50 protein-coding genes and 1 pseudogene (1 of these 51 cut by a window edge) are annotated in these 47,151 nt (G+C 71.9%); 25 read left to right on the top strand and 26 right to left on the bottom strand.

The genetic code is table 11. The features are described 5' to 3' along the window. Positions 1-165 precede the first annotated feature (165 nt). Entirely contained in the window at positions 166-903 is a 738-nt protein-coding gene (locus AC07F3_RS12215) for a dienelactone hydrolase family protein (protein WP_479113045.1), read from the bottom strand. 82 nt (positions 904-985) lie between these two features. Next, on the bottom strand, positions 986-1,825 hold the full coding sequence (locus tag AC07F3_RS12210; RefSeq protein ID WP_479113043.1) for a methyltransferase domain-containing protein: 840 nt from the start codon (positions 1,823-1,825) through the stop codon (positions 986-988). Between the two features lie 473 nt (positions 1,826-2,298). Between AC07F3_RS12210 and AC07F3_RS12205 the strand changes: the two genes are divergently transcribed. Both AC07F3_RS12205 and AC07F3_RS12200 read left to right on the top strand, forming a co-directional pair. Continuing rightward, the gene (locus AC07F3_RS12205; RefSeq protein WP_479113041.1) at positions 2,299-2,922 is read left to right on the top strand and encodes a hypothetical protein; all 624 of its coding nucleotides are present in this window, start codon (positions 2,299-2,301) and stop codon (positions 2,920-2,922) included. A 465-nt stretch (positions 2,923-3,387) separates the two neighbouring features. After that, complete coding sequence (locus AC07F3_RS12200) at positions 3,388-4,767, top strand: FAD-binding oxidoreductase (RefSeq protein ID WP_479113039.1); 1,380 nt, start codon at positions 3,388-3,390, stop codon at positions 4,765-4,767. Positions 4,768-4,791: 24 nt separating this feature from the next. Here AC07F3_RS12200 and AC07F3_RS12195 read toward each other — a convergent pair whose 3' ends face one another. The 4 genes and pseudogenes from AC07F3_RS12195 to AC07F3_RS12180 form a co-directional block, all read right to left on the bottom strand. Beyond that, positions 4,792-6,198, bottom strand: coding sequence for a lipase maturation factor family protein (locus AC07F3_RS12195; protein ID WP_479113037.1), 1,407 nt, complete (start codon positions 6,196-6,198; stop codon positions 4,792-4,794). Positions 6,199-6,388: 190 nt separating this feature from the next. Next, positions 6,389-7,639 (bottom strand): annotated as a pseudogene (locus tag AC07F3_RS12190) (glycoside hydrolase family 5 protein); the annotation flags it as partial. Between the two features lie 196 nt (positions 7,640-7,835). Further along, the gene (locus AC07F3_RS12185) at positions 7,836-8,411 is read right to left on the bottom strand and encodes a TerD family protein (RefSeq protein WP_479113036.1); all 576 of its coding nucleotides are present in this window, start codon (positions 8,409-8,411) and stop codon (positions 7,836-7,838) included. 57 nt (positions 8,412-8,468) lie between these two features. After that, positions 8,469-9,137: a hypothetical protein gene (locus AC07F3_RS12180; protein WP_479113034.1), complete on the bottom strand. Its 669-nt coding sequence runs from the start codon at positions 9,135-9,137 to the stop codon at positions 8,469-8,471. Between the two features lie 137 nt (positions 9,138-9,274). On the opposite strand from AC07F3_RS12180, the gene AC07F3_RS12175 reads away from it, so the two are divergent. Both AC07F3_RS12175 and AC07F3_RS12170 read left to right on the top strand, forming a co-directional pair. Then, complete coding sequence (locus AC07F3_RS12175; protein ID WP_479113032.1) at positions 9,275-9,505, top strand: hypothetical protein; 231 nt, start codon at positions 9,275-9,277, stop codon at positions 9,503-9,505. 160 nt (positions 9,506-9,665) lie between these two features. Then, on the top strand, positions 9,666-11,189 hold the full coding sequence (locus AC07F3_RS12170; protein WP_479113030.1) for an LCP family protein: 1,524 nt from the start codon (positions 9,666-9,668) through the stop codon (positions 11,187-11,189). Between the two features lie 49 nt (positions 11,190-11,238). Here the strand turns inward: AC07F3_RS12170 and AC07F3_RS12165 are convergent, their stop codons facing one another. Next, a complete protein-coding gene (locus AC07F3_RS12165; RefSeq protein ID WP_479113028.1) occupies positions 11,239-12,738 on the bottom strand; it encodes a sensor histidine kinase in 1,500 nt (499 codons plus the stop codon). Beyond that, positions 12,735-13,469, bottom strand: a complete 735-nt coding sequence (locus AC07F3_RS12160; RefSeq protein WP_479113026.1) for a response regulator transcription factor — start codon at positions 13,467-13,469, stop codon at positions 12,735-12,737. Before AC07F3_RS12160 ends, AC07F3_RS12165 begins: the two co-directional genes overlap by 4 nt. A 192-nt stretch (positions 13,470-13,661) precedes the next feature. Between AC07F3_RS12160 and AC07F3_RS12155 the strand changes: the two genes are divergently transcribed. The 3 genes from AC07F3_RS12155 to AC07F3_RS12145 are packed head-to-tail and all read left to right on the top strand — an operon-like array spanning position 13,662 to position 16,262. Further along, complete coding sequence (locus AC07F3_RS12155; protein ID WP_479113024.1) at positions 13,662-15,026, top strand: ferredoxin reductase family protein; 1,365 nt, start codon at positions 13,662-13,664, stop codon at positions 15,024-15,026. A 29-nt stretch (positions 15,027-15,055) separates the two neighbouring features. Then, entirely contained in the window at positions 15,056-15,478 is a 423-nt protein-coding gene (locus AC07F3_RS12150; protein ID WP_479113023.1) for an FMN-binding protein, read from the top strand. Between the two features lie 43 nt (positions 15,479-15,521). After that, on the top strand, positions 15,522-16,262 hold the full coding sequence (locus AC07F3_RS12145; protein ID WP_479113115.1) for an FAD:protein FMN transferase: 741 nt from the start codon (positions 15,522-15,524) through the stop codon (positions 16,260-16,262). A gap of 105 nt (positions 16,263-16,367) precedes the next feature. Here AC07F3_RS12145 and AC07F3_RS12140 read toward each other — a convergent pair whose 3' ends face one another. Genes AC07F3_RS12140 through AC07F3_RS12130 form a run of 3 tightly spaced genes read right to left on the bottom strand, consistent with a single transcriptional unit; the run spans position 16,368 to position 18,956 of the window. Continuing rightward, entirely contained in the window at positions 16,368-17,342 is a 975-nt protein-coding gene (locus tag AC07F3_RS12140; RefSeq protein WP_479113021.1) for a trypsin-like serine peptidase, read from the bottom strand. Further along, entirely contained in the window at positions 17,332-18,327 is a 996-nt protein-coding gene (locus AC07F3_RS12135) for a polyphosphate polymerase domain-containing protein (RefSeq protein ID WP_479113020.1), read from the bottom strand. The genes AC07F3_RS12140 and AC07F3_RS12135 overlap by 11 nt, the downstream gene beginning before the upstream one ends. Next, entirely contained in the window at positions 18,324-18,956 is a 633-nt protein-coding gene (locus AC07F3_RS12130; RefSeq protein WP_479113019.1) for a DUF4956 domain-containing protein, read from the bottom strand. The genes AC07F3_RS12135 and AC07F3_RS12130 overlap by 4 nt, the downstream gene beginning before the upstream one ends. Positions 18,957-19,275: 319 nt before the next feature. Between AC07F3_RS12130 and bla the strand changes: the two genes are divergently transcribed. Then, on the top strand, positions 19,276-20,268 hold the full coding sequence (bla, locus tag AC07F3_RS12125) for a class A beta-lactamase (protein ID WP_479113018.1): 993 nt from the start codon (positions 19,276-19,278) through the stop codon (positions 20,266-20,268). Between the two features lie 8 nt (positions 20,269-20,276). Here bla and AC07F3_RS12120 read toward each other — a convergent pair whose 3' ends face one another. Beyond that, positions 20,277-20,846: a uridine kinase family protein gene (locus AC07F3_RS12120; protein ID WP_479113016.1), complete on the bottom strand. Its 570-nt coding sequence runs from the start codon at positions 20,844-20,846 to the stop codon at positions 20,277-20,279. Between the two features lie 200 nt (positions 20,847-21,046). On the opposite strand from AC07F3_RS12120, the gene AC07F3_RS12115 reads away from it, so the two are divergent. The 3 genes from AC07F3_RS12115 (at position 21,047) to AC07F3_RS12105 (ending at position 23,704) form a co-directional block, all read left to right on the top strand. Beyond that, entirely contained in the window at positions 21,047-21,376 is a 330-nt protein-coding gene (locus tag AC07F3_RS12115) for a cupin domain-containing protein (RefSeq protein ID WP_479113014.1), read from the top strand. A 918-nt stretch (positions 21,377-22,294) separates the two neighbouring features. Then, positions 22,295-22,789 carry a hypothetical protein gene (locus AC07F3_RS12110; RefSeq protein ID WP_479113012.1) on the top strand — a complete coding sequence of 165 codons (495 nt, stop codon included), beginning with the start codon at positions 22,295-22,297 and terminating at the stop codon, positions 22,787-22,789. 129 nt (positions 22,790-22,918) lie between these two features. After that, positions 22,919-23,704 (top strand): phosphodiesterase, encoded by a 786-nt coding sequence (locus AC07F3_RS12105; RefSeq protein ID WP_479113011.1) that lies wholly within the window; start codon positions 22,919-22,921, stop codon positions 23,702-23,704. A gap of 88 nt (positions 23,705-23,792) precedes the next feature. Here AC07F3_RS12105 and AC07F3_RS12100 read toward each other — a convergent pair whose 3' ends face one another. After that, a complete protein-coding gene (locus AC07F3_RS12100; RefSeq protein WP_479113009.1) occupies positions 23,793-24,851 on the bottom strand; it encodes a hypothetical protein in 1,059 nt (352 codons plus the stop codon). A 256-nt stretch (positions 24,852-25,107) separates the two neighbouring features. Continuing rightward, complete coding sequence (locus AC07F3_RS12095) at positions 25,108-25,764, bottom strand: hypothetical protein (RefSeq protein WP_479113007.1); 657 nt, start codon at positions 25,762-25,764, stop codon at positions 25,108-25,110. Between the two features lie 235 nt (positions 25,765-25,999). On the opposite strand from AC07F3_RS12095, the gene AC07F3_RS12090 reads away from it, so the two are divergent. Further along, positions 26,000-26,185 carry a YbbN family protein gene (locus tag AC07F3_RS12090; RefSeq protein WP_479113005.1) on the top strand — a complete coding sequence of 62 codons (186 nt, stop codon included), beginning with the start codon at positions 26,000-26,002 and terminating at the stop codon, positions 26,183-26,185. A 32-nt stretch (positions 26,186-26,217) separates the two neighbouring features. Here AC07F3_RS12090 and AC07F3_RS12085 read toward each other — a convergent pair whose 3' ends face one another. Further along, the gene (locus AC07F3_RS12085) at positions 26,218-27,006 is read right to left on the bottom strand and encodes a class I SAM-dependent methyltransferase (RefSeq protein ID WP_479113003.1); all 789 of its coding nucleotides are present in this window, start codon (positions 27,004-27,006) and stop codon (positions 26,218-26,220) included. 56 nt (positions 27,007-27,062) lie between these two features. Beyond that, positions 27,063-28,226 carry a PP2C family protein-serine/threonine phosphatase gene (locus AC07F3_RS12080; protein WP_479113001.1) on the bottom strand — a complete coding sequence of 388 codons (1,164 nt, stop codon included), beginning with the start codon at positions 28,224-28,226 and terminating at the stop codon, positions 27,063-27,065. A 207-nt stretch (positions 28,227-28,433) separates the two neighbouring features. On the opposite strand from AC07F3_RS12080, the gene AC07F3_RS12075 reads away from it, so the two are divergent. Together AC07F3_RS12075 and AC07F3_RS12070 are read left to right on the top strand one after the other, a co-directional pair. After that, complete coding sequence (locus AC07F3_RS12075; protein ID WP_479112999.1) at positions 28,434-29,288, top strand: maleylpyruvate isomerase family mycothiol-dependent enzyme; 855 nt, start codon at positions 28,434-28,436, stop codon at positions 29,286-29,288. Positions 29,289-29,461: 173 nt separating this feature from the next. Further along, on the top strand, positions 29,462-29,827 hold the full coding sequence (locus AC07F3_RS12070) for a hypothetical protein (RefSeq protein ID WP_479113113.1): 366 nt from the start codon (positions 29,462-29,464) through the stop codon (positions 29,825-29,827). A 57-nt stretch (positions 29,828-29,884) separates the two neighbouring features. Here AC07F3_RS12070 and AC07F3_RS12065 read toward each other — a convergent pair whose 3' ends face one another. Then, positions 29,885-31,111 carry an MFS transporter gene (locus AC07F3_RS12065; RefSeq protein WP_479112997.1) on the bottom strand — a complete coding sequence of 409 codons (1,227 nt, stop codon included), beginning with the start codon at positions 31,109-31,111 and terminating at the stop codon, positions 29,885-29,887. Between the two features lie 409 nt (positions 31,112-31,520). Between AC07F3_RS12065 and AC07F3_RS12060 the strand changes: the two genes are divergently transcribed. Together AC07F3_RS12060 and AC07F3_RS12055 are read left to right on the top strand one after the other, a co-directional pair. Then, positions 31,521-32,081, top strand: a complete 561-nt coding sequence (locus tag AC07F3_RS12060; RefSeq protein ID WP_479112995.1) for a GNAT family N-acetyltransferase — start codon at positions 31,521-31,523, stop codon at positions 32,079-32,081. Between the two features lie 241 nt (positions 32,082-32,322). Then, positions 32,323-33,327: a class I SAM-dependent methyltransferase gene (locus AC07F3_RS12055; RefSeq protein ID WP_479112993.1), complete on the top strand. Its 1,005-nt coding sequence runs from the start codon at positions 32,323-32,325 to the stop codon at positions 33,325-33,327. A gap of 79 nt (positions 33,328-33,406) precedes the next feature. On the opposite strand, the gene AC07F3_RS12050 is transcribed toward AC07F3_RS12055, so the two are convergent. Next, on the bottom strand, positions 33,407-33,571 hold the full coding sequence (locus AC07F3_RS12050) for a hypothetical protein (RefSeq protein WP_479112991.1): 165 nt from the start codon (positions 33,569-33,571) through the stop codon (positions 33,407-33,409). Positions 33,572-33,800: 229 nt separating this feature from the next. On the opposite strand from AC07F3_RS12050, the gene AC07F3_RS12045 reads away from it, so the two are divergent. Beyond that, the gene (locus tag AC07F3_RS12045) at positions 33,801-34,097 is read left to right on the top strand and encodes a hypothetical protein (protein ID WP_479112989.1); all 297 of its coding nucleotides are present in this window, start codon (positions 33,801-33,803) and stop codon (positions 34,095-34,097) included. Positions 34,098-34,141: 44 nt separating this feature from the next. Here the strand turns inward: AC07F3_RS12045 and AC07F3_RS12040 are convergent, their stop codons facing one another. Beyond that, a complete protein-coding gene (locus tag AC07F3_RS12040) occupies positions 34,142-35,122 on the bottom strand; it encodes a GlxA family transcriptional regulator (RefSeq protein WP_479112987.1) in 981 nt (326 codons plus the stop codon). A 106-nt stretch (positions 35,123-35,228) separates the two neighbouring features. Between AC07F3_RS12040 and AC07F3_RS12035 the strand changes: the two genes are divergently transcribed. Next, on the top strand, positions 35,229-36,299 hold the full coding sequence (locus AC07F3_RS12035; protein ID WP_479112985.1) for a saccharopine dehydrogenase family protein: 1,071 nt from the start codon (positions 35,229-35,231) through the stop codon (positions 36,297-36,299). Between the two features lie 9 nt (positions 36,300-36,308). Here the strand turns inward: AC07F3_RS12035 and AC07F3_RS12030 are convergent, their stop codons facing one another. Beyond that, positions 36,309-36,713, bottom strand: coding sequence for a hypothetical protein (locus AC07F3_RS12030; protein WP_479112983.1), 405 nt, complete (start codon positions 36,711-36,713; stop codon positions 36,309-36,311). Positions 36,714-37,065: 352 nt separating this feature from the next. Beyond that, entirely contained in the window at positions 37,066-37,983 is a 918-nt protein-coding gene (locus tag AC07F3_RS12025) for a MurR/RpiR family transcriptional regulator (protein ID WP_479112981.1), read from the bottom strand. Positions 37,984-38,211: 228 nt separating this feature from the next. Here AC07F3_RS12025 and AC07F3_RS12020 point away from each other — a divergent pair, with 228 nt between their 5' ends. The 3 genes from AC07F3_RS12020 (at position 38,212) to AC07F3_RS12010 (ending at position 40,840) form a co-directional block, all read left to right on the top strand. Further along, complete coding sequence (locus AC07F3_RS12020) at positions 38,212-38,661, top strand: hypothetical protein (RefSeq protein ID WP_479112979.1); 450 nt, start codon at positions 38,212-38,214, stop codon at positions 38,659-38,661. Between the two features lie 101 nt (positions 38,662-38,762). Then, a complete protein-coding gene (locus AC07F3_RS12015) occupies positions 38,763-39,425 on the top strand; it encodes a DUF305 domain-containing protein (RefSeq protein ID WP_479112978.1) in 663 nt (220 codons plus the stop codon). A 203-nt stretch (positions 39,426-39,628) separates the two neighbouring features. After that, positions 39,629-40,840 carry a permease gene (locus AC07F3_RS12010; protein ID WP_479112976.1) on the top strand — a complete coding sequence of 404 codons (1,212 nt, stop codon included), beginning with the start codon at positions 39,629-39,631 and terminating at the stop codon, positions 40,838-40,840. 130 nt (positions 40,841-40,970) lie between these two features. On the opposite strand, the gene AC07F3_RS12005 is transcribed toward AC07F3_RS12010, so the two are convergent. Together AC07F3_RS12005 and AC07F3_RS12000 are read right to left on the bottom strand one after the other, a co-directional pair. Further along, complete coding sequence (locus tag AC07F3_RS12005) at positions 40,971-41,561, bottom strand: hypothetical protein (protein WP_479112974.1); 591 nt, start codon at positions 41,559-41,561, stop codon at positions 40,971-40,973. A 305-nt stretch (positions 41,562-41,866) separates the two neighbouring features. Further along, on the bottom strand, positions 41,867-42,538 hold the full coding sequence (locus tag AC07F3_RS12000; RefSeq protein WP_479112972.1) for a TetR/AcrR family transcriptional regulator: 672 nt from the start codon (positions 42,536-42,538) through the stop codon (positions 41,867-41,869). A 122-nt stretch (positions 42,539-42,660) separates the two neighbouring features. On the opposite strand from AC07F3_RS12000, the gene AC07F3_RS11995 reads away from it, so the two are divergent. Beyond that, positions 42,661-43,881, top strand: coding sequence for a cytochrome P450 (locus AC07F3_RS11995; protein ID WP_479112970.1), 1,221 nt, complete (start codon positions 42,661-42,663; stop codon positions 43,879-43,881). A gap of 20 nt (positions 43,882-43,901) precedes the next feature. Continuing rightward, positions 43,902-44,093: a ferredoxin gene (locus AC07F3_RS11990; RefSeq protein WP_479112968.1), complete on the top strand. Its 192-nt coding sequence runs from the start codon at positions 43,902-43,904 to the stop codon at positions 44,091-44,093. A 174-nt stretch (positions 44,094-44,267) separates the two neighbouring features. Here AC07F3_RS11990 and AC07F3_RS11985 read toward each other — a convergent pair whose 3' ends face one another. Further along, positions 44,268-44,864: a TetR/AcrR family transcriptional regulator gene (locus AC07F3_RS11985; RefSeq protein WP_479112966.1), complete on the bottom strand. Its 597-nt coding sequence runs from the start codon at positions 44,862-44,864 to the stop codon at positions 44,268-44,270. A gap of 113 nt (positions 44,865-44,977) precedes the next feature. Between AC07F3_RS11985 and AC07F3_RS11980 the strand changes: the two genes are divergently transcribed. Both AC07F3_RS11980 and AC07F3_RS11975 read left to right on the top strand, forming a co-directional pair. Then, positions 44,978-46,168 carry a cytochrome P450 gene (locus AC07F3_RS11980; protein ID WP_479112965.1) on the top strand — a complete coding sequence of 397 codons (1,191 nt, stop codon included), beginning with the start codon at positions 44,978-44,980 and terminating at the stop codon, positions 46,166-46,168. 5 nt (positions 46,169-46,173) lie between these two features. Beyond that, on the top strand, positions 46,174-46,392 hold the full coding sequence (locus AC07F3_RS11975; protein WP_479112963.1) for a ferredoxin: 219 nt from the start codon (positions 46,174-46,176) through the stop codon (positions 46,390-46,392). Positions 46,393-46,417: 25 nt separating this feature from the next. Here the strand turns inward: AC07F3_RS11975 and AC07F3_RS11970 are convergent, their stop codons facing one another. Both AC07F3_RS11970 and AC07F3_RS11965 read right to left on the bottom strand, forming a co-directional pair. Next, positions 46,418-47,038, bottom strand: a complete 621-nt coding sequence (locus tag AC07F3_RS11970; protein ID WP_479112962.1) for an L-threonylcarbamoyladenylate synthase — start codon at positions 47,036-47,038, stop codon at positions 46,418-46,420. A gap of 52 nt (positions 47,039-47,090) precedes the next feature. Further along, positions 47,091-47,151, bottom strand: the 3' end of a protein-coding gene (locus AC07F3_RS11965; RefSeq protein ID WP_479112961.1) for an alanine--tRNA ligase-related protein. 1,115 nt of this gene lie beyond the right edge of the window; the window shows 61 of its 1,176 coding nt (coding positions 1,116-1,176); its start codon lies off the right edge, out of view; it ends in the stop codon at positions 47,091-47,093.

The following is a 47,151-nucleotide window of genomic DNA, read 5'->3' as shown; positions in this document are numbered from 1 at the left end:
GCCTGTCACTGACGGGCCGCTTCGCACGCCATGACCTAGCTGGTCCAGCGCCCCTTCTAGGGGCCGGCCTGCGAGTGCGACGCCCCCCCCCCCCCCCCCCCGCCCCCCCCCCCCACCCCCCCCCTCCCCCCCCCCCCCCCCCCCCCCCCCCCCCCCACCGCTTCCTCACGTCGTGGGCAGGCACTCCGCGAGGAAGGCCTTCGCTCCCGCCCATGAGCGCCGGGCGGCGACGGCGTCGTACATCACGCCGAGTTCGGGCAGGTTCGCCGTCGGCGCCATGAAGCCGTGTGCGGTGCCGCCGAACGCCAGAAGCTGCCAGTCGGCGCGCGCGGCCGTGAGTTCGGCCGCCAGTGCGGTGACGTCGTCCGGGCGCGCGAAGGGGTCGTCCCAGCCGTGGAAGACGGCCACCTTGCAGTCGATCCGTCGCCCGGACGGCGCGGGCGGCGGCGTCAGTACACCGTGGAAGCTCGCCACGCCGGTGACCGGGGCACCGGTCCGCGCCAGGTCGAGCACGCACAGGCCGCCGAAGCAGAACCCCGCGGCCGCGATCCTCGACGCGTCCACCTCGGGCAGGGCGGCCACGGCGGCCACCACGGCGGCCAGGCGCTCCGCCAGCAGCGCGCGGTCGTCCATCAACGGCCGCATGAGCGCTTGCAGTTCGGCCGGTGTGGAGCCGGTGACACCCTTGCCGTACAGGTCCACGGCGAACGCCTGGTACCCCCAGGGCACCAGCTCCTTGGCGAGGTCCACCATGCCGGCGCTGCGGCCCTCCATGCCCGGGAACACCAGCACCGTGGGCGCGGGACCGGGCGGACCCCCGCCGCGCAGCAGGAGCCCCTCGAACACGGACGCACCATGGCGGTACTCGACGGGAGTGGAGGACACCGGAGGGGCATCGGGCATGGGGGAGACCCTTTTCTGTGGGCCGCGAGCGGCGTTCGGTCCGGCGGCGCGTGGGCGTCGGCCCGCGCGTGCGCGCTGCTCGTCATCGACGGCAGGTGAAGATCCCCCAGCTCAGCCGACTCGTGCGGCAGGCCTCCACCCAGAGCGGCAGACTCTTCAGGAGGCTCTCCACATAAGCCGGGCTGATGACGTCACGCAGTTCCGTGGCGCGGCGCCGCGTCTCCTCGGTGAGCCGGAGGTAGTGGGTCAGCAGTTGATCACTTCGGTCGTCGAACTCTACGTGTGTCAGGCCGAGTTCGGCCAGACGGCGGAGATAGAAGGACGGTGGGGCGAGCTCCTCCACCCCCAGGCGCGCCACCACCGGCCGGAGCACGTCGGGCGGCGTGGAACCGGCCGCCATGAGGTCGGTGAACACCAGGTCGCCACCCGGCTTGAGGACCCGCGCGGCCTCGCTCAGCAACCTCCCCCGGTCCCCGCTGTGGCAGAAGGCCTCCTGCGACCACACGACGTCGAATCGCCCGGCGGGAAAGGGAATGTCCTGAAAGGAACCCGTGACCACGTCGATGAGCCCGTCGAGGCCCCGTTCGGCATTGGTCTTGCGGTGCCGGTCGTTCTGCCCCTCGCTGATGTTGAGCGCGACGACCCGGCAGCCGAACGCGCCCGCCAGATGACGGGCGGGCCCGCCGAAGCCGGACCCCAGGTCCAGCACCGTACAGGCGGGGGTGAGCCGGTCGGCGATCTTCGCCGCCGCCGTCTCCACCGTGCGCCGGGAGGCGTCCGCCACCGGCTCGTGCTCATGGGCGTAGATCCCGGTGTGGATGTCCTCGCCGCCCCAGATCCGGGCGTAGAAGGCGTCGACGTCACCCGTGTCGTAGTAGCGGCGTGCCGACGCGGTGGCACCGGCCGTGCTCTCTTGGCTCATCGCTGCTGTCCTCGCTGTCGCGTGGTGGCGGGCCCCCGGTGTGACCTCGCTGTGCGTACCTCGCTCCGGTCGCTGGCGGCCGTACGGTTGCCCGCCTCGCGGCATCCGCGTCGCCCCGCCCTTTCCGTGCCCGGCGGTCGGTCGGTCAGTCGGTCAGAGGATGGACGCGACGTTATCCGGGCTGTCGGCGGAGATCAGCAGGGCCAATTCGGCCACCCACCAAGGTTGTTGAGCGGGGGACGGGGCCGGTGGGGCGAGCCATGTGGGGCGGCCACATGGCTGGGCCGCCCGTGGGGCCACACCCCATGGGGGAGCAGGCCATGGTGCGCGCGCCCATGGTGAGCGAGCATCCCCCGACCGCTCACCCGGGGCTCGCCCGCACGGCCACGCCTGGCCCCCGCGTACAGTTGTCGGCCGACCCACGGCCGCCGGACAGGCGCGGCCGGGCCCCGTTTCCTCAGCCAGGAGTCCACGTGTCCTTTCCGCAGCGCCCTCAGTCCGCCCTCGGCCGGTCTACCGCATGGAGGGCCGTCGCGGGCGTTCTGGTGCTGCCCGTGGCGCTGGTGGCCGTGCAGATCGGGGCCGGTTCCTCGGCTCAGGCGCGGACGCACGAGCCGGTGAAGGGTGGGTACGGGACGACGGCAGGGGGCGTCGGGCGCGGACCGAAGGCCCCGCTCACGGCGACCATCTCGGAGGGGCAGGTCAAGGAGGTGGCCCCGGGCGGTGTGATCACGTACCCGAGCGTCACCAGCTGCCTGACCGTGACCGTGCGGCTGCGCGGCGGCGGTCTGGTGGGCGCGCACGCCAGCCTGTTCCAGGTGCCGGGCGAGCTCCGTTCGGACGCGATCCTGCCCGCCCTCAGGACCCTCGTCGGCGGCCGGCCGGTGACCGCGATCGAGGTCAAGGGGGCGGTCGGTGCCTGGCATCCGAGCTACTTCACCAAGGCGATCGAGAGTTACGGCGAGGGGGAGCAGGTCCCGGTGCCGACCGGTCAGGACTTCGAGGGGATCGCCCGTGCCGTGGCCGACGGCCTCGGGCGCGCCCGGTTCGTCGTGGCCGTCCAGGACGTGCCGGACGGGGACCAGATCGTTCACTGACACCTCGTCAGGACTTGCCTCCTCACTGTTTCCATGTCCCCGACACGCGGCATTCGTGGTGGGTGGCCCGGATGCGGCGGGTGGGGAGTCGCATCCCGTGAGACATGGCCTGCGGGGGCGGCGGGAAGGGCCGAGTCGGCACCCCGCGCAGTCCCGCGAGGGCCCCGTGAGCGAGGCACGGGGGAGGGCCACACGGCTTCCGGGGCCCACATGGGCGCTCACCCTATGTGGCCGGACCCGCACAGGACGGACTCGTGCCCTGGCACGAGGCGGCCAGGCCGAACCACCGATTGCGGGGCGGCTGGTGCGGCGGGACGCTGGAAGCGTCAGCCCTGTGGCGTCCGAGCGCGCCCGTGGCCCGTGCGGACCGCCGGGGCACCGGCGAGTGCGCGTTGCCACCGGCGGCCCAGCAGGGGAAGTGCCGGGCGGGACACGGCTCCTGCCGCGGTCCGCGAGGAGATCGTCATGGACGGCACGACGCTGGAGGCGATGCGGACCGTGCTGCGCGGTCCGGTCATCGGCCCGAACGACCCCGAGTACGACGGGGCCCGCGCGATCTACAACGCGATGATCGACCGGAGACCGGCCGCCGTCGTGCGGTGTGCGGACGCGGCCGATGTCATCGACGCGGTCGACTTCGTCAGGGACCACGGTCTCGAACTGGCGGTACGCGGCGGTGGCCACAGCGGCGGAGGTCTGTGCCTGGTGGACGACGGTGTCACCCTCGATCTGTCGCCGATGCGGTGGGCCCGCGTCGACCCGGTGACCGAGACCGCCCTGGTGGGCGGCGGAAGCACCATCGCGGACCTCGATCACGCGGCCCACGGGTTCGGCCTGGCCACCCCGGCCGGCATCATGTCGACCACGGGTGTCGCGGGCCTCACCCTCGGCGGCGGGCACGGCCATCTGACCCGCAAGTACGGCCTGACGGTGGACAACCTCCTTGCCGCGGACGTCGTGCTGGCGGACGGCAGTTTCGTCACGGCCACCGAGCGCGACAACCCGGACCTGTTCTGGGCGCTGCGCGGCGGCGGAGGCAACTTCGGCGTCGTCACCTCCTTCACCTTCCGGCTGCACCCCGTGCACACCGTGGTGCTCGGGGTGACCCTGTGGACCCTCGACCGCATCGGCGACGTACTGCGCTGGTACCGCGACTTCCTGCCCCAGGCACCGCACGACCTGAGCGGGTTCTTCGCCGTGATCGCCGTGCCACCGGCGCCCCCCTTCCCCGAGGAGATCCACGGGCACAAGATGTGTGGCGTGGTGTGGTGCTGGACGGGTGACCCGGACATCGCGGAGAAGACCTTCGCCCCGGTCGAGGAAGCGGGCCCGCCGACCTTCCACTTCACGGCACCGATGCCGTACCCGATGCTCCAGGGCATGTTCGACGAGCTGATCCCCAAGGGCCTCCAGTGGTACTGGCGCGGGGACTTCTTCGACCGGATCACGGACGGCGCCATCGACGTGCACGCCAAGTACGCGGAAGGACTGCCCACCAACCTGTCGACGATGCACCTCTACCCGGTCGACGGCGCCGCCCACCGGGTGGCCCAGAAGGACACCGCCTGGGCCTACCGGGACGCCATCTGGTCCGGAGTCATCGGCGGCGTCGACCCCGACCCCGCCAACGCGGAGCTCGTCCGGCAGTGGTGCGTGGACTACTGGGAAGAGCTGCACCCCCACTCCATGGGCGGCTCGTATGTGAACTTCATCGGTGAGGGAGAGGGGCAGGACCGGGTGCGGGCCACCTACCGCGACCACTACGACCGGCTCGCCACCATCAAGCGCCTGTACGACCCGCACAACCTCTTCCACGCCAACCAGAACATCGCGCCCGCCGAATAGCGCCGCCCCCGGCGGGCCCACCCCTCACCGCAGCGTCGTCGGTGGCAGGAACTCGCGGGGCGCCTCGCGGTGCCACCACGCCCCGGTCGCACGGAGCTCCCGCCAGGTGGTGAAGCGGTAGCGCCATGTCCGGGCCCGGATGTACACCGGCGGGGCGTCGGGGAAGGGGTTGTGCCGCAGCAGGCGCAGGGTGTCGCGGTCGTTGACCAGGAGGCGTTCGATGAATCCGCTGAACCAGGCGTATCCGTAGGAGGGCGAGAGCGCCAGGAACCAGAGCAGCCAGTCGAGCCGCAGGTGGTAGGGCGCGAACTGCCGTGGCAGCCGACGGACATCGCCCGGCTTGCCGTGGAACTCGTACTCCCGCCAGACCGTCCCCGGGGTGATCTCCCGGTCCGACGTCCCTTCGAGGACGACCTCGTGCCGGACGCGCGTGATGCTTCCGAACGCGCCGTAGGAGTTCACCAGGTGCAAGGGTTCGTACGTGGTGTTCATGCGCTGGCCGCGCGAGAGCAGATTGCGGGCCGGGCGGTGGCTGAGGGCCAGGACGAGCGCGGCGACCGCCAGGACCAGGATCTCGTACCACGGCGGCGGCTTCGGCAGCGTGGGCGGCGTGCTGACGAGGGAGCCGTCCAGGGCGGAGACGGCGAGGACGATGGTCAGCCAGTTCAGCCAGGCGAAGTTGCCGGAGAGTACCAGCCACAGCTGCGTGCAGACGACGAGGGCCGCGGCGCAGCTCGCCCCCGGCTGAGGGGTGAACAGGGCTACGGGGACGACCAGTTGGACGAAGTGGTTGGCCGCCACCTCCACCCGGTGGACCGGCTTGGGCAGATGGTGGAAGAACCAGCTCAGCGGGCCGGGCATCGGCTGGGTCTCGTGGTGGTAGTACAGGCAGGTCAGATCGCGCCAGCACGGATCGCCGCGCATCTTGATCAGCCCGGCTCCGAACTCCACGCGGAACAGCACCCAGCGCAGCAGCCACAGCAGAACCACCGGCGGCGCGACCTCGGCATTGCCCAGGAAGACGGCGAGGAATCCGGCCTCCAGGAGCAGCGACTCCCAGCCGAAGCCGTACCAGGTCTGTCCCACGTTGACGATCGACAGGTACAGCGCCCACAGCACCGCCCAGAACACCATGGACGCCCACAGCGGCACCGCGTCCCCGGCCCCGGCGACCACGGCCCCGGCGAGCAGCGCACCCGTCCAGGCGCACCCGGCGAACAGCCGGTCGGAGTACCGCAGATGGAAGAGGCTGGGAGCGGCGCGGAACGGCACGCGGCGCACGAACGCGGGCACCGGCAGCATCCCGCGTTCCCCGATGAGCGCCCGGAACTGCAGGGCCGCCGCGAGGAACGCCACCAGGTAGACGGCCGCCAGAGAGCGCTGGAAGACCAGTCGGCCGAACCAGTAGGCCGACGACGAGAACCATTCCACGGCGGGGCGCCTCCTGGTCACAGCGTGATGCGGGGGAGTCTGTCACCTCTTCGTAGCGGGGAATCAAGCACCGAGTCGAGGCGGGGGAGGGCTACGTCACCCGCCCGCGCGCAAACCGTGATCATCGGAAAAGGCCGCGGCGCGGCGCGCAGCCCCTGGAGCGGAGGGCCCGGTCGCGCGAGGGTTACCGGCCGGGCGGGCACTCCAGTTTGGTGTAGCCGTTCGCCCAGTCCCCGTGGGTGACGTACCGCTCGTCACGCACGACGGTGTACGCGTCGCCGGTAGCCCGCAGGTCGCCCGCGCCGGCGTCGGTGCACAGCCCCCGGCCCGCGCCGTGGGAGAGGCCGATGAGGCGCTGGCCGTCGGGACAGACGCCCTTGCGGGCACCCGGGGCCCAGTCTCCGAGCGCCGCCACGCGCAGTGAGCGGCTGGCGTCCCCGGGGTCGAGGTCCAGCATGTTCCAGCGGACCGGCTCCGCGATCTGGCCGCCGCGGGAGGGGGAGCTGAGCAGGGTCTGCCAGCCCGTCGCGCGCCAGTCTCCCGCGTCGCGGCAACGTGTGCGAGAGGGGGCGTACGGGGGTGAGGGTGGGGCGGCCGTGGGGGAGGCCGTCGGCCGGTATGCCCGTCCAGTTGATGCCCTCGATGATGACGAGGAGATCCGGATCGGCGTGGGTCAGGATGCGATCGGCGGCCTGCTGCGCGGCGCCGAACCAGTCGTGGTCGCCCCGCCGCCCCAGTTGGGGTCGTCGAGGACGGTGCGTCGCACCTCGTTGTACAGATCGGCGCCCACCACCCGCCTGTTGTCCCGGTAGCGGTTCGCCATGAAGACCCAGTCGTCCACCCACTGCGCGGTCGACTGCGAGGTGTTCCAGCGTTCGTTGCCGTCGAGACCGCAGCGCCAACGGGCCGTGTTGGTGTGGTTGTTGAGGATCACCGCGAAACCGTCGTGGGTCAGGGCGGCGACGATGGCGTCGTACACCTGGAGCGGTGTGTCGCCCCGGAGTTGGGGGTTGGCGGCCACCGCGTTGTCCGGGACGGGGGTGGTGTCGTGGACGAGTGCGTTGGAGAGGGGGAGCCGCACGCTGTTGATGCTCAGGCGGTGGATGTCGGCCAGCAGGTTCGCGAGCGGCACCCGGCCGACGCCGAGGGGGATGTTGTACGAGTCCTCGCCCGCGTGGTGGTCGGCCGGGTCGGCGATGCCACCGGAGCCTGTCCAAATGCCTTGTGCGCCGCCCCAGTTGGCCGCCTTGAGCTTGAAGCGGGTGCCGGTCGCGTCGACGAGGTGGCGCCCTCGAGTGGAGAGCGGGCCGGCCCAGGAATCGGTGAGTGCCTCGGCATGCCGGGCTGGGCTCGCGGCAGAGGGCTCGGCCGTGGGCCCCGCGAGGAGGAGAGGTATGAGGACGGCGAGCGTCAGGGTGCAGCGCCGCAGGAACCTCACCATCCGTGCTCCGTCTCAACTGGCCGTCCGGGCGGCCGGGTTGAAGCGGGGGGTGAGCGGCGAAGGTGGGATGCGACCGGCTGGCAGCAGCATGCGGTCCTGTTACCGCCGCGTAGAACGGGGTGTGCGGTAGAGGAATCGCCAAGTGGGGCCGCCGCCCGCCGGGAAAAAGCGGGCGGCGCGGGTGCGGGGCCGCGGGTCAGACGTTGACGCCGTAGTCGGAGGCGATCCCGGCGAGCCCGGACGCGTACCCCTGGCCGACGGCGCGGAACTTCCACTCCGCGCCGTGCCGGTAGAGCTCTCCGAAGACCATCGCGGTCTCGGTCGAGGCGTCCTCGCTCAGGTCGTAGCGGGCCAGTTCGGCGCCGCCCGCCTGGTTGACCACGCGGATGTAGGCGTTGCGCACCTGGCCGAAGTTCTGGCCGCGGGCCTGTGCGTCGTGGATGGAGACGGGGAAGACGATCTTCGCGACCGGGCCGGGGACCCGCGTGAGGTCGATGTTGATCGTCTCGTCGTCGCCTTCGCCTTCGCCGGTGAGGTTGTCGCCGGTGTGCTGGACCGAACCGTCCGGGCTGGTCAGGTTGTTGTAGAAGACGAAGTGGCTGTCGGAGAGCACCTTGCCGCTCTCGTTGCACAGCAGCGCGCTGGCGTCGAGGTCGTGGTCCGTTCCCGTGGTGGTCCGCACGTCCCAGCCCAGGCCGACCGTGACGGCCGTCAGTCCAGGGGCTTCCTTGCTCAGTGAGACATTGCCGCCCTTGCCCAGGCTCACGCCCATGTTCTTCCTCCGTGGTTGTGCGGTTGCCGTCGTCTGATGACAACGCCGTGGACGTCGTTACGGTTCCAGGGTTGCGCAATTCCTGAAGTGGGGGTCGGCGGCGCAGGTGCGGTGGGCCGCCTCGATGCGCCGGCGCAGCTGGGGCAGGATCCCGCGTTCGAGCAGCGCCTCCCGCCAGAGCTCGTACGCCCGGGCGGCTTCTGGGTCCGGCCGGGACGTGGCCCGCGGGGCGGGGCGGTTGCGGGCCGCGGTCACCAGCACCGCCACCAGTCCCGGCAGGACGCCGACCGCGGCGAGGCCCGCGAACATCCAGCCCGCGTTGTGCAGTCCGCGTGCCAGGTGGACGTGGAAGCCCAGCAGTCGCAGGGCGTACCCGATGAGGAGCAGCAGCACCGCCGCCATGGCCGACAGGGTGGGGGCCAGGACGGCCAGGACGGCGAGCAGGCCGCCGCGTTCGGGCTCCGGCGCGTCGTCGGGCGGTTCCGCGCGTGCCTCCGGCCGGTCCTCGGGGGGCGCGGCCGCGCGGAGGAAGGCCTGGTACTCGGGGTTCGCCGCCGCCGCGATGGTGGCGCGCTCCCGAAGGGCCTCGGCGCGCAACCGCCCGGCATCGACGGTCCGCCCCGCCGATCGGAGCAGGTCCGTGATCTCCCTTGATTCCAGGGCCTGTTGGAGGAGTCGGGTGAACTCCCGCGCGTCCTGCTCCCGCAGCCCGTCGGAACGGTGCATGTCTCCCCCGATGGTGTGTCGTGTCCCGCGCGCACACGCGGGAGCCGCCGGAACCGAGGTGTTCCGTCCCGCGCGTGACGGACCTCACCATAGTTCAAGTATTGCGCAACCTTTAAAGTGACCGAATGGAGTCGGGGATGAATGCGGGGACGGCGTCGGGCGAGGAACTCGCCGTGCTGACGGGTGGTCCGGCGGACGGGCTGCGCATGTATGTGAGGGACCGTCCGTCGGTGGTACAGGTGACGTACCCCTGCACGTGGGAGACGCCGGTGGCGGGTGTGCGCGCCGAGGCGGTGTACGTGTACCGCCGTGATCACCGGACGCGCGAAGAGCCCCTGCGCTACGGCTTCGACAGCGCCAGCCCCTGAGTCACCACCCCCTGGGGCGGGGTTTGTTCGATTTCCGTGAGAAGGTGGCCGCCACCCCGGGTACGGGGACGGGAAAGCTTGCTAGATTGCGCAACTATAAGAGTATTGGGTGGGGCGGCTCTCCCCTTCGGGGTGCGCCGGACGGATGGGGAGCACGCGGATGACAGGCGGTCGGGGTGGGCGTGAGGGGGCGGGGCGAAGCCAGGGGGGCGGAGCCGACGCGCGCGGCGGACGCCGCAGACGCAACGGCGTACGGCTCGGCCTGGGCATCGTGCTGGCCCTGCTCGTCCTGGTGACGGCGGGTGTGGGCTGGGCCTATCTGCGGCTCGACGGAAACATCGAGACCTTCAACGCGGACGGCATTTCCGGCACGCGCCCACCGGCCTCGACCAACGGCTCGAACGTCCTCGTCATCGGCACGGACGCGCGCATCGGCGGCAACAGTGATCTGGGCGGCGGGGACAAGAGCGACATAGGGCGCTCCGACACGGCGTTCCTGCTGCATGTGTACGCGGACCACAAGCACGCCGTCGCGGTCTCCGTTCCGCGCGACACCCTGGTCGACATACCGTCCTGCAAGCTGCCCGACGGCACGTGGACGAAGCCGCAGACCAACACCATGTTCAACGCGGCCTATTCGGTGGGCGAGAGCGCCAAGGGCAACCCCGCCTGCACCCAGAACACGGTGGAGAAGCTGACCGGGCTGCGCGTCGACCACACCGTGGTCGTCGACTTCAAGGGCTTCGCGAAGATGACGGAGGCCGTCGGCGGCGTCCAGGTCTGCCTGCCCCAGGACGTCTACCAGCGGGACCTCAACCCCAACCGCGCCACCCGCGGCGACCAGCTCTTCGCCAAGGGCCCGCAGACCGTCTCCGGCCAGAAGGCCCTCGACTACGTCCGCATCCGGCACGGCATAGGCGACGGCTCCGACATAGGCCGCATACAGCGGCAGCAGGCCTTCGTCGCCTCCCTCATCAAGAAGGTCAAGAGCGACGGCCTGACCCCCACCAAGCTGTTCCCGCTCGCCGACGCCGCCACCCGGTCGCTGACCGTGGACCCGGGCCTCGGCTCCGCCGACAAGCTGATCTCGTTCGCGATGTCGATGCGCGACATAGACCTGCACGACACCAAGTTCGTCACCCTGCCGTGGCGCTACCAGGGCGCACGGGTCGCCATCGTCCACCCGGACGCCGAGGCGCTGTGGGCCGCGCTCAAGGCCGACCGCACCCTCGACGGGCAGGACGCGGGCAGTCACCACGACGAGCAGGCCGGCGCGGCGTCCGCCTCACCGGGCGGCGCGCCGCTCGCGAGCAAGGGCATCCCCGTGGCCGTCTACAACGGCACCACCGACACCGCTCTGCCCGCCCGCGCCGCAGCCGCGCTCAAGCAGCAGGGCTTCACCGTCACGAGCACCGCTTCCGCCATCGTGCGCACCCAGACCAAGACGGTCATCGAGTACGGCCCGGGCCAGCAGGCCCAGGCCCAGCAGGTCGCCCAGGTCTTCCCCGGGGCGGAGGTCACCTCGGCCGCGGCCGCCGGGATCAGCGTCATCCTCGGCAGCAGCTACGCCGACCCCCCGCAGCCCACCGCGTCGTCGCCCGCACCCACCGCCCTGCCCACCAGCGTGGCGGGGACCGCCCGCTCGGCCGACGACGACGTCTGCTCCAACCTCTCCTACGGCTGAGGGGTACCCGCCCCCAAGTGGGCCTGTTTGTTGGGGCTTTGACGAGCAGTCAGCCAGCCTTTTCACCGGGCAGGGTGACGCGGAAGACGGTGTGGCCCGGGCTGCTGGTGACGTCGACGGTCCCCTCGTGAGCCTGGACCACCGCGAGGACGATGGCGAGCCCCAGGCCGCTGCCCGCCGACACGGCGCGGTTGTGCCCGGCCCGGGTGAAGCGCTGGAACACCTCGGGCAGCAGCCCCGCGGGGATCCCGGGCCCGGTGTCGGTGACGCTCAACTCCCTTTCCCCCGGCCCGGTTTCGCCGAGCCGCAGGGTCACCTCGGTGCCGGGCGGGGTGTGCGTGCGCGCGTTGGTGAGGAGGTTGGCGATGACCTGGTGGAGGCGGTGCTCGTCCCCGGCCACGGTGACGGGTTCCTCCGGCAGGTCGAGCAGCCAGCGGTGACCGGGGGCGGCGGCCTGGGCATCGCTGATCGCGTCCAGCGCGAGCCGGGTCAGGTCGACGGGCTCACGCGCGAGTGGGCGGCCCGCGTCCAGCCGGGCGAGCAGCAGCAGATCGTCCACGAGGCCCGTCATGCGCTGGGTCTCGGACTGGATCCGCTCCAGCGCGTGTCGCACCTCGCCCGGTACCGGGCCGCGGTGGCGCAGCGCCATCTCGGCGTGGGCACGCACGGTGGCGACGGGCGTGCGCAGCTCGTGGCTGGCGTCGGCCGCGAAGTGGCGCAGCCGCTCCTCACCCGCCTGCCGTTGGGCCAGCGCGTCCCCGACGTGGCCCAGCATGTGGTTGAGCGCGGCGCCTACCTGGCCGACCTCGGTGCGCGGATCGGTGTCGGGAACCGGGTCGGGCATCGCGATCTCCCCACTGGCCAGGGGGAGTCGGGTGACCTCGGTGGCGGTGGCGGCCATCCTGCGCAGCGGGCGCAGGGAGAGGCGTACCCACAGGGCTCCGGCGACTCCGGTGGCCGCGAGGGTGGCGCCGAACACGACGGCCTCGACGATCTCGAGGCGGTGCACGGTCTCCTCCACCGGCTCCAGCGGCAGGCCCGTGATCAGCACGTCGCCGTCGTCCCCCGACACCGCCGCGACCCGGTAGTGGCGCAGCGTCGACAACCGGATGTCATGGCCCCGCCCGTCCACCGGCACGGCGGCGAGCGCCGCGCGGTCCGCCGCGGTGAGCGGCACCGCCGCGTCGGTCTGCGCGTGCACCACGGCGGCCTGGGTGGTCTCGCCGCGCAGCAGCCGCGCCCCGAACGTGCCGTTCGCCTGGCCGCGGGTGTCCGGCTGGTTGTCGGCGTCGGGCTTCTCGTCGTGTTCGAGGCTGGCCGCGAACCGGCCCCCGGACGCGCTGAGCTGCTGGTCGAGCCGGCTGACGAGGAACCCTTCCAGGGCGAGCACGCTCGTCACCCCGACCGCGAGGCAGGCCAGCGCCAGGAGCAGCACGAGACCGGCCGTCAGGCGGGCCCGCAGCGTGTGCGGGAGCCTCGGCCGCCTCGCCGGGGACCGGAGCTCCGGCGCGGGCCGCCGCGCGGCGCGGGCAACGGCGGGCCACCTCATGAGGGGTCGGGCTTCAGGACGTAGCCGACGCCGCGCACCGTGTGGATCAGCGGCGGCCGGCCCGCGTCGATCTTCTTGCGCAGATAGCTGATGTACAACTCCACGATGTGCGCGCGGCCGCCGAAGTCGTACGACCACACCCGGTCCAGGATCTGGTCCTTGGACAGCACCCGGCGCGGATTGCGCATCAGGAAGCGCAGCAGCTCGAACTCGGTGCGGGACAGGTCCACGAGTCGTCCCGCCCGGCTGACCTCCATCGCGTCCTCGTCCATCACGAGATCGCCGACCACAAGGCGGTTGCCGCCGGGCTCGCGCGCCATGCCCGCCCGGCGCAGCAGCCCGCGCAGCCGGGCCAGCACCTCCTCCAGGCTGAACGGCTTCGTGACGTAGTCGTCGCCGCCCGCGGTGATGCCCGCGATGCGGTCCTCGACCGAGTCGCGGGCGGTCAGGAACAGGACGCAGACGTCCGGCAGCCCGGCCCGCATCTCGCGCAGGACGCGCAGCCCGTCCAGGTCGGGCAGCATCCAGTCCAGGACCACGGCGTCGGGACGGAACGACGACGCCAGGGCGAGCGCGCTCACGCCGTCGGCGGCCGAGCGGACGTCCCAGCCCTCGGAGCGCAGGGCACCGGACAGCACCTCGGTCAGATCCGGCTCGTCGTCGACGACGAGGATCCGGACGGGAGAGCCGTCGGACCTGCGGAGCACGGCAGGTGGTGAGGGGTTTTCCATGATGCTTCCAGCATCCCCCGGCCGCCCCGCCGACGGAGCCGAGCGGAGCTCTGAGTTTCCTCAGAATCACCTGTGGATCCGGCCCCCCGGGCACCGTTTCAGAGAGAACTCAGAAGTACCGGTGTGAGGCTGGCGGGGCACCGCCGACATGGTGCCGGACCACATGGGTCCGCCACCCGGAAAGGGGGCCGCATGGCCGCCAGCCTTCACGACAGCCGGCCCGTGGCACGCGTCCCGCACGCCGCGCCGCGCGGCACCGCCTGGATACCCCGCGCCGCCCAGATCCTCATCTGGACCGGCGCCGCGGGCGTGCTCGGCCTGTGGTGGAGCGACACCACCTCGGTCGTCGGCATGGGGGGATGGCTGACCGACGGCGGCCGCATCACCGGCCTCCTCGCCGGGTACGCCTGCGCGGTCCTGCTCGCCCTCATGGCGCGCATCCCCCTCCTCGACCACGGCGTGGGCTCCGACCGGCTGGCCCGCTGGCACGCGATGGGCGGCCGCTACACCCTCTCGCTCGCCCTCACCCACACCCTCCTGATCATCTGGGGCTACGCGGTCACCTCGCACGCCAACGTGGTCGACCAGACCACCACCCTCGTACTGCACTACCCGGACCTCCTGAAGGGCACCGCCGGGTTCCTGCTCCTGGTGGGCACCGGCATCGTCTCCGCCCGCGCCGCCCGCCGCCGACTGCGCTACGAGACCTGGCACTACCTCCACTTCGTCACCTACCTCGCGGTCTTCCTCGTCTTCGGCCACATGCTGTCCAACGGCGCCGACTTCGTCGGCAACCGCTCCGCGCAGCTCGCCTGGTACGCGATGTACCTGGGGGTGGCCGCGCTGCTCCTCTGGTTCCGCTTCCTCGTCCCCGTCCGCCGCGGGCTGCGCCACCGCCTGCGCGTCGCCGAGGTCCGCGCCGAGGCACCGGGCGTCGTGTCCGTCTACCTCACCGGCGAGCACCTGGACGAGCTCGGCGCCGAACCCGGACAGTTCTTCCGCTGGCGCTTCCTCACCCCGGGCCTGTGGTGGGCCGCCAACCCGTACTCGCTGTCGGCCCCCGCCCACCACCGCTTCCTGCGCATCACCGTGAAGGCCGTGGGCACCCACAGCGCCGCCCTCGCCCGGCTGGCCCCCGGCACCCGGGTGTGGGCCGAAGGCCCCTACGGCGGCTTCACCGCGGCCCGCCGCACCACGACGAAGACCCTGCTCCTGGCGGGCGGCGCCGGAATCACCCCGCTCCGCGCCCTCCTGGAGACCCTGCCCGGCGACCTCACCCTCATGTACCGCGTCCGCCGCCCCGAGGACCTCGCACTGCGCGGCGAACTCGACGCCCTCGCCGCGGCGCGCGGCGCGCGCGTCCTCTACTCGGTCGACGAGCCCGCCGCCCACCACCTGCCGCTGACGGGCTCGGCACTGCTCCAGTACGTACCCGATCTGCGGGACCGGGACGTGTACCTGTGCGGGCCGCCCGGCATGACCGACGCGGCCCTGCGCGCCCTGCGCGGCGCGGGCGTGCACCGCCGCCGCATCCACCACGAGTCCTTCGCGTTCTGATGCGCGACCGGAAGCCGAGGAGACCCGCCGTGCGCCGAGTCGCCGTCACCACTCTGTCCACCGCCACGGGCGTGGTCCTGCTGCTCTCCCTCAAACCCCACCAGAGCCATCCGCCCGCCGTGTCCGTCCCCAGGCCCGCCACCTCGACACCGGGCCAGGCGGCCACCGGCACCCGCACCGGCGACTTCACCGGTGACGTCATCGACACCCGGTACGGGCCGGTCCAGGTGTCCGTCAGCCTCGACAAGGGACGCCTCACCGCCGTCCACGTCCTCCAGGTGCCCTCGGAGAGCGGCCGCGACCAGGAGATCGCCGCGCGGGCCGTGCCCCGCCTCACCGAGGAGGCGCTCGGCGCGCAGAACGCGCGGATCGACGCCGTCTCGGGCGCGAGCTACACCAGCGAGGGCTACATCCAGTCCCTCCAGAGCGCCCTGGACAAGGCCGGTGCCTGACACGACCCGCGCGGCCGAGGGGCTGCGCCACGCCGAGCACGTCATGGGCACGGTCTTCTCGTTCGACATCCGCGACCGGCCCACCGGCGCCGTCCGCGCCGCCCTGGCCGACGCCGTGGCCTGGCTGCACCGGGTCGACGCCGTGTTCTCCACCTACCGGTCCGACAGCGAGATCAGCCGCATGGCGCGGGGCGAGCTCCGGGCGAGCGACTGCCCGCCCGACGTGGCCGAGGTCCTCGCCCTGTGCGAGACGGCCGCCGCCGCCACCCACGGCTGGTTCAGCCACACCCCCGCGGGCCGGCTCGACCCGTCCGGACTCGTGAAGGGCTGGGCGACCGAACGCGCCTCACAGATCCTGTACGACGCCGGCGCCCGGAACACCTGCGTCAACGGCGGTGGCGACCTCCAGCTCAGGGGCGAGTCCGCACCGGGCGTGCCGTGGCGCGTCGGCATCGCGCACCCGCTGCAACCCGGCCATCTCCTCACCGTCGTCACCGGCGGCGACCTCGCCGTGGCCACCTCGGGCACCGCCGAACGCGGCCACCACATCATCGACCCCCACACCGGGCAGCCCGCGACGCGCCTGGCGTCGGTCACCGTGACCGGCCGCCACCTCACCCAGGTCGACGCGTACGCCACCGCCCTCTTCGCGATGGGAGCCGGGGCCGCCCGCGCCTGGACCCGGGCCAACAGCGGATACGAGACCCTGGTGGTGACCCCGGCGGGCGAGGTGTGGCACAGCGAGACGTTTCCGGCCGTCGACCTCAACCGACCTGAATCTTAGGCCGGTTGAGGTGCTACGCGGGCTGTGTCTCCTGCTCCGAGAGGTGCGCCCGGAGCAGGGGCGCGTCCGCGTCGCGCAGCACGCGCAGGGCGACCGGTGCGGATGTCAGGAGGCGGGCCCCGCCGGCGGGGCGCCCGTGGTCGCGGCGTCGTACAGCGCGCGGGTGGCGCTGCCGAAGTACGCGCTGTACGAGACCTGGGGTGTGTTGCCGCCGGTGTGGTAGCCGCCGATGACCCCGACCACCGCCCATCCGCCCGGCCACGGCACCAGCATCGGCCCGCCGCTGGTCCCGCCCACGAACCCGGCGCAGGCGATGCGCTCGAAGGTGCCCGGGTCGGCCGGGTCGTCGCTGGCCCACTGGGTGGTCCAGCTCAGGCACTCCAGCGGCTTCTGCGCGCCGCCGGGGTAGCCGATCATCCGTACCGGGGCGTGCGCGTACCCCGTGTCGGTGAGCAGTTCGACGGCGCCCGCCGCGTCCTGGAGCCGCTGTCCGTCCTGGTTCGGCTCGGTGACCGCGAACCCGAAGTCGTAGGCGGCCCCCGCGTGTTCACCCTGGTCGTAGTACTCCTGCGAGACGTACACGCCGTTGTTCCGGACGGGGAAGATGCCGAACGGCGTGAGCCCGTCGTGGTACTGCGGCACGAACCCCAGATGACGCCTGGGCGAGGTCCCGGCGTAGCCCTTGAGGCAGTGCCCGGCGCTCAGCACCAGGTCGTGGCCGGGGCTGCGCACCACGGAACCGCTGCACGTGCGCCCCGTGCCGGAGGCGTCGGTCCAGAAGAAGGTGCCGGCCTGCGGGATGCCGTCGAAGCTCTTGCTCGGCGGGATGAACTCGCCGGGCCGGGGCCCGTCCACGGTGGGCGAGGTGGTGCGGGCCCCCAGGTTGCCGCTCCGGGCCGGGTCGCTCGGCACCGCGGCCGTCATACGGGCCGGGGTCCAGAAGGCGCTCAGCGCGGCCGCGTCCGGGTTCGGCGGGGCCGGGGTGTCCGCGGCGGACGCCGCGGGGGCCAGCCCGGCGGACAGCAGCAGGGCGGCCACGGCCGCCGTGGCCTGTCGGATGATCGTGGTCCTACGCACCATCAGTTCCCCTCTGCCGGGACACATGTGACGGCTCACCATACGGGTGCCGCGGTTGCGGACAGAAGTGTGCGAAGTTGCCCGGGCGCGGCGTGTCGGTGACGAGGTGGTCCCACCCGGTGCGAGCGGGGGTTATGGATTCCGGCCACACCTGCTGCCCCCACGCGTACGGGGACGCCGCGCCGAACGCCTGGCGCGCGGCGCGCCGCCACCGGTTCGCGGGCAGGGCCGGGCGCAGCACGGCGAGCGCCCCGCAGTACTTCGTGAACACGGCGGGCCGCACCCGGTGGGCGTGGAGCAGCAGGTCCGCCTCGGTGAGGTGCTCGGCGGACTTCGTCTCGACCAGCACGAGGCCCGCGTCACCGCGCACCAGACGGCCCGCGCCCAGATCGACGCAGACGAGCCCCGCGTCGCACGTGATGCGCTGCCCGTCGGCCACGAAGGTGCTCCGGAGGTAGTCGGTGGACAGGGACGGCCGCAGGGCGGTGGGCGCGTCGATCGCGTACGCGCGCCGCAGGGTGTCGGCGAGGAAGGCCTGCGGTGCGGCGTCGAGCGGGGTGTCCGCGCCGTTCAGCGGACAACGGTGTTTGACGGTGTCGCCGCGGGGCCCCTTGAGCTTGATCTCGAACTGCCGCTCCCCGCTGTCCTCGTAGACGCGCTCCCGGATCTTGAAACGCAGCCGGCGGCCCTGGCGGTGGTCGTGGAAGGAGCGGAGCCCCGGTGTGTCGTAGTAGACCGAGTGGTAGCGGAAGGCGCGGCGGCCGTCGATGGCCAGCGCCCGGAAGGGCCCGCCGGGGTGGCGGGGCTCCGTGAGCCGGCCGATCACCCGCAGGAAGGTGGCGGCGGGCACCAGGTAGCTTCGGTCGAACCGCGTGAGCAGCGAGGACCGCTCGTTGAGTTCGGCCAGCGAGATGGAGCCGGCTGTCAGGGCCGCGTGGTGGATGGCGCGTACGGCTTCCTCGGCCGGTGCCGCAGTCTGGATGGTCATACGGAGTCCAGGGCGGCAGTGGCCGGACGCAGCGCCTCGACCGGGCCGGACTGCTGCCCAGCCTGCCTCGGTTCCGGTTCGCGGTAGCGGACGTCGACGACCATCAGGTCCCGTACGAAGTCGATCTCCATGACCGTCCAGTGATGGGGCTCGCCCAGGCGCCGGGCCAGGTCGGCCCGCAGCGCGCCGGGGTCGGTGTGCACCGTGTCCAGTGTGATGACGGTGCGCCGGGCCCGGGTGAACAGGCGGGGGTGGTCGGCCGCGTAGACGACCAGGAGCAGGAGACCGCTCAGCGCCGCGGCCAGGGCGAACCCGAGGCGCGGCAGCCCGCAGATGAGGCCGAGGACCAGCGTGGTGAAGTAGTAGGCCACTTCCTCGTGCTGGACGGCGTCCGAGCGCAGCCGGATGATCGAGAGGACCCCGAACAGTCCGAAGCCGAGTGCCATGCCGCCGCTTCCGCGCACTTCGGCGAGCGCCGCGACGATGGTGAACAGGGCCACGTTCAGGGCGAGATACGCCGGCACGAGGTCGCGCCGCCGATGCCTCGGATAGTAGATCGCGAACGTGAGCAGGCAGATGGCGGTGAGGTCGAGCCCCAGATGGGCGGCGAGATGACGTAACGAATCCATGGCTCCGCTCCCTGTGTTCGTGCGAGGGCGTACATGTGCGTACGGGAAGAGAAACCAGACTCTAGGAGGCCCCGGGGTGTACGTTCACCAACTTGTCAGTGAATCCAACGGATCATTGATGTATCAGGATGACAAATGACCAATACGGCACCACCGGTGTCCCGTTCGGGCCTCTTGCGGCGCACTTGTCCGGGCGGATTCCGCGGTCGGTGCGGCCGCCCGGTGACCCTCCTCAGCAGGCGCCATAGGCGGATCGCTATGGCCGTGTTCCGCCCGCGGCTCTTGGACGGCGGCGGGCCGGGCCTGTTCTGCTGAGTCCATGCGAGACCACACGAAACGCCTTGCCTCCCTGTCCCGTTCCCGTACGACGTGGCCTGCCGCGCTGCTCGCCCTCGCCGTCCTCGCCACCGGCACGGCCTCCACCGCTCGGGCGGCCGAGGCCCGGGACCGCGTCGCCGGCGACGTGCCCTCGGTGCTCGCGCCGCTCCCCGCCCGCGGCTCGCACGACGTGGCGGACGAGCTGAGGCGCCTGGAGATGGCACAGCACGTACGGATCGGCGCGTACGCGCTCGACACGGCCACCGGGCGGAGCGTCAGCTACCGCGGCAACGAGAAGTTCCCCTCCCTGTCCACCTTCAAGGCCATGGTGTGCGCCGCCGTCCTCGACCGGGCGCGGCACACGGAGCCGGGGCTGCTGGACAAGGTCGTCCACTGGAAGGCGGAGCAGGAGGTCGCCAACTCACCCGTCACCGCGGGGCAGGGCGAGAAGGGCATGACGGTGGCCCATCTCTGCCATGCGGCCATCACCCGCAGCGACAACACGGCGGGCAACCTGCTGCTCGGCCGGATCGGCGGCCCCCAGGGCATGACCCGCTACTACCGCTCCCTCGGCGACACGGTCTCCCGACTGGACCGCGGGGAGCCCGATTTGAACGTCTGGAAGCCCGGCGAGCAGCGTGACACCACCACGCCCGCGGCCATGGGGCGCGACCTCGCCAGGACCTCCCTGGGCGACGCCCTGGCGCCCGCGGACCGGGCACGGCTGAACAGCTGGCTCCGCGCCACCGTGACGGGGAACGAGCGCATCCGGGCCGGGCTGCCCAAGGACTGGACCGTCGGCGACAAGACCGGCACCAGCGACGCCTACGGCTCCGCCAACGACATCGCCGTCGCCTGGCCGGCATCGGGGAACCCAGTGATCATCGCGATCTACACCAACCACCTGACGGCCGACGCCCCCGCGGACAGCGCCGTGATCGCGAGCACCACCTCGACACTGGTACGCGGACTCGGTGTGCAGCAGCCCCACTGAGGCACCAACTACCGTGTTCCGCCGCCCTGTTGCCGAGCCCCACCCATGGCGGCCGCCCACACATCCGCGGCCAGGGTGTCGGGATCCTTGGTGGCGTCGACGACCAGGTCGCACGAGTGGCGGACCGGCTCGATGTGGCGGTCGTGAGCGTCCCGGCGGTGGTCCACATAGTTCCGCAGGAGCACATCGAGGGGGAAATCCCCGTCCAGGCACTTGCGCCGGATCTTGCGCACCAGGCGCAGGTCGGCCGCCAGGTCGACGAACACGTCGAAGCGGGTGTGGGGCGACCGCAGGCCCATGTGGTGGGCGAACATGCCGTCGACGACGACGTGGGCGGCCGTGGCCAGGGCGGTGTCGACATCGTGGGTGAGGCGCTCGAAGTCCAGCGAGCGGGGATCCCCCACGTCCAGGCGCGGGGTCCCCGTTTCGTCGGGCGCCCACACCCCCCGCTCCGGGGTGGAGAAGTAGTAGTCGTCGCCGTGCAGCACCTGTACGGGAGCCCGGGGCGCGCTCTCCACCAGGGCCGCGGCCAGGGTCGTCTTGCCCGCGCCCGCACCCCCGGTCAAGGTCAGCAGCATCCGGTCCTCCCCACTCGTCGCGAGCGTCGAGGATCGCACGGCGCGGGCGAGGGGGGCGTGGGGTGGGTGCGGCCGCACCCCGGACCGCCTTCCGGCGCGTCCCGGAGTGCTGCGGGGCCGCGGTTCTGTCAGGGTCGGCCTCATACGTCCCCCCGGCGCTGCGGCGCGGCACCCTTCGTACAAGGAAGTGAGAGCAAGGCATGGAGAAGTTCTCCCTGGAGGCAATCGCCCGCGCTCAACTGAACGCCGCCCGGGAGGCGGAAGCCGGGCGCAGCGCGTCCACGGTGATCGGCGGCCACGAGCGCGTCCTGCGGCAGACGGTCCTGGCGCTCACCGCGGGGAACAAGCTCGGCGAGCACGGCCTGGGCGGGGAGGCCACACTCCTCGTGTGGTCGGGCCGGATCCGGCTCGTGTCCGGCGCGGACACCTGGGAGGGCCGTGACGGCGACCTGCTGACCGTGCCCGGCACGGCCCACACGGTGGAAGCCCTGGAGGACTCGACGTTCCTGCTGACCGTGGCGATGACCTGACCCCGCCGCACCCCACCCGCCTGTAGTCGCGGTACGCCCGAACCCGCCGAACTGACCGCCGTCCGGGAGTCGTGCGACACCTACCTCTGACTATGTACTCGGCGAGCGGGGTGAGCGTCTCGCCCCGCGGGGTGAAGCCGTCGTCGAAGAGCTGCTGCACGTTCTCGCGGGTGTCGCCCCGCCAGAGCGTGTTGGAGTCGTCGCGCCACTGCCAGTTCTCGTCCTCAGCGGCCTGCCGATGGCCGGGGCGATGAATGGGGAGGTGGTGGTGCGCCACCAATCCGACGAACGGAACGGGCCGACAGGTCCGCACGGCCCGGTGTCGGGCGCCTGCGCGCGTGCCGTCGTCGCGCGGTGGTCGGTCGCGTCGGCGGGCGCGGCGACGGTCAGGGAGGCGGCGGCCAGGGACGTGGCGGCGAGGACATGCAGAGCGGTCTTCAACATGGCGGAACAGTCCATCTGTTGATCGACAGGACGGGCCCCTTTCCAGCGGCCGCGGATCATGAAACGCCCGGAATCGGCACGGGCTCACCCCCACGGGGGAAACGGTCCTACCGGCTGTGCGGGGCATCCCGTCCCCGAGCCGTCCCGGACGGTGTGGGCCCAGACCCGGGCCCCTCGCCGTCGTATGTGGGGGGGGGTGCCCCCACTTCCGTCAGCCTCCGTGTGGCCGCGTCCCGTCTTCTCCGCCATAGGGGTGGGCGGCCGCCCTCCATTACGGGGTGGCCCGCAGAGGGCCCTGACATCGCGCCGACCGCGCTTCGTCCGTGCGGGCGATGGATGTGGGGCCGCGGTGGCGGAGCCTGGGAATGGCCGCACAGGGGGCCGCGGAAACCGTCCCGCGAGAGGCGCGTGGCCCGCCCGCACGCCGCTCGTCGCGGCCGTCGTCCATCGGAAGAGAGAAGAGAGGGGCCCTTCATGAACGCCGCCCGGAGCTCGCACTCCGCATCCGCCCCCGTTTCCGCGGAACACCCCATCCACCCGCACAGTCAGGCGGCCTTCCGCGCCACGAAGCTCCTTCTCGGGGGCTACCTCGGCATCAGCGTGCTCACGTTGCTGGCCATCGTGCTCCTGCGCGACGACTCCGCGGACGTGAACTCAGCCGTATGGGTCCGCGGCACCATCGTGGTGGTCAGCGCCCTGGTGACGTACCTGTGTGCCGTCCGCGCGGCTCGCGGCTCGCGCTCGGCGTATCGCCGACTCCGGGTCATCTCCGGCGTCATGGTGGTGGCCATCGTGGCGATCATCGCGCTCCCCGGCACGTTCCCGGTGTGGATGAAGGCCGAACAGGGGCTCTGCGGAGCTCTGTTGATCGCCGTCGTCGCTCTGGTCAACGGCAGTCGTCTGCGGTCGCTGTTCGCTCCAAGTGAGCCGGAACCGACTTCTGTTCGCCCCAACGAACAGGATTGGTAGGCACGTTGGGGTATCGGTGCCCAGTGGGGTAACCCCGCCTCATGGGGTAACCCGGCCTCGTCGGATGGCACGGCTTTCGCCCTGAGCGTGATCGGTTGTGGCCTGATCGGGTGGGGGAAGCCTGCGGGTATGACCCCGGCCATCGCGCACCTCAGTGACCCGCACCTCACATCCGGCCCGCTGGCAGGCGCACGGGCCGAGGCGCTGAGCCGGGCCCTCGCCCGCGTCCTCGCGCTCGATCCGCGACCGGACGCCGCGGTGATCACGGGAGATCTCGTCCACCGCGGCCGCGCCGAGGAGTACGCGGTGCTGCGCGAGGTGATCGACGGGTTTCCGCTGCCGCTGTATCTGGCCGCCGGAAACCACGACGACCCCCAGATGCTGCGGGAGGCTTTCGGCGGCACCGCGTTCTTGGGCGGATCGCACGACACCCACTATGCGGTGGAGCACGCCGCTTTCACGATCACCGTCCTGGACTCGAAGGTGCCCGGCTCTCCCGGCGGACGATTGGGGGGCGGCCAACTCGCCTGGCTGAGCAAGGCACTTGGCCGTCGGCCCGACACCCCGGCCCTCGTCTGTCTGCACCATCCGCCGATCCCGGTGGGGATCCCCTTCCTGGACGCCATGCGGCTGGCCGACGGCGACGCTCTGGCCGAGGTGGTCGGGCGTCACCCGCAGGTCGTGCGCGTTCTCACGGGCCACGTCCACCGGTCCGTCACCGCCGAGTTCGCGGGCGCCACCCTGGCCATCGCCCCCAGCACCCATCTCCAGAGCGGACTGGCCCGCCACGGCGAGGTCCCCCACTACCGTGCCGAGCCCACCTCATTCCTCCTTCATGTGTGTGCGGGGCCCACATGGGTCACCCACACCATCCCCGTCAGTCATACGAGCGCCCCGCTGGCCGCCTGGCACTGAGGACCGCGACGGCAGCCCCACTCCTCGCCGCCGTCTTCCGACACCCCCTTGCGTTGCCGCGCGCGGCGACGCGGGCGAGAGAGACAGGTCAGGAAGTGAAGCCGATGTGCACATGGTCGTGGTGGGTGTCGTCGGAGAAGAACTGGTTCGCCGTGGCTCCGCCCGACAACTGCACGGGGCCGCCGACGTTGTAGGACCCGGCCGCGGCGGCGGCCCGCATGAAGGTGGTGATCAGCGTGCGGGAGGTCGCCGGGTCGACGACGGCGTGGCCGTCGATGCGCCAGACGTCGAAGGCGCGGCCGAGCGGATGGTCGCTGGGGCGGTCGGTACCGAACACGTCCAGCGGGTGCCCGGAGCGTACGACGCTGACCGACAGCCGGTAGTCGCCCGCGAGTTGCAGCATCGCGCGCAGCACGCTGTCGTGCACGGCGCCGCTGCGGATGTCGGCGGCCGAGGCGGGCGGCAGCTCGATCCTGGACTGGGCGAACACCTCCCGCGCGGCCGCGCCCAGGGCCGTGGCGGGGCCGGGCGCGGCGGGGTGCAGGGCGGTCACCTTCCAGCCGGCGGAGGTGCGGCTGAGCCGTACGTCGACCGTGGTGCCCCCGGGGTGGACGACCGAGCCGAGCAGGGTGGGCTGGTCGCAGACCACCAGAACGCTAGCCGTGTCGGACAGGATGCCGCCGTACTGGGCGTCGATCACCCGGACGACCGCGGCATCGGCGGTCGGCCTCAATGAGCCCGCCTGGGCGGCCAGTTGAGCCGTCGGAGTGGTGGAGACGCCCAGCGCCGCGGCCCGGGCGGCGGCCGCCTGCTCGCTGCCCTGCCCGGCCGGCCACGTACCGAGCGCTTCCACGACCCGGACGGCGGCGAGCTTGGCCGCGGGCTCGATCTCTCCGGGGCCCGGTCGCCAGGGAATGGCCTTCGGTAGGGCGGCCCGGGGGCGCTCGGCGTCGGACGGCGAGCCGGAAGCCTGCGGAGCCGCACCCGGCGAACGCGAACCGGCGGAGGGGGACGAGGAGGCGGACGGCGTCCTCGCGCCGCCCGAACAGCCTGCGGCGCCCATGCACCAGGCCGCCGTGCCGAGCAGTACCGAACGGCGGGCGAGGGCTCCGGGTGGGGGGTTGCGGGGCGGGGGAAGCGGGACCATGACCGGCTCCTCGGACGCGCGGCGGTACGGAACGCCGCCAGTATCCGCCCCTCGCCCCTGCCCAGTGGCGCACCTCGCCGGGCAGGGACGGCCGGATCCACCCCCGGCGACGGCAGCGGCCCCAAGGGCCCCGGTGTGCTGAAGTCCCAGGGGGCGGGCCGCTCGCGCCACAAGGACCACATACATGCACCACACCCCGCGCCGCACGAGGCGACGCGGGGTGTGGTGCTGCCCTACGAGTGGGGCCCGAACCGTGTTACTTCCAGGTGATGCCCTTGCCGAGGGTGAAGGGGTCGCCCCAGTACTCGGCCGATGTCACCTTCGTCGCGGCGGACGGCGCCAGGGCCACCGCGCAGCCGGTCTGGGTGTGGCCGTTGGTGAAGCCCTTGGGCAGCGAGTCGCTCGGGCACTTGTCGAACGACCCGATGACCATCAGGTCCTGGGCCTCGGTGCCGTCCCCGAGGAGGCCCTTGATGTGGCCCACCGACGCGTAGGCGAGGTCGGTGGTGCCGGTGTTCTTGATCGAGTACCGCACGTAGTAGGGGACTTTCCCCTTCACCTGGTCGCCCAGCTTGAGCGGCGCCAGATCGCCGGGCTGGCCCTGGTCGATCGAGGTGACGGTGAGCGCGATGGTGCCCTTGGTGGTGGTTCCGTAGCTGAACGGAATCTGCGCCGCCTCACCTATCTTGAAACTCTGGCCCGCCTGGGCCATGCCGGCGCCCCCGCCCGTGCCGCCGCCTCCGGCAGGGGCGGACGCGCTGGGCTGCGCCGGCTGGCTTGGCTGGCTCGACCCGGCGGCGGGAGGATTCGAGGTCTTTCCGCCATCGCCCTTGTCGTCGTTGTTCTGACAACCGCTCAGGGCCAACACCCCGACGACCGCCACGCCGATGGCACCGTATGTGGTCCGTCGCACGCCGAAACTGCTCACTGTTCTCCCCCATGCATGACTGTGGACCGTCAAAAGCGATCTCTGTGATCACACTTCTTAATACGTGAGCATCGGCGTCCGCCAGCCTCGTCACCGTTCCATGACCTGCCCAATACGGAAGCGAAACGCGTTCGTCGCCGCGCATCGGCCGGGCCGGAGCGGCCGGGGAGGTGCGGGGCCGTCGGCGGGTGCCCGGCGGGCCGCCCCCGGTACCCGGGTGATGATGGAGGCGCGTGCCGCTTACCAGTGCCCCCTGCACCGGACACGCTGCCCGGGCCCGGTTCAGCGCTACGGCGTCACGGCCGCGCCCTCCGTCGTCCTGATCAAGGACGGAGAGGCGACGGCGGCCGAGACCGGTGCGATGGACCGGCTCGCGTTGCGGGACTTCATCGAGCGCAACCTCTGAGACACCGCCACGACGGTGGGGGCGTCCGAGGGTCAGTCCCGGATCGCGACCGTCACCACCAGGGGCGGGAGCCGCCGTTCGGCCGCCCAGTCGCGGCTGCGCACATGGTCCGGGTCGGCGATCTCTTCCGCTTCGTCCGGCGTCGGGTGGTGCTGGGCGGGAACGGTGAACCCGGCACGCTCCAGGAGGGCGCGCATCGTGGCCGGGGGCCAGGCGTGGTTCGGCATGGTCTGCCAGGTGCCGTCGGTCCGGCGCAGCCGTACGGTCATGGGCTGTCCCGGGCGGTAGGCGACGCCGGGCTCGCCCACCCGCAAGGACGCGTACGCGACGCCGCTCGCCGCGGGGTCCGTGGTGAGCAGGACGAGTGGCGCTCCGGGCCGCAGCAGCCGGTGGATCTCGCCGAACACGTCGAGGACGGTCCGCTCGTCGGGCAGTGACGCCAGGACGTGGTTGCACATCGCGGCGTCCGCACAGCCGTCGGGCAGTGCGTCGGCCCGGCCGTCCGTGACCAGGTGGTACTCGGCGCCGGGAGTGCCCTGTCGGCGGGCCAGGGCGAGCATGTCGGGGGAGGTGTCCACGCCGATGATCCGCATACCGAGCCGCCGGGCCGCGTGATCGGCGACGCGGCCGGGCCCACAGCCGAAGTCCAGCAGAACCCCGCCCGCCCCGCCGTGGTCGGCCAGGGCCCGGAAGACGAAGGGATAGCCGAGCAGCCAGTCGGTGGCCGCGTCCACCGAGGCGAACGCCCGGGCACCCTCGCGGCCGGACCAGGCCCGCCCGCCCTCGGGAGCAGGCTCCTCGCGCGCTGGTTCCTGCGGCATGCCTTCTCCCGCCTCTCGGATGCGTCCGCTGCACAGGTTTCCCCATCATCAGGTCCCTACAGGCGGGGCGCACCCCGCTCGGCGGGTGGCCGGAGCCGTTCGATAGCGACCATCGCGGCATCGTCACCCAGCGTCCCGCCGGGGGTGTGGGCCAGGAGGTCGTCGCGCAGATGGCTCAGCAGGGCGCGGGGGCCTGAGCCGCGCCAGGCGGCCGCGCGTTCCGCCAGCGGATAGAAGGCGCCCGACTCGTCGCGGGCTTCGAGGACGCCGTCGGTGTAGAGGAGCAGGATGTCGCCCGGCTCGAAGGTGAAGCCCTGCGGGGCGAGCGGGGAACGGGCGAGGTCGGCGAGGCCCAGGGGCGGCGACGGATGATCGACCTCCAGGGGGACGACCCGGTTGCCGCGCAGCAGCAGGGGCGGCGGATGGCCGCAGTTCACGATCTCGAAGGCCTGGCCCAGGTCGGGGATGTCGAGCAGGGCGGCGGTGATGAACGCCTCGCTGCGGTCGTCGAAGGGCGGGTCGGCATCGGCACCACCGTCCCGGTGGGCGTGGTCCAGGTCCGGAGCGACCGCGCGTTCCAGATAGCCGACAAGCCCCGGCAGGTCGGCCTCCTGGTGGGCGGAGGCCCGGAACGCGCCCAGCACCAGTGCCGCGTCCCCGACCGCCTCCAGCCCCTTGCCCCGTACGTCACCGATGATGAGCCGGGTGCCGTGGGCGGTGCGGGCGGCGGCATACAGGTCGCCGCCGATCTGCGCGTCCGCCGCCGCGGCCAGGTACACGCTCGCCAGCCGCAGCGGTCCGAGGTGCTCGCGCAGCGGCCGCAGCACGACCTGCTGCGCGGCCTCGGCCACCGATCGCAACTGCACCAGCTCCTTCTCGTGCACCTCGCGCAGATGGGCGAAAACCGTCACGAACACCGAGATCAGGACCAGGGTGATGATCTGGAAGGTGTGGTTGAGGTCGGTGACACTGCCGCGCACCATCGCGACGACCACCTGCGCCAGCACCGCCACGGCGCCGATGAACCCCGTGGTGCGGGGCCCGGCGAACGAGGCCGTGACGGCGGGAGCCGCCGCCAGGAAGGGGCCGAGGTGCACGTCGGGCGGGGCGAGCACATCCCCCGTCGTGACGAGCGCGATCATCGCGAACGGCACCGCCAGCAGTGCGTGACGTGCCGCCGGGGAGCGGTGGCGGGCCGGACGCAGGGCCTGAAGATCCATCACTCCTGAATACACCGCCCTGCGTCCCACACACGGCACGCCTGGCCGAATGGGGTCCGACCACACCGCACCAGAGGCAACCCGGGTCCTCCGGCCGACCGTGCTCGGAGCACACTGATTCCGGCAGACGGTGGAGGGGGAGCGCTCTGGGCGTGATCCGGCCCGGTCTGCCGGACCGTAGGAGCACAACGGAGAAGGTGCGCACACATGGGCAGCGAGACGGGCAGTGGGATGGGCAGCGAGAAGGAGAGCGACATGGGCCGGGACGGCACGCACGGCTCGCGCTGGGCTTGTGCCCCGGCGACCCACTGCGACGCGGTGATGGCCGAGACCGCGAAGTTCGTGGCGGTCGTCCAGGACGCCGACCTGGCGACACCGGTGCCGAGCTGCCCCGGCTGGACCCTCGTCGACCTCGTCCGGCACACCGGAAGCGTGCAGCGCGCGTTCTCCGGGCTGCTGCGGAACCGGGTTCAGGAGCGCCCCCTGAGCCGGGACGTGGAACTCGACCTGCCCGCGCACGACTCCGGCTACCCCGCCTGGCTGACGGACAGCTCGCAGGTGGCGGACCAGGCGTTCGCCGACACCGACCCGAAGGCCGCGATGTGGGTGTGGGGAGCAGATCCGCACGCCCGGTTCTGGATGCGGCGCATGCTGTTCGAGACGCTGGTGCACCGGGTCGACGCGGAACTCGCCCTGGGCCTGCGGCCCACGATCGATCCCGCCCTCGCGGTCGACGGGGTGGACGAGTTCCTGGTCAACCTGCCGTTCGCCGCCCCCTTCGCCCCCAAGACCGCCCACCTGCGCGGCGACGGCGAGACCCTTCGCTTCCGCTGCACCGACCGGGCCGGTGAATGGCTGATCCGCCTTCGCCCCGACGGTTTCGGGCTCGACCAGAACCCCGCGGACAACACGGACGCACACGCGGCGGACGCCACCGTCGAGGGGGCCGCGGCCGATCTGCTCCTGCTGATGTACGGACGCCTCGGCCCCGGCTCGGAGGCGTTCGCGACGTCGGGCGACGACGACCTGCTCATGCGGTGGGTCGCCAACTCCGAGTTCTGACAGCCGGCGGCTCCGCCCCGTGCCGCGCACGGCACGCGTACGCAACCCGGCGCGGGGCCGAGTCTGTTCGCAGGATCAAGGCGCTGGATCCTCACCCGAGGGGATGGGAGTGTGGTGTGCCGACATGGGGGCTGATCGTCGAGGTGACGGTGGGCACGGCCGATCGCAAGCACATGGAGGCATATGTGCTGGCGCATGTGGAGGGGGAGCGCGAACAGGCCCTCGCGGAGTTGGAGGGCCGGGCTCGGCGTTTCACCCCCGAGCATCCACGCAACCCGAAGCGCCGCCGGCTCTTTCGGGACGGTGACGGCTTTGTGCTGGTCGTCGACGGCTCCTGGCAGTCCTACAGCGCCCGGTTCACCGTGGCCGAGCTGCTGGAGGACAGCGCCGCCCCGCCGAAAGGCGAGCAGGCGCCGCCCTCGGCACCCACGGAAGCCGCACCACCCCCGCCACGCGTTCCCCCGGCCCTTCCGGAACCCAGGGACGCGGACGGGGTCCCGGTGAAGCCCGCGTGGCTGGGCCGTACGGATCTGCCCTGAAAGCCCGGGCTCCGGGTGAGGTGCCAACTCGCCCCCGCGGAAAGGACGTTGGGGCCGTCAGGCGCGCTGCTCGCCGTCGGGCCACGAAAGCCGCCGGGTGTGGTGGGCGCACACGACAAGAACCATCAGTACGGCGGCCACACCACCCAGGACCATGACGGTCGAGGGCGAGGAGCGGTCGAGAACGACGCCCCCCGCCAGGGCCCCGACGGAGAAGGTGGCCTGGAACGACGCGGTGAACAGGACGGAGGACGCCTCCGGTGCGTCGGGGGCGGCCTTCGCGAACCAGGTCTGCGAGCAGACGGGCACCGCTCCGTAGCCGGCGCCCCAGACGGCCAGCAGCGTCACGGCCCCCGGAGCCCACCGTCCCACCACCGGGAACAGCAGAGTGGCTCCCGCGATCATGGCGGCGGCCACCACGAAGGTGAGGCGCGGACGGCGGGCGGCGAACGCGCCGCCGACGAAGTTGCCCGCGATGCCTGCCGCTCCGTAGATGAACAGGAAGACCGTGATGTGTTCGTGGCCCACATGGGTCACCCGCTCGAGGAAGGGCGTCACATAGGTGTAGGTGCCGAAGTGGGCGAGGACGATGAGGAACGTGGTTCCCAGGGCGAACCGGGTGCCCGCGCCGCGGACCATGCCGCCGAGCGCCGTCAGGCGGATCGGCCGCATCGCGGGGAGCGGCGGAACGGTCAGGAGCATGAGCGCGAGGACGCCGAGGGTGAAGAACCCCGTGACGAGGAAGGCCGTGCGCCAGCCCGCGAGATCCCCGATGAAGGTGCCGAGGGGCACCCCGAGCACCGAGCCCAGCGGGACCGCAGCGAAGATCACCGAGGTCGCCCGGGCCGCCGACCGCGCGGGCACCAACCGGGCGGCGAGGCCGGCGCCGATGGACCAGAACCCACCGATGGTGACTCCGACCATGACCCGGGACACCAGGACGAGCCAGAAGCTCGGAGCCGTCGCCGCAAGGAAGTCGGCCAGCGCCAGCAGCAGGACGAACGCCCCCAGCATCAGACGCCGGTCGACGCGGCCGGTCGCCACGGTGACCAGAGGAGCCGCCACCGCCGCCAGGAAACCCGGCATGGTCATCATCAGTCCGGCCATGCCGTCCGAGACAGTGAAGCTGGACCCGATCGACGTCAGCAGGCCGATGGGCAGGATCTCGGTGGTGACGATGGAGAAGATCCCCAGCATCACGGACACCACGGCCAGCCAGGAGAGGAGCGGTGATCGAGCGGAGGGTGGGGTGGGCGTCGGGGAAGCGACGGTGGCTGTCGGCATGAAACCTGCCCCTGTTGTGTGGGGCCACCACATGGGTGACCGCGGCGTGGGGCACCACCTGTCGGTGTCGACCCCTGATCGGCGTGAAGGACCACTCCAGCAGGGCATTGGCGCGGTCTCTGGCGGATCTGCGACACCACTGGGAAGACGACGGGTGATGTCGCGTTCTCGCGAGGGGTGTGGGTTCGACACACTGAACCCGGGCCGTAGCAGGCTGAGTTGGCCCACAGGGGAGCAACCGCACATGCCTCGCCCTACGCAACCCCTGTGCCGCGCAGAGGGCGACACCACAGGGACCCCGGGAGGCACCGGGGCCCCAACGCCCCAGGCAGGCCATGGACCTCAGGGGGGCGCAGGACCGCGTGAGAGGATCTGCGCCGCAGACCGACCGAGACCGTGGAGGGTGTGGATGTACGCGATGTCCCTGGGCGAGGACGGCGCCGAGCTGGGCCCGCTCGAACCGTGGCAGGCCAAGGAGTTCCTGGACCATGTGGACCGGGGGCGGGAGTTCATCGGGCGGTACAACGGGCTTCCGGACGTCGTGACCGACCTCGCGTCGAGCCGGTCGTTCCTCCAGGCGTACGCGGACCGGGCGGCGGCCGACACCGGGCGCCTCTACGGCATCCGGGCGGGCGGCAGGCTGGTCGGCGCGGTGCTGTTCCGGAGGCTGGACCTCGCGCAGGGTGTGGCGGAGGCGGGCTGCTGGCTGGAGCCGTCGGCGGTGGGCCGGGGCCTGGTGACCCGGGCCATGCGCGCGATCATCGACTGGGCCGTGGAGGAGCGGGGCGTCCACCGGGTGGAGTGGTGGGCCTCGGCGCAGAACAAGCCCAGCATCGCCGTGGCCCGACGCCTGGGCATGACCAGGGACGGGGTGCTGAGGGAGAGCTACCTGTACCGGGGTGAACGGCACGACGAGGAGATCTGGTCGGTGCTCGCACCGCAATGGCGGGCGGCCAAGCGGCTTCCCTGAGCCCGCAAGCCCTCGGAGCGGCCCCCGACCGCCGGGCCTCCGCCCCCTGATCGCCGGAGCCGCGTCGCCCCGAGCCCCTGGCGCTCCGGGGCCCGTCCGCCCCCCAACCTGTCGCCTCCGCACGAAGGCGGCGCGAGCCACTGAACAGCGGGCCGATCCGGCTTGCCGGTCGCTGGGCGTCGTGCTCCAGTGAAGGAAAGGCGACGAGGCAGCCGTGCCCGGCCCCGCGGTGTGGAGCGACATGAACGACGAGCAGGCGCAGCCGTCTCCCGAACGCATCATGCGGATCGCGACGGGGAACTGGGCCGCCAGCATCCTGGCGGCGAGCACGATCCATTCGCTCTTCGGGCACCTGGAGAACGGCGCGAGCAGCACCGAGCAGGTGGCCGAGGCGGCCGGACTCAGCACCCGGGGCGCCCAGGCGCTGCTCGACGGGCTGGTCGGACTCGGCCTGGTCGACCTGCGCGACGGCGCCTACCGCAACACGCCCGAGGCATCCGCCTTCCTCGTCGAGGGACGGCCCGCCTACCTCGGCGGCTTCGCCAAGGTGCTGTTCCAGGACATGGAGCGCCGTTCCGACCTCCCCGAGGTGGCCCGGACGGGCATCCCGGTGGCCAAGGACACCGCCGACGTGGCCGAGAACGCGTACTGGGAGGAGCTCGTCCCCGCGATCGCCCCGCTGTCGGTGCCCTCCGCGATGGCCGCCGCCGAAACGCTCGGCCTGGCCCGGGCCGGCGCGATCTCCATCCTCGACGTCGGGGGCGGGTCGGGCATCTACTCGGCGGTCTGGCTCGGCATGAACCCCCAGGCCCGTTCGACTCAGATCGACTGGGGCAACGTCAACCGGATCGCGGCGCGCTTCGTCGCGGAACGCGGTGTGGGGGACCGCTTCCGTACGGTCGACGGCGACTTCCACACCTGCGACTTCGGGACCGCCGAGCACGACATCGGCGTGTACTCCCACCTCGCGCACCAGGAGAGCCCGGCCGACAACGTGGCCGTCTTCCGTAAGTTCCGCGGCGCCCTCAAGCCGGGCGGGTCCCTGGTCGTCAACGACTTCGTGGTGGACGACGACCGGTCGGGGCCGCCGTTCCCGCTCATCTTCACCACGACGATGCTGCTGCAGAGCGCACATGGCCGCACGTGGACCCAGCACGACTACCGGACGTGGCTCACCGAGGCGGGCTTCACCGACGTCTCCTTCCAGCACACCGAGTCGCCCGCGACGCTGGTCCTCGCCCGATAGGCGCGAGAGCCCGCGTGCGGGCGACGGGTTCAACAGGTTTGATCTGAACAGGAGTTGCTCAACAGGCCGGATGTGGAACCTAGTTGTGCCCGAACTTCCGCGGCTGCTTGTGGGAGACCTCGGGGGTCGGGTGCGCGGTCTGCGACGTGGCGGGGGTCGTCTGCTCCTTGACCTCGGACGTGGTGCTGCGGTCATGGCCGCCCGTGCGTGCTCCCCGGTTCTGGCGGGTCTGCTTCTTGCTCATGGTGGTCGCCCCCTGGTGGGCAGGTCGGAGGTTGAGCACTTCCACGCTCGCACGCGCCTGTGGAGATCGCATGTCGGGTTGGGCGCCGCGCGGAGGCCCGGCGTGGGGCGCGTTGGGGGCGGGCGGCCGCACCTCCGTACGCCTGTGACGGCACGTAGTTGAGCGCATACGGTGAGTCGCGACGGCGGATCGCGTGAGACGTGTCTGCGGCGACGGAAGGGGTACGGGCATGGTGCGGCGCATGGTGAGGGTGCTCGGCGGGTGCGTGGCGGCCGCGGCGCTGGTGTGGGGGGCGCCGAATAACGCGTACGCGGCTCAAGGGCTGCTGATCATTGACGGGGCGGCCCACCAGAATCCGAGCGGCTGCTTCCCCCTGGGGGACTTCGCGCCGTCCGTGGTCACCAACCAGACGGACGCGATCGCCGAGGTCCGGTCCGGGCCCGGTTGCACGGGGCGGGTCGACTGGTTGATCTACCCCGGTGAGACCTACCACCCGCACGGCAGCCGGAGCGTGTTCGTCCTCTGAACCTGGCGTCCCTCGGGCCGAATGGGCGCTCGGCCCGAGGGACGTCAACGCATGCCGAACGTGCGTCGGTAGGCCTCGGGCGGCAGGCCCGTGACGCGGGCGAAGTGTCGGCGCAGGGTGGCGGACGTGCCCATGCCGGTGCGCGCCGCGATGCGCTCCACGCTGTCGTCGCCCGACTCCAGCAGTTCCTGGGCCAGGCGCACGCGCTGGCTCAACAGCCAGCGCAGCGGCGAGGTCCCGGTGACAGCATGGAAGTGCCGGGCCAGATTGCGGCTGCTCATGGCGGCCTGCCGGGCCAGGTCCTCCACCGTGAGGGGCTGGTCGAGGCGGTCGAGCGCCCAGGGCAGCAGTTCGGCGAGCGGATGGTCGCGGCCGTGGGTCACCGGCGCCGGAATGAACTGGGCCTGGCCGCCGTCGCGGTGCGGCGGCACCACGAGGTGGCGGGCGAGCGCGTTGGCCACCGTCGCGCCGTGATCGCTGCGGACGATGTGCAGACACAGGTCCATCCCGGCGGCCTTGCCCGCGGAGGTGAGCACACCGTCCTCGTCGGTGAACAGGACCCCGGCGTCCACCGCCACCTTCGGATAGCGCGCCGCGAGCAGGTCCGCATGGGCCCAGTGCGTGGTCGCGCGGCGGCCGTCGAGCAGCCCAGCCGCGGCCAGGACGAACGCCCCGGTGCACAGGGAGACGATGCGGGCGCCGGCGGCGTGCGCGGCCCGCACGGCGTCGACGAGTTCGCCCGGCGGGTCCCCCTCGATGTCGTCCTGGGCCGGGACGATGACGGTGTGCGCGGCGGCGAGGCCGTCGAGGCCGTGGGTGGTGTCGGCCCGCAGCCAGCCGCCGACCCGGGCCCGCCGGGAGCCGCACACGCGGAACGAGTACCAGGGATCGACGAGTTCGCTGTGGTCGGTTCCGAACACCTCGCAGGCCGCCGCGGCCTCGAAGAGCATGCTGCCCTCGGCGACGGCGAGCGCCACCGTCCGGCCGCCCGACGTCGCCGGCGTGATCAGGTCCCCAACGGTCATGTCCGAAACTGTACGCCCCTCGTCATTCCGGCCGCTGGTGACCGGGTGAGCGGGCCCCGCATCATGGCGTGCACACCCACTCACCAGCAGCATCCGGGAGTCCACGATGAGTTCCGCACCGTCCGCCCTGCCCGCCCCGCGCACCGGCACCTGGCCCGACCGGCGGCCCGTCGCCGTCATGGGCGCCGCCGGCCACACGGGACGCTTCGTCGTGAGGGAGCTGGTGAGCCGGGGCGCGAGCGTGGTGCTCGTCGGCCGCGACCGGGCCAAGCTCGAAGGCCTCGGCGCGCTCGCCCCCGACGCTCCGCTGCGCGTCGCCTCGACCGAGGACGCGGCCTCCCTCGACCGGGCCCTCGACGGCACCTCGGGGGTCGTCAACTGTGCGGGGCCCTTCCTCGCGACCGCGCTCCCCGTCGCCCAGGCGGCCCTGCGCGCGCGGCTGCCGTATCTGGACGTCGCCGCCGAACAGGCCGTCACGGCCGCGCTGTTCGACACGTACGACCAGCGGGCCCGTGAGGCGGGCATCGTCCTCGCGCCGTCGGTCGCCTTCTACGGGGCTCTCGGTGACCTGCTGGCCACCGCGGCCCTGGGGGACTGGACGGAGGTGGACGAGGTGGTCCTCGCGTACGCCCTCGACAGCTGGCTGCCGACCCTCGGCAGCAGGCTCACCGGCAAGAGCAACGCCGGGCAGCAACTCGCTTTCACCAAGGGCACGTTGGGGCCGTTCGACTACACCCCGCAGGAGTTCTCATGGGAGTTTCCTGAGCCGTTCGGGACGCAGGACGCGGCCCCGTTCGCCACGGCGGACCAGGTGACCATCCCGCGCCACGTACGGACCCCCGAGGTGCGGGCGGTCATGAACCTCGCCCCGCTGCGTGACGTGCGGGACGCGACCACACCCGAGCCCGTTCCCGCCGACAGCAGCGGGCGTTCGGCGCAGACCTTCCTCGTCGAGGCGGCCGTACGCAAGGGTGACGAGACGCGGCGCGCGGTCGCGGGCGGGCGGGACATCTACGCGGTCACGGCGCCGCTCGTCGTCGAGGCCCTCGCCCGCGTCCTCGACGGCCGGGTCCGTGCGACGGGCGTGGTCGCCGTCGGGGAGGCCTTCGACGCCGCGGACTTCCTGCGCGCGCTGACGCCCGGCCATCTCTCCCGTCTCGACCTGCCCGCCGTGTAGGCGCCGGGGTCACCTTCGCGGGACGTGGGTCCTGCGCGGTGGGAGGCCGTCGTCCATGAGCGCCTCCATGACGAGCCGGACTCCGCGGGCGAGGCGGCCCAGCTGTTCGAGTTCCATCGCGTACATCCTGATGGTGTTCTCGATGACGGCCGGGGCCACGCCCAGGGTGGGCAGTTCGGCGCGGCTGGTCTGGAGGGCGACGCGCACCGCGCGGATCTCGTGCTGCACCTGGATCTGGGCGTGCCGCGCGAGCAGGACGTGGTGGCGGATGAGGGGTGAGTAGCCGGCGTAGCGGGCCGGCAGCAGGTCGCGCAGCCAACGGGTGGCGGTGCGCTCCCAGTCACGGCTTCCCGGGGATTTGACCTGGCAGGGCCAGTCCGGGCTGAGCGTGGTGGTGGGGGCCGTAGAGGGCATTCTCGTCGCTTCCGATGGTTGTCGAACTCTGATCGAGAGGTGGGGGCGGCCCCGGCCCAGGGGTTGGCCGGAGCCGCCACGGGCGTTCCACCGGATCCGACAGCCTGGATCGGACACCAACGTGATGAGAGGAGGGGGAGCATCACGCCGGGTGTTCGTTCTCAGAGGGACTGGGGGTCGCTCTTGTTGGCATGGGCAGATCGGTGGCCGCCACGGCTCAGTAAACATATATACCGTTGAGTAAACAAGGGTATGAAAAAATTCATGCGCGCTTCACGTGTGAAGATCTTGCGCAGCGCCCGGGGCGAATCAGGCCCTGAGGGAAGAAACGGAAAATCCCGTCCGGCGGTGCCTAGAGGAAGAAGCCGTGCTTGTCGGCGGCCTGCTCGTACTCCTCGAGCCGCGCCTGCGTGCGCTCGGGGTCGGCGTCGGCCATCGCCTGGAGGAGCGCCGCGGCCAGCACTCCGGGCGCCGCGTACGAGTCGAAGACCAGCCGCGAGCCGGTGCCCGCGGTCAGCGCCACGTCGGCCTCGTCCACGAGCGGGCCGAGCGTGGTGTCCGTGACCAGCGCGATGCGCAGCCCCGCGCTGCGGGCCGCCCGCAGCGCGGCCAGGGTCTCCTTGGCGTGCCGGGGCATGGCGAAGGCCAGTACCCAGGTCCCGCCCGCCGAGCGGGACTGCAGCAGGGCGTCGTAGGCGACGCTGCCGCCGCGCGTCACGAGCCGCACATCGGGATGGATGCGCCGGGCCGCGTACGCGAAGTACTCCGCGAGGGACACCGAGATCCGCAGCCCGAGAACCGTCAGCGGCACCGAGAGCGCCAGCTCCCGGCCGATTTCGAGGACCTGGGTGGTGTTGGCGACCAGGCGGCGTACGTGCTCCAGGTTCTCGATCTCGGCGTCCACCGCCGCCTGAAGCTCGTTGTGGCGGCTCTCCTCGCGCCCTTCGGGGGTGCCCGCGACCGCGCTCAGGGCGATCGGCTGGAGCACCTCCCGCAGCGCGGGATAGCCGCTGTAGCCGAGCGAGGCGGCGAAGCGGGTCACCGACGGCTGGCTCACGCCCACCCGTTCCGCGAGCTCGGTGATCGAGAGGAAGGCGGCGTCGGTGAGGTGATCGATGAGGTACTGGGCGATGCGCCGCTGCCCGGGGGAGAGGCGGTGACCGTCGAACAGCGCGCGCACCCGGTCGCCCGGGGCGCGCTCGCGGTCCGAGGGCTCCCCGCTCGGCGTGATCGCGGCCGACTGGGCGCGTACCTGCTGCCCCGATGACACCGGCGGGCCTCCTTCTCGTGCCACGTGTGCTCAAAACATAGCTCACCCTTGTGGCGGACCAGCCCAAATTCCACCACTGACCTGGTCACTTCGGGGAGCGCTCTCGTGGTGGGGCCGGTGACCGCGTACGGCCCCGCCCGGGGTGGGGGCGCTCCGGCGGACACCCGGTGGGGGTATCGTCGGGCCCGGACGCAGGAGTCGTAACGAGCGAGAGGTGGCCGAGCAGCCGTGGACCGCGGGCGCACGCGCAGGCCGGAACCGTCCCGGCTGCTTGTGCTGTGCGCCGTCCTGTTCGGGCTGTTCTCCATGCACGGTGCTCCGGCCGGCGCCGCCGCGGGCTGCCACGGCGAGATGTCCATGACAGCCGCCATGAGCGCGCCCGGGGCGATGCCCGCGGCCGCGCCCACGAGCGCCGGCCGTGCCATGGCGCAAGAAGCGCGCGGCGGCCTGCGCGCCGCGCCCGTCGCCGCGGGAATGAGCGGCGAACTCTGCGTGTCCACCCCCGCTCGGGAACGGTCGCCGTTGGGCGCGACCGGGCTGCTCGCCGTGCTCGGTCTGGTCGTCCTCGTCGTGTGGGGTCTCGGCGGGCGTCGCGCGGCCCTGCTCCGGGCGGCACGGCGTGGACCGCCGCGCACGGGCAGAACCCTGCTCCTTCAGGTGTGCGTCGCGCGGACGTGACAGGCGCTGCCGGGTCCGGCCCTTCCGGGCCCAACCCGGCCGAGCGACCTGCCCGTTCGCGTGCCCCGACAGGGGCGCGTCCACCTGGAAAGAATTCTTCGATGTCCGTTTCGCTCACCTCCGCTGCCCGCCGCCGCGCGCTCGCGGCCGCCGGCACTGTCCTCGCCCTCACCCTGGCTCTGGCGGCCTGCGGTCCCTCCGGCGGATCCCGGTCCGCCGACCCGGTCACTCCCGGAACGAACCACGGGCCGAGCGGTGCCCCGTCCCGAGGCGGCGCCTTCAACGACGCCGACGTGACGTTCGCGCAGCAGATGATCCCGCACCACCAGCAAGCCCTGGAGATGGCCGGGCTCGCCGACGGCCGTGCCGCGGATCCCGAGGTCAAGACCCTGGCCACCGCCATCGAGAAGGCTCAGGACCCCGAGATCAACACGATGAAGGCCTGGCTGACGTCGTGGGGCAAGCCGCTCCCCTCGGCCTCCTCCTCGATGGGCGACATGCCCGGGATGCACCACGGCTCCTCCGGCATGGCCGGGATGATGTCCGATCAGGACATGAGTGACCTCAAGTCGGCCAAGGGCAAGGACTTCGACCGGAAGTTCACCCGGCTGATGATCGGCCACCACCAGGGCGCCGTCACCATGGCGAAGGACGAGCAGAAGAACGGCAGCAGCCCCGAAGCGAAGAGGCTCGCGGGCAACGTCATCGCGGCGCAGAACGCCGAGATCGAGCAGATGAACAAGATCCTGGACCGGCTCAAGTGACCGACGGCAGGTGCCAAGCGACAGACCGCAGGCGCCGCATGACGGCCGACAGCCGACAGATGACAAGTAGCAGGTAACAAGTAGCAGGTAACGAGTAGTAGGTAACAAGTAACAGGTGACCGATGGCCGCTGGCCGATGTCGGCTGGCGGCTGTCGGTCGCCGCCAGTCGACAGTCGGCAAGTACCCAGGGGAAGGCCCGCGCATGGACGCCGTACTGCATGCCCTGCGTATCACCGGTTCCATGACCTGGGAGATCACCTGGGCCCTGGTCCTCGGCTTCGCCCTGTCCGCTGTCGTGCAGGCGGTGGTGCGCAGATCCACCGTCGTCGCCCTGCTCGGCGACGACCGGCCGCGCACCCTGGCCCTGGCGGCCGGGCTGGGTGCTGCCTCGTCGTCCTGCTCGTACGCCGCGGTCGCGCTCGCGCGCTCGCTCTTCCGCAAGGGGGCGAACTTCACCGCGGCGATGGCATTCGAGATCGCCTCGACCAACCTCGTCGTCGAACTGGGTGTGATCCTGGCCCTGTTGATGGGCTGGCAGTTCACGGCGGCCGAGTTCGTCGGCGGACCGGTCATGATCGTGCTGCTCGCGGTGCTCTTCCGGCTTCTGCTGCGCGAGGGACTGCTCACCCAGGCGCGCGAGCAGGCCGAGCGCGGTGTGGCCGGGTCAATGGAGGGCCATGCCGCGATGGACATGTCCGTACGGAAGGAGGGCTCGTTCGCCGGGCGGCTGTTCTCCGCCGAGGGGTTCACCTCCACCGCCCACGTCTTCGTCATGGAGTGGGCGGCCATCCTGCGGGATCTCGTCATCGGCCTGGTCGTCGCGGGCGCGATCGCCGCCTGGGTACCGGACTCCTTCTGGCGTACGTTCTTCTTCGACGGGCACCCGCTGGCGTCCAGGCTCTGGGGCCCGCTGATCGGACCGCTCGTCGCCATCGCCTCGTTCGTCTGCTCCATCGGCAACGTGCCGCTGGCGGTGGTCCTCTGGAAGGGCGGCATCAGCTTCGGCGGAGTGGTCGCGTTCATCTTCGCGGACCTGTTGATCCTGCCGATCCTCGCCATCTACCGGAAGTACTACGGCGCCCGCATGGCCGCCTTCCTGCTCGGCGCGTTCTACCTGGCGATGGTGATCGCCGGGTATGTCGTGGAGTTCGTCTTCGGGGGCCTTGGACTCGTGCCCGACCGGAAATCGGCGACCATCCCGATGGAGGGCGTCTCCTGGAACTACACGACGTGGCTGAACATCGTGTTCCTGCTGGTCGCGGCCGCCCTGATCGTGCGCTTCTTCCAGACCGGCGGGGGAGCGATGCTCCGCATGATGGGCGGATCTCCCGACGGGGGCACGGGGGAGGGGAGCGGTTCGGGCTCGCACGGCGGGCACGGACACGACCCGTCGGAGCACGGGCGTAAGGATTGATCCGCCGGACCGGAGGAAGTACCGAGCCCGGGTCCCCCGTTCGGTGAGCCCTGCCCACCGACGACCGCACCGGACGTGCGCCGGTTGTGAAGCGTGCTGCTCCCTTGTCGGCGAAGCGACAAGATGCCGTTCAGCGGCGGGACTTGGCGTTGCGGCGGCGGAGTGCCAGGGCGATGCCGACTCCCGCGGTGACGGAGAGCGCGCCGAGGGCGATTTCCACGGTGTCGCCGTGCGTGGTGCTGCCGCCCAGGCCCGCGTCGACACCCGACGTGGGTGTCCGGGGTGGTGCCGCAGTCGTACGCGCCGACGGCGTGGCGGGGCGCGAGGTGGGGCTCGCGGTGATGGTGAGCGGGGCGGTGACCACGGCGTTGGGGTTGGAGCCGCAGGCGAAGCTGATCGTCGCCACGCTGCCGGATTTGAGGCCGGGAGAGACGGCGGCCGTGCCGACGAGGGCTCCGTCGGCACCCGGCTTGAGGTCGGTGGCCTCGATGGGGGTTCTGCCCGTGGTCCCGTTGCCGACCAACTCCCCTTCGGCCCGTCCTCCCTGGCTGGGGTCGTCGCAGTCGCGCAGGGTCAGGGTGATGGTCTGGCCGGGGGTCGCCGTGGCGGGGCTCACCGTGGCGTTGGGTCCCGCGCTGCCGGCGGCGACGGCGACGGGGGCCGTCAGGACGAGCGCGGCGCCGCCCAGGAGGGCTGCGCTGGGTATGCGGAGTCGGCGCATGGTCGCGTTTCCTGTTCCACCGCGGCCGACGGGTGTGTGCCGATGGGGACGGCCGCGGTCCATCGGACCCGACGCTAAGCGGGGTCGCTCCCGGGCGCGATTCCGGCTAGGCCAACGGGAGGCGGGACACCAGTGCGCATGGTCCCCAGAGGGCGCCGCGGGGCCACCCGGGCAGGTGTCGCGGCCGGTCGGGGGCCGACCGCGACGGGCCGCGCGACGAGCGCTCTGCCCTCCGGTCGGCGCGTACCCCGCCGGTCGGTGCGAAAGGGGGGAGCACCGGATTCCGCGGCGGCCCGCCCCGCGAGCTACTCGGTGCCGCGCTCCGGGCCCGGCCTCGGGGTGCGGTGGGTGACCGGGGCCGGGCTCAGGATCAGGGGCAGATATACGTCGTCCACGATCTCCGTGAGAACCTCGTCGTCCACCGGGGCGCCGAACATCAGGAAGTGGTTGCGCAACAGGTCGGTGGCGACCGAGGCCCGCCGCGAGGCCAGGACCCACGGTTCGACCTCGCCGCGCTCCACCGCCCGTTCCAGGACGACCTGGATGGTGGACGGGCCGACGGTGTGGACCCGCTGCCGGATCAGCTCGGCCAGTTCGGGGTCGCGCGTCATCTCGCCGAGCAGCCCGCGCATGAGGTCGCCGAGGGGGCTGGCCATTTTGGCGGACAGCTGCCGCATCAGGCCCAGCACGTCCGCACGGAGTTCGCCGGTGTCGGGAAGCCCGACGTCGGAGATCTTGCCCAACTTGCAGGCGTCCACGACCAGTTGGGCCCGGCTTGACCACCGGCGGTAGACGGCCGCCTTACCGGTGCGGGCCCGGCTCGCGACCCGCTCCATGGTCAGGGCGGCGTAACCGACCTCGGCGAGTTCATCCAGGGTCGCCAGCAGAATGGCGCTTTCCAGCTCCTCGCCGCGGCGGCGGGGCCCTTTGCGGTGGTCAGCGGGTGGTTCGGTGGCCGCACCGGCGCTGCTGGGCACCCATGCCTCCCGAGTGTGTCCGATAGGGGCCGTTGCGTTCTCTATGGGGACAGCCTAGCCTCTCGCTTAGAGAACTGTCCGTTCTTTAAACGGCTGAGGTTTCGAGGGATTCGATGACCGACATGACCGAGACCATCGCAACGCCGCACACCGACGAGGCGCCCGCCTTCCCGGCGGACCGCACGTGCCCCTACCAACTGCCCGACACCTACCGCCAGTTGCGGGACGAGACCGAGACGCTCCGCGCCGTGACCCTCTACGACGGCCGCCGGGCCTGGGTGGTCACGAAGCACGAGGCGGCGCGCAGGTTACTCGCCGACCCCCGGCTGTCCTCCGACCGCACCCATGCCGACTTCCCCGCCACCTCGCCGCGTTTCCAGGCGATCCGCGAGGTCCGCCCCGCCTTCATCGGACTGGACCCCCCTGAGCACGGGACCCGTCGGCGCATGACGATCAGCGAGTTCACGGTGAAGCGCATCAAGGGCATGCGCCCGGCCGTCGAGCGGATCGTGCACGGATTCATCGACGAGATGCTCGCCGCGGGGCCGCCCGCCGACCTGGTCAGCCAGTTCGCGCTGCCCGTCCCCTCCATGGTGATCTGCGAGCTGCTCGGTGTTCCGTACGCCGACCACGACTTCTTCCAGGACGCGAGCAGGCGGCTCGTGCAGGCGTCGGACGCGGCCGGTGCGGTCGCCGCCCGCGACGACTTCCAGCGTTATCTCGACGGGCTGATCACGAAGATGCAGGCGGAGCCGGGGCCGGGCCTGCTGCACACCCTGGTGACGCGCCAGTTGGCAGCGGGTGAGATCGACCGCGAGGAGCTGATCTCGACCGCGCTGCTGCTGCTCGTCGCCGGTCACGAGACCACGGCCTCCATGACCTCCCTCAGCGTGATCACCCTGCTCGAACACCCCGAGCAGCACGCCGCCCTGCGGGCCGACCCCGCGCTGCTGCCCGGCGCGGTGGAGGAACTGCTGCGCTATCTGGCCATCGCCGACATCGCGGGTGGCCGCGTGGCCAAGGCGGACATCGAGATCGACGGTCAGCTGATCCGTGCGGGAGAGGGCGTGATCGTCGCCAACTCCATCGCCAATCGCGACGGTTCGGTGTTCGCCGATCCGGACACCTTCGATGTGCGCCGATCGGCCAGGCACCACCTCTCCTTCGGCTACGGGGTGCACCAGTGCCTCGGCCAGAACCTGGCCCGCCTCGAACTCGAAGTCATCCTCACGGCGCTGTTCGAGCGCATTCCGACGCTGCGACTGGCCGTCCCCGTGGCGGAGCTGACGCTCCGTCCGGGTACTACGATCCAGGGCGTCAACGAACTTCCGGTCACGTGGTGACCGGCAAGGAAGGAGGTTCCATGCGGGTGTCCGCCGACCGGAACATCTGCGTCGGCGCCGGACTGTGCGCGCTGACCGCACCCGGCGTCTTCGACCAGGACGACGACGGCCTCGTCGATGTGCTCACGCCCGACCCCGACGGCAACCAGCGGTCTGCCGCGCGCCAGGCGGGGAACCTCTGCCCCTCCGGCGCCGTCCAGGTCACCGAGTAGTTTCCGCCGCGTCCGGGCCGGGCCGCTCGACGGCTCCGGTCCGGACGCGGCGCCGTACGCCTGCGATCGCGCCCCGGATCTGTCGCCCACCCAGGGAGGCCCCGGGCGGCGCGCTGGGCCTCCCCATGGCATGGGTCGCCTCATCTGCCGCCGAGAGAACGGCAGTTGAGGTCTCTACGGGGTTTCGCCCTCCGGCGCGGACCACAGGTGGTCGAGCGTGTTGACCACGAGGCGGCAGACGGTGTCCGGGTCCGCGCTGGCCAGGGGCTCGCGTGCGACGACCGTCCGCATGAGTCCGATGCCGAGCAGCCAGGCCATGGCCAGATCCGCGCGCAGAGCGCCGTCCTGGGCCCCGGAGAGCGCGGCCAGCGCACCCTGGTACTGCTCGCCCAGTTCCCGCAGCGTCCCGGCCGCCTCGTCGCCCCGCCCGATGGAGCGCAGATAGACCTCCAGGGAGCGGTCGGTCGTCCCCGCCGCGCTGCTGGTCAGCATCGAACGCAGCGCCGTCTCGAAGAGCTCCTCGGGCGGTGTGGCCCGCAGCTGTTCCAGGCCGCCCTGCGCGACGACCTCCGTGAGCAGGCCCTGCTTCGAGCCGAAGTACCGGAACAGCAGCGCCTGGTTGGCGCCCGCTCGTTCGGCGATCTCGCGGACCGTGGCCCCTTCGTAGCCCCGTTCCGCGAACAGGTCCCGGGCGGCGTCGAGCAGTCGCCGACGGGTGGCTCCGGCGTCGCGGCGGCGCTCACCGGCAGGCGAGTCGGGGGCTTCTTCCATGGGTGACGGATCCTCTCAGACGGCCCGTCAGGATAACGGCCACAATGCGCCGTTGACCGTCCCCGGGGGTGCCCCTACCGTTGTAAGCAGCTGCTTACATCCGGGAGGCCGCAGTGACGACAGCCGACATCACCCCCCTCGCCTATCCCTTCAACACCTCCGACGGACTCCAGCTCGCCGACGAGTACGAGCGCGTACGCGACCTGCCGGGCCTGTTACGCGTCCAGTTGCCGTACGGCGAGCCCGCCTGGCTCGTCACCCGCTATGCGGACGCCCGGCTCGTCCTCGGCGACCAGCGCTTCAGCCGGGCCGAGGGCGCCGCGCACGACGAACCCCGCCAGTCGCAAGGGCGCACCGACAGCGGCATCCTGGGCATGGATCCACCGGACCACACCCGGCTGCGCTCCCTGGTGGCGCGGGCGTTCACCGTCCGGCAGGTCGAGAAGCTCCGTCCGCAGGTCCGTGAGCTCACCGCGAGCCTGCTCGACGACCTGGAAGCGGCCGGACCGCCCGCCGACCTCGTGGACACCTATGCGCTGCCCCTTCCGGTGGCGGTGATCTGCCGGATGCTCGGTGTGCCCACCGAGGATCGCCCGCGCTTTCGCGTGTGGAGCGACGCGGCCCTGTCGACGAGCTCCCTCACCGCGGCGGAGTTCGAGGCCAACCGCGAGGAACTGCGCGCCTACATGCGCGAGTTGATCGAGCGCCACCGCCAGGATCCGCAGGACGACCTGATGACCGCGCTCATCGAGGCCCGCGACGGCGGTGACCGGCTGTCCGAACTCGAACTCGTCGATCTGTGTGTGGCGGTCCTGGTGGCCGGACACGAGACCACCGCCTCGCAGATCCCCAACTTCACCCTGACCCTCCTCGAACACCCCGACCAGCTGGCGCGGCTCAGGGCCCGGCCCGAACTCGTCGCCAACGCGGTGGAGGAGCTCCTGCGCTTCGTGCCGCTGGGCAGCGGGGCGGGTCAGGCCCGGTACGCCACCGAGGACGTCGAGGTCGGCGGCACCCTGGTGCGGGCCGGCACCCCCGTCCTGGTCGCGACCGGCGCCGCCAACCGCGACGCGCTGCGCTTCAGCGCCCCCGGTGTGCTCGACATCGCCCGCGAGGGCAATCAGCACCTCGGTTTCGGCCACGGCGTCCACCACTGCCTGGGCGCCCCGCTGGCCCGGCTCGAACTCCAGGAAGCCCTGAGCGCGCTCATCACCCGCTTCCCCGGACTGAAACTGGCCGGGGACGTGACCTGGAAGTCCGAGATGCTGGTCCGCGGCCCGCGCGTCATGCCGATCGCGTGGTGACCGCCGTGACCTGGACCGTACGCGTGGACCCGCAGCTGTGCCTGGCCTCGGGCATGTGCGCCGGAGCCGCCCCCGACGTGTTCGCCCTGGACGGCGAGCACGCGCGGGTGCTCGCGGAGGCCGTCGAGCCGGACGAGCGGATCCTGGACGTCGCCGACGCCTGTCCCGCCCAGGCCATCACGGTGTCCGACGGGAGCCGCGTCATCGGACCACGCCGCGACTGACGGCTCGCCGAACTCATGCGGGCGACTACTCGAAGCGCGAGGTGTCGCCCGCTCCCCGGCGCACGATCTCCATCTCGCCGTTGGAGAAGTCGATGACCGTCGTCGGCTCGGTGCCGCAGTCGCCCGAGTCGAGCACGGCGTCCACCACGTGATCGAGGCGTTCCTTGATCTCCCAGCCCTGCGTCAGCGGCTCGTCCTCGTCCGGCAGGAGCAGGGTGCTCGACAGGAGCGGTTCGCCGAGCTCGGCGAGCAGGGCCTGGGCAACGGCGTGGTCGGGAATGCGCACCCCGACCGTCTTCTTCTTCGGATGCAGCAGCTGGCGCGGTACCTCCCTCGTCGCGGGCAGGATGAACGTGTAACTGCCCGGCGTGGCCGCCTTGATGGAGCGGAACACGTCGTTGTCGATCTGCACGAACTGGCCCAGCTGGGCGAAGTTCTGGCACACCAGGGTGAAGTGGTGGCGGTCGTCCAGGTCACGGATCGACCGGATCCGGTTGATGCCGTCACGGCTGCCCAGCTGGCACCCCAGCGCATAGCAGGAGTCCGTGGGGTACGCGACGAGCGCGCCGGCCCGGATGCTGTCCGCCACACCGCTGATGGTGCGCCGCTGGGGGTTCTCGGGATGCACGTCAAAGTACTTGGCCATCCGCCGAGTCTAAGGTCCGAGCACTGCCGGTCCGCCCCGCCGCTGCCGGGTGTCACCCCGGCGTGCCGCCCCTCAGGCCACGCACCAGGTCACGGGGCAGGCCGTGGGTGTCG

The sequence above is a fragment of the Streptomyces sp. NPDC045846 genome, assembly GCF_056431605.1.
Note: the sequence above shows the minus strand (reverse complement) of the source record. Positions and strands in the feature narration are given on the sequence as shown.

What these genes read in the sequence shown, in the direction of transcription:
- AC07F3_RS12215 (WP_479113045.1), bottom strand. Translation starts at nt 903, where the DNA reads ATGCCCGATGCCCCTCCGGTGTCCTCCACTCCCGTCGAGTACCGCCAT.
- AC07F3_RS12210 (WP_479113043.1), bottom strand. Translation starts at nt 1,825, where the DNA reads ATGAGCCAAGAGAGCACGGCCGGTGCCACCGCGTCGGCACGCCGCTAC.
- AC07F3_RS12200 (WP_479113039.1), top strand. Translation starts at nt 3,388, where the DNA reads ATGGACGGCACGACGCTGGAGGCGATGCGGACCGTGCTGCGCGGTCCG.
- AC07F3_RS12185 (WP_479113036.1), bottom strand. Translation starts at nt 8,411, where the DNA reads ATGGGCGTGAGCCTGGGCAAGGGCGGCAATGTCTCACTGAGCAAGGAA.
- AC07F3_RS12180 (WP_479113034.1), bottom strand. Translation starts at nt 9,137, where the DNA reads ATGCACCGTTCCGACGGGCTGCGGGAGCAGGACGCGCGGGAGTTCACC.
- AC07F3_RS12175 (WP_479113032.1), top strand. Translation starts at nt 9,275, where the DNA reads ATGAATGCGGGGACGGCGTCGGGCGAGGAACTCGCCGTGCTGACGGGT.
- AC07F3_RS12170 (WP_479113030.1), top strand. Translation starts at nt 9,666, where the DNA reads ATGACAGGCGGTCGGGGTGGGCGTGAGGGGGCGGGGCGAAGCCAGGGG.
- AC07F3_RS12165 (WP_479113028.1), bottom strand. Translation starts at nt 12,738, where the DNA reads ATGAGGTGGCCCGCCGTTGCCCGCGCCGCGCGGCGGCCCGCGCCGGAG.
- AC07F3_RS12160 (WP_479113026.1), bottom strand. Translation starts at nt 13,469, where the DNA reads ATGGAAAACCCCTCACCACCTGCCGTGCTCCGCAGGTCCGACGGCTCT.
- AC07F3_RS12155 (WP_479113024.1), top strand. Translation starts at nt 13,662, where the DNA reads ATGGCCGCCAGCCTTCACGACAGCCGGCCCGTGGCACGCGTCCCGCAC.
- AC07F3_RS12145 (WP_479113115.1), top strand. Translation starts at nt 15,522, where the DNA reads ATGGGCACGGTCTTCTCGTTCGACATCCGCGACCGGCCCACCGGCGCC.
- AC07F3_RS12140 (WP_479113021.1), bottom strand. Translation starts at nt 17,342, where the DNA reads ATGGTGCGTAGGACCACGATCATCCGACAGGCCACGGCGGCCGTGGCC.
- AC07F3_RS12135 (WP_479113020.1), bottom strand. Translation starts at nt 18,327, where the DNA reads ATGACCATCCAGACTGCGGCACCGGCCGAGGAAGCCGTACGCGCCATC.
- AC07F3_RS12130 (WP_479113019.1), bottom strand. Translation starts at nt 18,956, where the DNA reads ATGGATTCGTTACGTCATCTCGCCGCCCATCTGGGGCTCGACCTCACC.
- bla (WP_479113018.1), top strand. Translation starts at nt 19,276, where the DNA reads ATGCGAGACCACACGAAACGCCTTGCCTCCCTGTCCCGTTCCCGTACG.
- AC07F3_RS12120 (WP_479113016.1), bottom strand. Translation starts at nt 20,846, where the DNA reads ATGCTGCTGACCTTGACCGGGGGTGCGGGCGCGGGCAAGACGACCCTG.
- AC07F3_RS12115 (WP_479113014.1), top strand. Translation starts at nt 21,047, where the DNA reads ATGGAGAAGTTCTCCCTGGAGGCAATCGCCCGCGCTCAACTGAACGCC.
- AC07F3_RS12110 (WP_479113012.1), top strand. Translation starts at nt 22,295, where the DNA reads ATGAACGCCGCCCGGAGCTCGCACTCCGCATCCGCCCCCGTTTCCGCG.
- AC07F3_RS12105 (WP_479113011.1), top strand. Translation starts at nt 22,919, where the DNA reads ATGACCCCGGCCATCGCGCACCTCAGTGACCCGCACCTCACATCCGGC.
- AC07F3_RS12100 (WP_479113009.1), bottom strand. Translation starts at nt 24,851, where the DNA reads ATGGTCCCGCTTCCCCCGCCCCGCAACCCCCCACCCGGAGCCCTCGCC.
- AC07F3_RS12090 (WP_479113005.1), top strand. Translation starts at nt 26,000, where the DNA reads ATGATGGAGGCGCGTGCCGCTTACCAGTGCCCCCTGCACCGGACACGC.
- AC07F3_RS12085 (WP_479113003.1), bottom strand. Translation starts at nt 27,006, where the DNA reads ATGCCGCAGGAACCAGCGCGCGAGGAGCCTGCTCCCGAGGGCGGGCGG.
- AC07F3_RS12080 (WP_479113001.1), bottom strand. Translation starts at nt 28,226, where the DNA reads ATGGATCTTCAGGCCCTGCGTCCGGCCCGCCACCGCTCCCCGGCGGCA.
- AC07F3_RS12075 (WP_479112999.1), top strand. Translation starts at nt 28,434, where the DNA reads ATGGGCAGCGAGACGGGCAGTGGGATGGGCAGCGAGAAGGAGAGCGAC.
- AC07F3_RS12070 (WP_479113113.1), top strand. Translation starts at nt 29,462, where the DNA reads ATGGAGGCATATGTGCTGGCGCATGTGGAGGGGGAGCGCGAACAGGCC.
- AC07F3_RS12065 (WP_479112997.1), bottom strand. Translation starts at nt 31,111, where the DNA reads ATGCCGACAGCCACCGTCGCTTCCCCGACGCCCACCCCACCCTCCGCT.
- AC07F3_RS12060 (WP_479112995.1), top strand. Translation starts at nt 31,521, where the DNA reads ATGTACGCGATGTCCCTGGGCGAGGACGGCGCCGAGCTGGGCCCGCTC.
- AC07F3_RS12055 (WP_479112993.1), top strand. Translation starts at nt 32,323, where the DNA reads ATGAACGACGAGCAGGCGCAGCCGTCTCCCGAACGCATCATGCGGATC.
- AC07F3_RS12050 (WP_479112991.1), bottom strand. Translation starts at nt 33,571, where the DNA reads ATGAGCAAGAAGCAGACCCGCCAGAACCGGGGAGCACGCACGGGCGGC.
- AC07F3_RS12045 (WP_479112989.1), top strand. Translation starts at nt 33,801, where the DNA reads ATGGTGCGGCGCATGGTGAGGGTGCTCGGCGGGTGCGTGGCGGCCGCG.
- AC07F3_RS12040 (WP_479112987.1), bottom strand. Translation starts at nt 35,122, where the DNA reads ATGACCGTTGGGGACCTGATCACGCCGGCGACGTCGGGCGGCCGGACG.
- AC07F3_RS12035 (WP_479112985.1), top strand. Translation starts at nt 35,229, where the DNA reads ATGAGTTCCGCACCGTCCGCCCTGCCCGCCCCGCGCACCGGCACCTGG.
- AC07F3_RS12030 (WP_479112983.1), bottom strand. Translation starts at nt 36,713, where the DNA reads ATGCCCTCTACGGCCCCCACCACCACGCTCAGCCCGGACTGGCCCTGC.
- AC07F3_RS12015 (WP_479112978.1), top strand. Translation starts at nt 38,763, where the DNA reads ATGTCCGTTTCGCTCACCTCCGCTGCCCGCCGCCGCGCGCTCGCGGCC.
- AC07F3_RS12010 (WP_479112976.1), top strand. Translation starts at nt 39,629, where the DNA reads ATGGACGCCGTACTGCATGCCCTGCGTATCACCGGTTCCATGACCTGG.
- AC07F3_RS12005 (WP_479112974.1), bottom strand. Translation starts at nt 41,561, where the DNA reads ATGCGCCGACTCCGCATACCCAGCGCAGCCCTCCTGGGCGGCGCCGCG.
- AC07F3_RS11995 (WP_479112970.1), top strand. Translation starts at nt 42,661, where the DNA reads ATGACCGAGACCATCGCAACGCCGCACACCGACGAGGCGCCCGCCTTC.
- AC07F3_RS11990 (WP_479112968.1), top strand. Translation starts at nt 43,902, where the DNA reads ATGCGGGTGTCCGCCGACCGGAACATCTGCGTCGGCGCCGGACTGTGC.
- AC07F3_RS11985 (WP_479112966.1), bottom strand. Translation starts at nt 44,864, where the DNA reads ATGGAAGAAGCCCCCGACTCGCCTGCCGGTGAGCGCCGCCGCGACGCC.
- AC07F3_RS11970 (WP_479112962.1), bottom strand. Translation starts at nt 47,038, where the DNA reads ATGGCCAAGTACTTTGACGTGCATCCCGAGAACCCCCAGCGGCGCACC.